This is a genomic window from Streptomyces sp. NPDC051133 (assembly GCF_040682635.1).
GTDB lineage: Bacteria > Actinomycetota > Actinomycetes > Streptomycetales > Streptomycetaceae > Streptomyces.
The window spans coordinates 90,850-147,251 of the sequence record NZ_JBFBBK010000001.1; the positions used below are offsets into that span (position 1 = coordinate 90,850).

A 56,402-nucleotide genomic window follows, 5' to 3' on the forward strand; every position below is an offset into this window, starting at 1 on the left:
GGGTGCGGGTGCCAGTCCCGGTGCGGGTGCCGGCGCCACGGCTGGTGCCGACGCCGTCCGGGGTGGCGTGTGGGAGGCGGGCCTCGGCGGTGGGCGGGCCGTCGCGTGGGATGAGGTGCGGGGTCCGGTGGGTGGGGGCGTGCGGGGCGGGGCACGGGACGATCGGCGGGGCGGGGAGGGCGTGCGGGCGGTGGCCTTCGGTGCGGGTGCCGGCGCCACGGCTGGTGCCGACGCCGTCCGGGGTGCGACCTGGGGCGGCGTGTGGGAGGCGGGCCTCGGCGGTGGGCGGGCCGTCGCGTGGGATGAGGTGCGGGGTCCGGTGGGCGGGGCTGTGCGGAAGGCGGGGTCCGGAGGTGCGCGGGATGAGGTGCGGGGTCTCCGGTGGGTGAGGGCGTGCCGGTGGCGGGGTCCGAGGGCGTCCGGGAACCGGCGGGCGACGCCGTGACGGCCGCCGTGAACGCCGTCGTGCCGTCCACGGCGGCCCCGCGGCGTGTCGACGTCCTCGTGGTCGGTGCCGGTCCCGCGGGACTCGCCGCGGCCGCACGGCTGGCCGCCGCCGGTGCCGGGCGGGTGGAGGTGCTGGAGCGGGAGCAACAGCCCGGGGGAGTTCCCCGGCACTGCGCGCACGGCGGCTTCGGCACCTGGACCCGCCCCCTGACCGGCCCCCGGTACGCGCGCCGGCTGACGGACGCCGCCGAGCGGGCCGGTGCCGTCCTGCGGACCGGAGTGTCGGTGCTGGACTGGGCACCCGCGGGGCCGGTCCTGCACACCACCGGTCCGCGCGGCCCGGAGACGGTCGAGGCACGGGCGGTGATCCTGGCCACAGGCGCCTGCGAGCGCCCCCGCGCGGCCCGGCTGGTGCCCGGCACCCGGCCCGCCGGCGTCTGGACCACCGGCGAAGTCCAGCGGGCCGTGCACCTGTTCGGGCAGCACATCGGCGTCCGCGCGGTCGTGGTGGGCGCCGAGGACGTGTCGTACGCGGCGGCCGACACCCTGCGCGCGGCCGGTGCCGAGGTCGTCGCCCTCGTCACGGAACACCCGCGCGCCCGGACGAGCCGGGCCCGTGCCCGCGCGGCCCTGCTGCGCCACGGCGTCCCGCTGCTGACCCGGACCACCGTCGCCGAACTCCTCGGCCACGGGCGCCTGTCCGGCGTCCGCGTCCGCCACCGTGACGGGCGTACCGCCGTACTGCCCTGCGACACCGTCGTGTTCACCGGCGACTTCGTCCCCGAGCATGAACTGGCCCGTCGCGGCGGCCTCGTTCTCGACCCCGGCACCCGCGGTCCCGCCGTCGACGGCGCCCTGCACACCTCGCGGCCCGGTGTCCTCGCCGCGGGCGACCTCCTGCACGCCGTGGAGCGTGCGGGCACGGCCGCGCACGAGGGCACGCTCGCGGCCGAGGCCGTCCTGGACTTCCTGGCCGGTGCCCCCTGGCCGGGCCCCGGCCTCCCGATCACCGTCGAGGCGCCGCTGTGCCGGATCACCCCGAACCGCCTCGTCCCGGCCACCCGGCCCGCCCGCTACGTGCTGCGGACCGCCGTCCCGCTGACCGGTCCGGTGCTCCAGGTCCGCCAGGACGGACGCCTGCTGCACCGTGAACGCCTCGGTCCCGGAACCGCCCGGCCGCACCGCCCCCTGACCCTCAGCGCCCGCTGGCACGACCTCGTCGACCCCGAGGGCGGTGCGGTACGGGTGGAGACCCGGCCGGGCGGACCCCCTGCCCGGGACGGCGAGCGCTGACCGCCCGCCGAAGCGTCTCGCGTTGACCGCCGGCCGAGGCGTCTCGCGTTGACCGCCGGCCGATGCGTCTCGCGTTGACCGCCCGCCGGGACGGCGAGCGCTGACCGCCGGCCGATGCGTCTCGCGCTGACCGCCCGCCGAGGCGTCTCGCGTTGACCGCCGGCCGAAGCGACTCGCGCTGCCCCCCGCCGAAGCGACTCGCGCGGACCGCCCGCCTCAGCGATGCCGGTGCGGCCCCGTTCCCGCCTCTACCGTGGCGCCGGGTCCGTGGCGAGGCGGGCGTGGAGGTGGCAGTCGCGGAACGCGTCCCGGCGGCCCGCCTCCCACATCGCGCCGCGCAGCGTCCCCTCGTAGCGGAAACCGCACCGCTCGGCGACCTTGCACGACGCCTCGTGGCCGACGGCGTGGTCGAGTTCGAGGCGGTGCAGGCGCAGGTCGGCGAAGACCCAGCGGGCGGTCAGGGCGAGGGCCCGGGTCGCGACGCCCTTGCCGCGTGCCTCGGGCAGTATCCAGTAGCCGACGCAGGCCGACCGCATGCCGCGGTCGATCCGGCTGACGCCGATGTGTCCCAGCGCCGTGCCGGTGTCCGCGTCCTCCACGCAGAACGCCACCCCGGTGCCGGCCTCGGCCCCCTCCGCCTTGTTCCGCAAGGTGGCGCGGGCGTCCGCGAGACCGGTGATGGGGCGCAGCGGGGTGTTCCAGCGCTGGAACTCCGGGTCGGAGCAGCCGCGGAGGAAGGTCTCGACATCGGTCTCGTCGGCGGCGTTCCACCGGCGCAGTCGCAGACCGCCGTCGCGTGCGGGTATGTCGGGAATCCGGGTGTCGGGCGTCATCCGGTCATTGAACAACACCTGGCTCACAGGTCGGTGAAGGAGCCGTGGCGTCCGGCGCCCGACGCGAAACGGGCCGCGCCCCGCGCGCTCTGCGCCAGCACGCCCATGCCGTGGCGGAGTTCGCCGCGCATCGCCGCCTCTTCCGCCAGCCCCTCCTGCTCCAGGACCGACGCCCGGTCGCTGCGCAGACAGTCCTGCGGGAAGCGGGCGATCTCCGCGGCGAGGGCCTCGGCCTCGGCGCGGGCGCGTCCGGGCGGCACCAGGCGGTTCACGAGCCCGATCTCGTAGGCCTCGCGGGCCGGCACCGGGCGGCCGGTCAGGATCATGTCCATCGCCCGGCCGGTGCCGATCAGCCGGGGCAGCCGTACCGTGCCGCCGTCGATCAGGGGGACACCCCAGCGGCGGCAGAACACCCCGAACACGGCGTCCTCCTCGGCGATCCGCAGATCGCACCAGAGGGCGAGTTCCAGGCCGCCCGCGACCGCGTGCCCGGCCACCGCCGCGATCACCGGCTTGGACAGGCGCATCCGGGTCGGGCCCATCGGGCCGTCGCCGTCCTCCGCGACGCGGTTGCCGCGCTCGGTGCCGATCGCCTTCAGATCGGCGCCCGCGCAGAACGTGCCGCCCTCACCCCACAGCACGGCCGCCCGGGCGTCGTCGTCCGCCTCGAACTCCCGGAAGGCGGAGGCCAGTTCGGCGGCCGTGGGGCCGTCCACGGCGTTGCGTGCCCCGGGACGGGACAGGACGACCGTGCTGACGTGTGCGTCGCGCTCCACGCGGACCGGCACTTCGGACCCCCCTTGCACTGCTGCGGCTCAAGAGGGCCACTCTGCCTCAGATGACCTTCAGCCGCACCAGCGCCCCCAGCGTCAGCGCCCCCGGCACCAGCGGCGCCCACACGGTGATGATCCGGTACGCCAGCACCACCGCCGTGGCCACCGCGGCCGGACCGCCCACCGCGACCAGCGCCACGATCAGCGCCGCCTCCACCGATCCCAGGCCGCCCGGCGTGGGCACCAGGGCCACCGCGGCCGTCGCCGCGAGATAGGCCAGTGCCATGTGCGCGGGCGGCACCGGCAGGCTCAGCGCCTGCCCGACCGCGGCCAGCCCCGCCGCCTGGAGCGCCGGGAAGGCCAGCGAGCCGCCCCACAGCGCCAGGGCGCGGGCCGGACGGGTGTGCACGGACCGCGCCTCGCCGAGGGCGTCCCGCGCGAACGCGCACACCCGGGCGCGCAGCCGTCGTACGAGCGCCAGCGCGGCCACCGCCACGGCCAGCAGGCCGGCGGCGCCCAGCAGCAGCGGGAGCGCCGCACCGGCCGGCAGCAGCGGCCCGAGCCGCAGCGCGTCGGGGAACGCGACCAGCAGGGCGGCCAGCAGCCCGAGCCGGCCCACGCACTCGGCCATCAGGTACAGGGCCAGCGCGGCCGAGGAACGGGCGAGCGGCACCCCGCACACGGTCATGAAGCGCAGGTTCACGGCGCTCGCGCCGAGCCCGGTCGGCAGCAGGTGGTTGGCCGCGGCCGCCGCGAACTGGGTGGCCAGCAGCCGCCCCTTCGGCAGCGGCTGCACCACCGCCCCCTGCCGGGTGAACGCGGCGGCCACCCAGGTCAGGCAGGTCGCGCCGGCCGCGGCGAGCAGCCAGGGCCAGGAGGCGGCGCGCAGCTGGCCGAAGCCCTCGGCCAGCACGGAACGGTGCCGGAGGGCGGCCACGGCGACGAGCAGGAGCGGGAGCAGGCACAGCACCTGCCGGACGGGGACGCGACGGGGGAGTCGTCCCCCGGGGAGCGGGGGAAGCGGGACGGCAGTCACATCCGCAGAGGTTCTCCGCGCCGCGTCAACGCCAGGTGGCAGCAGCGGGGACGGCGGCTTACAGGCTGGGGTCATCGGGGCCTTCGGGTCGGTGGACGCCGGTGCGGGTGAAAAGGCGCGGACCTTGACCTCAACGAAGCTTGAGGTTCTACGTTCTCTTCCATGAGCATGGAGACCACCGCATGGACGCAGCTGCACAGCGTGATGAACGCGCAGGCGGACCGCCGTCCCCTCGCCCGCGCCACGCTGCGCCGCATCGCCGCCTTCGCCCGCCCGCACCGCGCGGGCATCGTCCGGTTCGTGCTGCTCGGGGTGGTGACCGCCCTGCTCGCCGTCGCGACCCCCGTGCTCGCCGGCCGCGTCGTCGACGCGATCGTGGCGGGGCACGACTCCGGCCGGGTGGTACGGCTCTCGCTGCTCATCGCGCTCGTCGCGCTCGTGGAGGCGGGGCTCGGCATCCTCGGCCGGCGCCTGTCGGCGACGCTCGGGGAGGGACTCATCCTCGACCTCAGAACGGCTGTGTTCGATCATGTGCAGCGCATGCCCGTCGCGTTCTTCACACGGACTCGTACGGGAGCGCTGGTCAGCCGTCTCAACAACGACGTGATCGGCGCCCAGCGCGCGTTCGCCAACACCCTCTCCGGCGTGGTCAGCAACCTGGTCACGCTGCTGCTCACCCTCGCCGTGATGCTCACCCTGTCCTGGCAGATCACCCTGCTCGCGCTGGTGCTGCTGCCGGTGTTCGTCCTGCCCGCCCGCCGCATGGGCAGCCGGATGGCGCGGATGCAGCGGGAGGCGGCGGCGCTGAACGCGGCCATGGGCACCCGCATGACCGAGCGGTTCTCGGCCCCCGGCGCCACCCTGATCAAGCTGTTCGGCCGGCCGGAGGAGGAGTCGGCGGAGTTCGCGGCCCGCGCCGCCCGGGTCCGGGACATCGGGGTGCGCACGGCGACCGCCCAGTCGGTCTTCATCACCTCCCTCACCCTGGTCTCCGCCCTGGCCCTCGCGCTCGTCTACGGCCTCGGCGGCTGGTTCGCGCTGCGCGGCACCCTGCAGGCGGGCGCGATCGTCTCCCTCGCCCTGCTGCTGACCCGGCTGTACGCCCCGCTGACCGCGCTCGCCGGGGCCAGGGTCGAGGTGATGAGCGCCCTCGTCAGCTTCGAGCGGGTCTTCGAGGTGCTGGACCTGAAGCCGCTCATCGAGGAGAGGCCGGACGCCGTCGAGGTCCCCGAAGGCCCGGTCGCCGTCGAGTTCGACGACGTGCGCTTCTCCTACCCCGCCGCCGACCAGGTCTCCCTCGCCTCCCTGGAGGAGGTCGCCACGCTCGACACCCGCGGCGGCACCGAGGTCCTGCGCGGCATCTCCTTCCGCGCCGAACCCGGCCAGACCGTTGCCCTCGTCGGCTCCTCCGGCGCGGGGAAGTCCACGATCGCCCAGCTGCTGCCGCGCCTGTACGACGTCGACGCGGGCGCCGTCCGGATCGGCGGGGCCGACGTCCGTGACCTGACCGCCGCCTCCCTGCGCGCCACCCTCGGCATGGTCACCCAGGACGGCCACCTCTTCCACGACACCGTCCGCGCCAACCTGCTGCTGGCCCGCCCCGACGCGACGGACGAGGAGCTGTGGGACTCGCTGGAGCGCGCCCGTCTCGCGCCGGTCGTACGGTCGCTGCCCGACGGGCTGGACACGGTCGTCGGCGAGCGCGGCTACCGGCTCTCCGGCGGCGAGCGCCAGCGCATGACCATCGCCCGGCTGCTGCTGGCCCGCCAGCGCGTGGTCATCCTGGACGAGGCCACCGCCCACCTGGACAACACCTCCGAGGCGGCCGTCCAGGAGGCGCTCACCGAGGCCCTGGAGGGCCGCACGGCCGTGGTGATCGCCCACCGCCTGTCCACGGTCCGCGCCGCCGACCGGATCCTGGTCGTGGAGGCGGGCCGGATCGTGGAACACGGCACGCACGAGGAACTGCTGACGGCCGACGGCCGCTATGCCGAGCTGTACCGGACCCAGTTCGCGGAACGGGAGGCCGAGGGGGCGGACGTGGTGACGGCGGAGGTGCCGTCGGCCTGAGGGATCACCGCGTCCCGGCGGGGAGGTGCCCGGACACCTCGGCCGGTAGCGCCGGCCCGCGGCCCGAGTCGGTCACCTCCCGTCGACGGCGGGCGGGCGGGTGTCGTGCCGGGCCGGGTTCGTGGTGCGAGGTGCCGCAGGCCCGCCGGGGTCAGCGTGTCTTCTCCAGCGCGAGCAGGCGGTACAGCGGGTCCGGGCGTGGGCGGTCCTGGTCCGGCAGGGCCGCGAGGCGCGCGCGTACGTCCGCCGCTCGCGTCGGCCCCGCGTGCGTGCACCACGGGAGGCGGCCGGAGGCGGTGACCTCCCGTCGGCGGCGGGCGGGTGTCGTGCCGGGCCGGGTTCGTGGAGCGAGGTGCCGCAGGCCCGCCCGGGTCAGCGTGTCTTCTCCGGCGCGAGCAGGCGGTACAGCGGGTCCGGGCGTGGGTGGTCCTGGTCCGGCAGGGCCGCGAGGCGCGCGCATACGTCGGCCGCTCGCGTCGGCCCCGCGTGCGTGCACCACGGGAGGCGGCCGGAGGCGGTGACCTCCCGCCGGCGGCGTGGGCTGCGGCCCTGGCCGGCGCCGGGGAACACGGTCTCACCGGCGGGCCGCAGGCCCAGGCCCGCCGCTTCCTCCAGCACCCGGGCACGGCCGGCCGGGACCCGGGGCACCCGGGGCCGGTACCGCTCCCGCGCGGCGGCCGTGGCCCGGGCGACGTCGCTGTCCGGCACGAAGTACGCGTCGTCCTTGTCGACCGTGGTGACGAGCACCCCGCCGGGCCGCAGCACCCGGGCCGCCTCGGCCGGCACGGCGGCCGCCCCCGGCAGCAGATGGAGCAGCCAGACGAGCACCACCGCGTCCACGCTGCCCGTCGCCACCGGCAGCCGGGCCGCGTCACCGCGCACCACCCCGCCGGGCACGCGCCGGGCCGCGAGCCGCAGCATCCCCTCCGAAAGGTCCACGCCCGGCACGGTCCCGCCCCGCCCGCGCCGGCTTCCTGGTCACGATGCCGGTCCCGCAGGCGAGGTCCAGCACCGTACCGGCCCCCTGCGGCAGCAGCCGCCGGGCGGCGTCCGCAGCCGTCCGCGCCCGGGCTTCACCGCCCCGTGAGCTGTCGTACGCCCGGGCCTCCGCGTCGTAGTCGATCACCGCTCCAGCTTCGCCGAACGCACCCCGCGTGCGGGCCGAGTTGCTGTCACACCTCTTGACTCCACTGGTCCGGACCTTTAGCTTCACGCCTTAAACAAAGCCTGCGGACACCTCAACCCCCACATCCCGCAAGGGCGTTGGGCCGCACCCCCCACGCGAAAGGCCGCCCGCACATGGCCAGACCCCTCCCCGCCGCAGTCTCGCTCGCCGTCCTCGGACTGTCCGCCGGACTGCTCACCGCTTCCCCCGCCCAGGCCGCCACCGGCACCATCACCGGCCTGGCCGGCAAGTGCCTCGACGTCGCCGGCGCCAACTCCGCCGACGGCACCGCCGTCCAGCTCTACGACTGCAACGGCACGAACGCCCAGCAGTGGACCGTCGGCAGCGACGGCACGATCCGGGCCCTCGGCAAGTGCCTCGACGTGACCGGGAATTCCACCGCCGACGGGGCGAAGGCGCAGCTGTGGTCCTGTACCGGCGGCGCCAACCAGAAGTGGACCGTCACCGCCGCGCACGACATCGTCAACCCGCAGGCGGACAAGTGCCTGGACGTCACCGGCAACAATCCCGCCAACGGCACCCGGACCCAGATCTGGAGCTGCAGCGGCGGCGCCAACCAGAAGTGGAACGCGCCCGCGAGCGGCGGCGGCACCAACCCGTCCGCGCCGATGGCCGTCGCGCCGTACCTGTACAACGGCTGGGGCAGCCCGCCCAGCCCCGCCACCGTCACCCAGGCCACCGGCGTGAAGTGGTTCACCCTCGCCTTCGTGCTCAGCAACGGCTACTGCAACCCGCAGTGGGACGGCAGCCGCCCCCTGACCGGCGGCGTCGACCAGCAGACCGTCAACACCGTGCGGGCGGGCGGCGGTGACGTCATCCCGTCCTTCGGCGGCTACAGCGGCAACAAGCTGGAGAGTTCCTGCTCCAGCGCGGGCGAGCTGGCGGCGGCCTACCAGAAGGTCGTCGACGCCTACGGGCTCAAGGCGATCGACATCGACATCGAGGCCGACGCCTACAGCAACGGCACCGTGCAGCAGCGGACCGTGGACGCGCTGAAGACCGTGAAGGCGAACAACCCCGGCCTGAAGGTGTACATCACCCAGGGCACCGGGCAGTCAGGCCCCGACACCGGCCTGATCGACCGGGCCGCCTCCTCCGGGCTGACCGTCGACGCCTGGACCATCATGCCGTTCGACTTCGGCGGCGCCGGACAGAACATGGGCAACCTCACCACGCAGGCCGCCGAGGGCCTGAAGAACGCGCTGAAGAACGCCTACCACTACAGCGACGACCAGGCCTACCGGGACATGGGCATCTCGTCGATGAACGGCGTCACCGACAACAACGAGACCGTCACGGTGAACGACTTCCGGACCATCCTCGCCTACGCGCAGACGCACCACCTGGCCCGGCTCACCTTCTGGTCCGCCAACCGCGACCGGCCGTGCACCGGCGGCCCCGCCGACAGCTGCTCCGGAGTGGCCCAGTCCGACTGGGACTACACCCGTGTCTTCGCCGCGTACACCGGCTGACCCCCCACCAGGAGAACCCGTGATGTCCCTCTCCCGTCGCAGGCCGATGGTCCTCGGGGCGGTGGGCGCGGCGGTGGCCGCCCTGCTCACCGCCGCGCCGACGCCCCTGAGCACCGCCACACCCGCCCGCGCCGCCGCCGGGGCCGCCGCCCTGCCCACCGGCTTCGCCACCCTCGTCAACGCCGCGAGCGGCAAGTGCCTGGACGCCAAGGCCGCCGCCACCGCCAACGGCACCGTCGTGCAGCAGTACGCGTGCAACGGCACCACGGCCCAGCAGTGGAGCCTCACCGACACGGGCAACGGATACGTCCGCGTCGGCAACGCCCACGACACCGGCCAGGTCCTGGACGTCACCGACGTCTCAGCCGCCGACAACGCGCCCGTCCAGCTGTGGAGTTACGGCGGCGGCGCCAACCAGCAGTGGCAGGCCGTGGACGACGGCGGCGGCGCCTACCACTTCGTCGACAAGAACAGCGGCAAGTGCCTGGACGACCCCGGCGCCGCGACCGCCGACGGCGTGCGGTTCGTGCAGTACACCTGCAACGGCACCGCGGCCCAGCGCTTCCAGGTGGTCCCCGTGAACCAGCCGGGCGGCACCCCCGACCTCGGGGCCAACGTGGTCGTCTTCGACCCGTCGATGTCGTCCGCCACCATCCAGAGCAAGCTGGACGCCGTCTTCAAGCAGCAGGAGACCAACCAGTTCGGCTCCCAGCGCTACGCCGTCCTCTTCAAGCCCGGCGCCTACCGCGCGGACGTCAACGTCGGCTTCTACACCCAGGTCCTCGGCCTGGGCCTCACCCCGGACGCCGTCTCGATCAACGGCGCCGTGCACGCCGAGGCCGACTGGTTCCAGGGCAACGCCACCCAGAACTTCTGGCGCGGCGCGGAGAACCTCTCCGTCAACCCCACGAACGGCGGCGACCGCTGGGCCGTCTCCCAGGCCGCGCCGTACCGCCGGATGCATCTGCGCGGCAACCTCGCCCTGGACGACGGCGGCTGGTCCAGCGGCGGCTACCTGGCCGACAGCAAGATCGACGGACAGGTCGACTCCGGTACCCAGCAGCAGTGGCTCACCCGCAACTCCCAGCTGGGCGGCTGGAAGGGCGCCAACTGGAACATGGTCTTCGTCGGCAGCCAGGGCGTGCCCGCCACCGGTTTCCCCAACCCGCCGTACACCACCGTCGCGCAGAGCCCGGTCACCCGTGAGAAGCCGTTCCTGTACGTCGACGGAGCCGGCGCCTACCAGGTGTTCGTGCCCTCCGTGCGCACCGACTCCACGGCCACCAGCTGGGGCAGCGGCAGCCCGGCCGGCACCTCGCTGCCGCTGAGCCGGTTCTACGTCGTCAAGCCGGGCGCCACCGCCGCCCGGATCAACGCGGCCCTCGCCGCCGGGCAGAACCTGCTCGTCACCCCCGGCGTCTACCACCTCGACCAGACCCTGAAGGTCACCCGCCCCGACACGGTCGTCCTCGGCCTCGGCCTCGCCACCTTCGTCCCGGACGACGGCATCACCGCGATGAGCGTCGCCGACGTCGACGGCGTGAAGATCGCGGGCCTGCTCTTCGACGCCGGCACCACCAGCTCGAAGACCCTGCTCGAGGTCGGGCCGGCCGGCTCCACCGCCTCCCACGCGGCCGACCCGGCCTCCCTGCACGACGTCTACTTCCGCATCGGCGGCGCGGGCGTCGGCAAGGCGGCCACCAGCCTCGTCGTCAACAGCAGGAACGTCATCGGCGACCACATGTGGATCTGGCGCGCCGACCACGGCAGCGGCGTCGGCTGGACCAGCAACACCGCCGACACCGGACTCGTGGTCAACGGCGACGACGTCACGATGTACGGCCTGTTCGTCGAGCACTTCCAGAAGGACCAGGTGATCTGGAACGGCAACGGCGGCCGTACCTACTTCTTCCAGAACGAGATGCCGTACGACCCGCCGAACCAGGCCGCCTGGACGAACGGCTCCACCAAGGGCCACCCCGCCTACAAGGTCGCCGACTCGGTCACCGCCCACCAGGCGTACGGCCTCGGCAGCTACTGCTACTTCAACGTCGACCCGAGCGTCACCGCCGACCACGCCTTCGAGGCGCCGGACCACCCGAACGTCCGCTTCACCAGCATGGTGACCGTCTCCCTCGGCGGCACCGGCACGATCAGCCACGTCATCAACAGCACGGGCGGACCGTCCAACTCCGGTTCCAGCGTGGCGAATCTGGTCCGCTATCCGTGACCGGACGGGCGTGAGCGGGGCGGGAGAGGGAAACCGGGACCGGGTCGAGAACACGTGGAGACGACCCGATGCGCCAGGAGGCCCTCACCGTGCCGAACGTCCGGACAGCCAGTGCCGCCGCCGTCCTCGTACTCGCCGCCGGGCTGACCGGCTGCGGCGGCAAGGACGGCACCGAGGCGGGCGGGGACGCGCGGCACCGACCGGACGCGACCCCGCCCGTCCGCGCCGTCCAGGACGCCTACCGCAGGACGGTGGCCGCGGACAGCGCGAAGATGACCCTCACCAGCAGCGCCGACGCCGAAGGCCGGGCCGTCACCGCGCACGGCAGCGGCGTCGCCGACCTCAAGGACGGCGCCAGCCGGGTCACGCTGACCTCGCAGGGCAGCACCGTCGAGCAGCGCGTCCTGGACGGCGTGGTCTACCAGAGGCCCGCGGGCGGGCAGCGCGGTGCCGCCCCCGGCGGCAGGACCTGGATGAAGATCGACCTCGGGCGGCTCGCCGCGCAGGGCTCGGCGGGGCGGTCCGGGGTGAGCGACCCGGCCGAGCCCCTGCGCTACCTCAAGGGCGTCCGCGCCGAGGACGTCACCCGCGTCGGCCGGCAGACCGTGGACGCCACGCCCACCACCCACTACCGGGTGGCCCTGCCCGTCTCCGCGCTGTCCCACGGCGACTCCGCGCGGGAACAGCGGCTGCGCCGGCAGCTCGGGAAGTCCTCCCTCCCGGTCGACCTGTGGCTGGACGGGCAGGGCCGACTGCGGCAGGAGAGCGTCCGGCTCACCCTCCACCCGCTGAAGGGGAAGACGCCGGGCCAGGAGAACACCGCCGTCACGAGCACCACCGTGCTGCGCTTCTCCGACTACGGCACCGAGGCGAAGGTCACCGCCCCGCCCGCCAAGGACACCACGGACGTCACCGACAGGATGGCGAAGGCCGGCACGAACGACGGCTGAGACGTGTGAGGTGCCGCCGTCTGGACACCCGGACCGGACGGCACCAGGGCCCGTCCGAAAGGTCACCCTGCCATGACCAGCAAAAACGAGCTTCCCTCCGGCTCGGAGATCACCCTCCGGGTCAACGGCAAACCCCACACCCTGCACATCGACCACCGGCGCGTCCTGCTGGACCTGCTCCGGGAGGACCTCGGCCTCACCGGGTCCAAGAAGGGCTGCGACCACGGTCAGTGCGGCGCCTGCACCGTCCTGGTGGACGGGCGCCGCGTCAACGGCTGCCTGCTGCTCGCCGTCACCCTCGACGGCAGCGAGGTCACCACGGTCGAGGGCCTGGGCGGAGACGGCGAACAGCCGCACCCGCTGCAGCGGGCCTTCCTCGAACGGGACGCCTTCCAGTGCGGCTACTGCACCCCCGGGCAGATCTGCTCCGCCGTCGGCATGCTCGCCGAGGCCGCGGCCGGTCACCCCTCGCACGTCACCGACCCCGGGGCCCCCTCCGGCCGGCCCGTCGAGCTGGACGGGACCGAGATCCGGGAGCGCATGAGCGGCAACCTGTGCCGCTGCGGCGCCTATCCGCGCATCGTCGAGGCGGTGGAGGACGTGATCCGGTGAACGGCTTCGGATACCTCAGGCCCGGCAGCGTCCAGGAGGCCGTCGAGGCCTACGCGGCCCACCCCGGCGCCCGCTACCTGGCCGGCGGCACCAACCTCGTCGACCTGATGAAGCTCGGCGTGGAGCGCCCCGGCGTCCTCATCGACGTCGGCCGGCTGCCGCTGGACACCGTCGAGGAGCTGCCCGACGGCGGGCTGCGGGTCGGCGCCACCGTCCGCAACAGCGACCTCGCCGCCGACCCCCGGGTCCGCGACCGCTACCCGGTGCTGTCCCAGGCCCTCCTCGCGGGCGCCTCCGGCCAGCTGCGCAACGCGGCCACCACCGGCGGCAACCTGCTCCAGCGCACCCGCTGCCCCTACTTCCAGGACCTGGACAAACCCTGCAACAAACGGGAACCCGGCAGCGGCTGCGGCGCCCGGGACGGCGTCCACCGCGACCACGCCGTCCTCGGCCACTCCACGCGGTGCATCGCCACCAACCCGTCCGACATGGCCGTCGCCCTGGCCGCCCTGGACGCCCAGGTCGAGCTGTACGGCGACGCGGGCACCCGGACCGTCCCGGTGGCCGAATTCCACCGGCTGCCCGGCGACCACCCCGAGCGGGACACCGAGATCCGCCCCGGCGAACTGATCACCGGCGTGCTGCTCCCGGCCGCCACCGCCGGCGCCCCGTCCGCCTACCGCAAGGCACGGGACCGGGCGTCGTACGCCTTCGCCCTCGCCTCCGTGGCCGTCGTGCTGCGGGTCGGCGACGGCGTCGTCACGCAGGTCGGCCTGGCCTTCGGCGGCCTCGCCCACCGGCCGTGGAAGGCCCGGCACGCCGAACACGCGCTGCTGGGCGCCGCCGCCACGCCACCCGCCTTCGAAGGCGCCGTGGACCTGGAACTCGCCCACGCCGAGCCCCTGCGGGACAACGCCTTCAAGGTGCCCCTCGCCCACAACCTCGCCCTGGACGTCCTGAACCGTCTCGCCCCGGCCCCCGCAGTGGCCTGAGCCGCACAGGAGGACCCCATGACCGGCACCACCTCGGTCACCGCCCTGGGCGCGTCCGCCGAGCGCAGGGAGGGACGGCAGAAGGTCGCCGGCGCCGCCCGCTACGCCGGCGAGTACGCCCTGCCCGGCCGCGCCCACGCCTGGCCCGTCCCCGCCGCGGTCGCGCGCGGCCGGGTCACCGGCGTCGACACCTCCGCCGCGCTCGCCCTGCCCGGCGTCCTCGCCGTCCTCACGCCCGACGACGCGCCCCGGCTCGCCGAGCCCGAGGACGCCACCCTCGCCGTGCTGCAGGGCCCGGACGTGCCGCACCGGGGCTGGTGCGTCGCCCTGGTCGTCGCCGAGACCCTGGAGACCGCCCGCGCCGCCGCCCGCGCGGTCCGCGTCGGCTACGCCGTCCAGGAGCACGACGTCACCCTCACCCCCGGCCACCCGGACGGCTACGAGCCGGAGGAGGCCAACGCCGGATTCCCCGGCCGCGTCGAGCGGGGCGACCCGGAGGCCGCCTTCGCGTCCGCCGAGGTCCGCGTCGACGCCGAGTACCGGGTGCCGCCCCTGCACAACCACCCCATGGAGCCGCACACCAGCACCGCCCAGTGGGACGGCGACCGGCTCACCGTGTACACCTCCAGCCAGGGCGGCGGCACCGTCCGCTCCGTGCTCGCCCAGATGTTCGAGGTGCCCGAGGAGCGGGTCACCGTCGTCTCCGAGCACGTCGGCGGCGGCTTCGGCTGCAAGGGCACCCCGCGCGTCGACGTGGTCCTCGCCACCATGGCCGCCCGGCGCACCGGCCGGCCCGTCACCGTGGCCTACCCCCGCCGCTACCTGCCCACCACCGTCGGCCACCGCGCCCCCACCCTGCAGCGGCTGCGCCTCGGCGCGAGCGCGGACGGCCGGCTCACCGCCCTGCTGCACGAGGCGACCACCCACACCTCACGGGTGACCGAGTTCGTGGAACAGGCCGCGGTGCCCTCCCGGGTCATGTACCGGACCCCCGCCCTGCTCAGCACCCACCGGGTGGTCCCGCTGGACGTGCCGACGCCGTCCTGGATGCGGGCCCCCGGCGAGGCGCCCGGCATGTACGCCCTGGAATCGGCCATGGACGAACTCGCCGACGCCCTCGGCATCGACCCGGTCGAGCTGCGCGTGCGCAACGAGCCCGACCGCGACCCGGGCGACGGGCAGCCGTTCAGCAGCCGGCACCTCGTGGAGTGCCTGCGCGAGGGCGCCCGCCGCTTCGGCTGGTCCGGCCGCGACCCGCGCCCCGGCACCCGCCGCGAGGGCCCGTGGCTGCTCGGCACCGGCGTCGCCGCGGCCACCTACCCGGCCTCGGCCGTCCCGGCCACCGCGAGCGCCCACGCCCTGCCCGACGGCACCTTCGTCGCCCGGATCAACGCGACCGACATCGGCACCGGCGCCCGTACCGTCCTCGCCCAGATCGCCGCCGACGCCCTCGGCGCGCCCCTGGACCGGGTCCGCACCGAGATCGGGCACAGCGACCTGCCGTCCGCGTGGCTGGCCGGCGGCTCCACCGGCACCGCCTCCTGGGGCTGGGCCGTGCACGACGCGTGCGCCGAGCTCGCCTCCCGGCTCGCCGCGCACACCGGCCCGCTGCCCGCCGACGGGCTCACCGCCTTCGCCGACACCGCCGGCCGGGCCGACGCCGACAGCCCCTACGCCCGGCACGCCTTCGGCGCCCACTTCGCCGAGGTCGCCGTCGACACCGTCACCGGCGAGATCCGGGTCCGCCGGCTGCTCGGGATCTACGCCGCCGGACACATCCTCAACGCCCGTACCGCACGCTCCCAGTTCACCGGCGGCATGACCATGGGCCTGGGCATGGCCCTCACCGAGAACAGCACCATGGACCCGGCCTTCGGCGACTTCACCGAGGCCGACCTCGCCTCCTACCACGTGCCCGCGCACGCCGACGTCCCCGCGATCGAGGCCGACTGGATCGACGAGGACGACCCCCACCTCAACCCCATGGGCAGCAAGGGCATCGGCGAGATCGGCATCGTCGGCACCGCCGCCGCCCTCGGCAACGCCGTCCACCACGCCACCGGAATCCGTTTCCGCGAACTGCCCCTCACCCCCGACCGGATCCTCACCGGCCTGCTGTCCGGGGGGTGACGGTGACGGGACCGACCTGGGAGTACGACGGTTACCGTCCCGAGGAGGAACGTCTGCGCGAGTCCCTGTGCACCCTGGGCAACGGCTACTTCGCCACCCGGGGCGCCCTGCCCGAGTGCATCGCGGACGAGGTGCACTACCCGGGCACCTACGCCGCCGGCTGCTACAACCGGCTCACCTCCGAGGTCGCAGGGCGCCGCGTCGACAACGAGGACGTGGTCAACCTCCCCAACTGGCTGCCGCTGCGCTTCCGTCCGGCCGACGGCGACTGGCTCGGACCGGACACCACCCCCGTCACCGAACACCACCAGATGCTCCACCTCGGCCCCGGCCTGCTGGAGCGGCGCACCCGCTACGTCCTCGGCGACGGCGTCTCCCTGCTCGTCCGGCAACTGCGCCTCGTCCACCTCACCGACCGCCATGTCGCCGCCCTGCGCACGGAGTTCACCGCCGACGGCGACACCCTCGACCTGGACGTCGAGGCCGCGCTCGACGGCGGCGTCACCAACTCCGGGGTCGCCCGCTACCGGGACCTGGACGGCCGCCACCTCACCCAGATCCAGACCGGTACCGCGGGGCCCCGCACGGTGTGGCTGCACTGCCGTACCCGCACCTCCGACATCGGCTGCGCACTGGCCGCCCGGCTCACCGCCGACGCGGCCGTGACGCCGGCGAACGAACTCCAGCGCGCCGTCCAGCACCTCGGGCTGCACCTGCCGCCCGGCCGGACCGTCACCGTCGACAAGACCGTCGCCCTGCACACCTCCCACGACCCCGCCATCAGCGACCCGCTGCGCGCGGCCGTCGACCGCGCCGAGGCGGTGCCCGCCTTCGACGCGCTGCGCGAGGCCCACGCCACGGCGTGGGAGCAGCTGTGGCAGCGCACCGCGCTCGAGGTGCCCGGCGAGGCGGGCAGCATCCTGCGCCTGCACCTCTTCCACCTCCTGCAGACCCTCTCCCCGCACACCGCCGACCTCGACGTCGGCGTGCCCGCGCGCGGACTGCACGGCGAGGCCTACCGCGGGCACGTGTTCTGGGACGAACTGTTCGTCCTGCCCTACCTGAACCTGCACCTGCCCGAGGTCTCCCGGGCCCTGCTGCGCTACCGGCACCGCCGTCTGGACGCCGCCTGCCACGCGGCCCGCGACCTCGGCCGGCGCGGCGCCCTGTACCCGTGGCAGAGCGGCAGCGACGGCCGCGAGGAGACCCAGCAACTGCACCTCAACCCCCGCTCCGGCCGCTGGCTGCCGGACCACTCCCGGCTCCAGCACCACGTCGGCTCCGCGGTCGCCTACAACATCTGGCAGTACTGGGAGGCGACCGGCGACCTCGGCTTCCTGCACGGCGAGGGCGCCGAGATGCTGCTGCACATCGCCCGCTTCTGGGCGGACTCGGCGGGCTACGACGACCATCTCGGCCGGTACCGCATCCGGGGCGTCGTCGGCCCGGACGAGTACCACGACGCCTACCCCGGCGCCTCGCGGCCGGGCCTGGACGACAACGCGTACACCAACGTCACCGCCGCCTGGGTGCTCGCCCGCGCCCTGGAGCTGCTGCGGGCCGTGCCCGAGCCGCGCCGCCGCGAACTCACCGAGGGCGCCGGACTGGAGGAGGACGAGCCGGCCCGCTGGGAGGAGATCTCCCGCAGCCTGCACATCCCCTTCCACGACGGGGTGATCAGCCAGTTCGAGGGCTACGGCGACCTCACCGAACTGGACTGGGAGGGCTACCGCAAGCGGTACGACGACATCCGGCGCCTGGACCGGATCCTCGAAGCGGAGGGCGACACCGTCAACCGCTACAAGGCGTCCAAACAGGCCGACGTCCTGATGCTCGGCTACCTCTTCGCCCCACCCGAGCTGCGCTCCCTCTTCCACCGTCTGGGACACCACCTCGACGAGCGGACCTGGACGGCGACCGTCGACCACTACCTGCACCGCACCAGCCACGGCTCCACGCTCAGCGGCCTGGTCCACGGCTGGATCCTGGCCCGCGCCCGCCGCGCCGACGCCTGGGCCTTCGTCCAGGAGGCGCTGCGCGGCGACATCGCCGACCTGCAGGGCGGCACCACCGGCGAGGGCATCCACCTCGGCGCGATGGCCGGCACCCTCGACCTCGTCCAGCGCGGACTGACCGGCCTGGAGACCCGCGACGGCGCCCTGTGCCTGGACCCGGTCCCGCTGCCCGAACTTTCCTCCTACGGCTTCTCCCTGCGCTACCACGGTCACTGGGGCGTCCGGGTGCGGCTGCGCAGCGGCCTGCTGGAGATCGCCGTGCCGTCCTCCGGCCGCTCGCCCATCGACGTCCGCCTCCGGGACCGGGCGATACCGGTACGGCCGGGCGAGACGGCACGCCTGGTGCTGCCGGCGTGAGGACCGCTCACCCCGGCGGGAAGAACGGGGCCGAAGGGCCCCCGGCCGGGTCCGAGCGGCCCGTGGCGGCCCGCACCGGGTGTGCGCAGGCTGGCAGCAGGAAGCCGTGAAGGGAGCCGCTGCCATGACCTCCGCCACCACCCTGACCACAGCCCTGCCGGCCGAGCAGCGCGCATCCCTGATGCGTCTGGCCCGGGAGGTGTCCTTCGACGCCGGCATCCGCCTGTTCGAGGAGGGCCGGCGCGCCGACCGCTTCTGGATCGTGCGCACCGGCTCCGTCGCCCTCGACGTGCATGTGCCCGGCCGCCGCTCCGCCGTCGTCGAGACCCTCGGGTACGGCGAACTCGTCGGCTGGTCCTGGCACTTCCCGCCCCACGTCTGGCAGTTCGGCGCCGAGGCGACGAGCCCGGTGCGGGCCTGGGAGTTCGACGCGGACGCCGTACGCGCGCGGTGCGCGGAGGATCCCGAGTTCGGGCGGGCGATCGCGGCCTGGGTCGGGCGGGTGGTTGCCCACCGGCTGCACGCCTCCCGCATCCGGCTGCTCGACCTCTACGCCCCGTACGGCAGCGGCGGGCTGATGTGACCACCGGCCCGCCGTGAGGGACGTCGCCGCAGGGCGCGCGCCGCGCGAGGCGCGGACTGCTACTCGGCGGGCAGGGGGACGCGCCAGCGCAGCGTGGCGCCGCCGCCGGCGGAGCCGGCCACCGTCAGCCGCCCGCCGAGCCGCTCGGCCCGCTCGGCCAGATTGCGCAGCCCGCTGCGGCGGCCGCCGGGCGGGATGCCCACGCCGTCGTCCGAGACGGTCAGGCACACCTCGTGGCCGTCGGTCGTCAGGGCCACCTGGGCGCGGCCGGCGTGAGCGTGGCGGGCGACGTTGGTGAGGGCCTCGGAGAGGACGGCCACGACGTGGTCGGCGACGTCGGGCGGTACGTCGGTGTCGATCAGGCCCTCCATGCGCACGCTGGGCGCGAAGCCCAGCACGGGGGCGGCCTCGCCGGCCGTCCGCACGACCCGGGCCCGCAGCCCGCTGCCGGTGGCACCCGCCCGGGTCCGCAGCCCGAAGATCGTCGACCGGATGATCTTGATGGTCTCGTCGAGGTCGTCCACGGCCCGCATGACCCGCTCGGCCGCTTCGGGGTGCTCGATGAAGCGGCCCGCGCTCTGCAGGGTCATCCCGGTGGCGAACAGCCGCTGGATGGCCAGGTCGTGCAGGTCGCGGGCGATCCGGTCGCGGTCCTCCAGCAGCGCGATCTGCTGGGCGTCCTGCCGGCGCTCGGCCAGCTCCATCGCGATCGCGGCCTGGGCGGCGAAACTCTGGAGCATCTCGGTCTCCTTCTCCAGGAAGGCCGGCCGGCCGGCCTCGCGGGCCACCAGGACCACGCCTCGCACACCGCCCTCGCCGGTGCCGATGGGGACGGCCACGGCGGGGCCCAGCCCGCCGAAGCGCGGGGGCTCGGGCGAGACCCGCTCGTCGTGGCCGACGTCCTCGCTGGTGACCGGGGCCGCGGCGGAGAAGGCCAGGCCCATGAGGGTGTCGTGCATCGGCAGTACGAGTCCGCGGTGCGCCTGCGCCTGCGCTCCCACGGCGATCTCCACGGTGAGCGACCCCGGGTCCTCCATCGGCATCGCCACCGCCGCCAGCGCCGACCCCGTGATCTCGCGGGCCCGCTCGGCGATCAGGTCCAGGGCCTGCGCCCGGTCGCTGCCGGACATCAGCCGGTGGCCGATCTCCGCGTTCGCCAGCAGCCAGCGTTCCCGCAGCCGCGAGTCCTCGTACAGGCGGGCGTTGTCGATGGCGACGCCGGCCGCGACGGCCAGTGTCGACAGCACCGACTCGTCCTCCTCGTCGAACTCCAGGCCGCCGCGCTTCTCGGTCAGGTACAGGTTGCCGAAGACCTGGTCGCGGACCCGGATCGGGACGCCGAGGAAGCTGTTCATCGGCGGGTGCTTGTCCGGGAACCCGTACGACGCGGGGTGCTGGGAGATCTTGGACAGGCGCAGCGACTCGGGGTGCCGGATCAGCTCGCCGAGGATGCCGTGCCCCTCCGGGTACGCGCCGATCCGGGCGATCTGCTCCGCGCTCATGCCGACGGTGTGGAAGCCGGACAGGGTCCTGCCGTCGGGGCCGATGACACCGAGGGCGGCGTACTCGGCGTCCACGAGCACGGCGGCGGCCTCCACGATGGAGCGGAGTGCCTGTTCCAGGTCCAGCTCGCGGCCGACGGAGAGGACCGCCTCCAGCAGGCTGTGCACCCGGTCACGGGTGCCCCGGGCAGCGTCGATCCGTGCCTGCAGCTCCTCCAGCAGCTCGTCGAGCCTCAGCTGCGGCAGCCGTACCCGGGGATCCTCGGAGCCTGCCACCACGTGCCTCCCGGTCCCGACCGCGCACCGGCCCGGCGCCGGCGGGTCGACTCCACGCTATCGGTCCCGGGCCGGGGTCGGCGCGCCGCGGCCTGATGTCCGCCGAGGCCGCCACGGCGTGCGGGGCGGGACGTCCGGCCCGTGATCGGGACCGAACGGCACTACAGGCCCCGGGCCGCCCCGGCCGACAGTGGAACCAGGAGTGGCGCCGACCCCCTGCGACGCCGCTCCGCCCGTGGCGCGCCCCGTACGCGCCGGGCCCGCGCGGCACGTGAGAAGCGCGCGGCCCGTAAAGCGCGCAGCCCGTGAGAAGAGAGCCCGCACACCGCGGAGAAGCCGGCCATGACCCGTTCGCACCCCCCGTCGCACCGCTGCGTCGACCTCGGCCGGGCCGAGGCGATGCGGCTGCTGGGCAGTGTGTCGCTGGGCAGGATCGTCTTCACCCGGCAGGCGCTGCCCACCGTCCGTCCCGCCGGCCATGTGCTGGACGACGGCGACATCGTCATCCGCACCTACGAGGGTGCGGCGCCGGCCTCGCACCCGCTGCGCGACGAGGACACCGCCGTGGTGGCCGACGCGGTGGTGGCCTACGAGGCCGACGCCATCGACCCGGACACGCACCTCGGCTGGAGCGTGGTCGCCACGGGTTACGCCCACTTGATCACCGACCCCGGCGAACTCGCGCGCGTCGGGCGGATGCTGTACCCGTCGGCGGCGCGGCAGGGCATGGACCGGGCGGTCCGCATCCGCCCCGAGCTGATCACGGGCGTGCTGCTCACCGACACCGAGGCGACACCGGAGGGCCGGGACCGGCCGTGGACCGTACGCTCGGTCGAGCCCTGATCCGGCGCCTGGTCCGTCCCCCGATGGGTCCCCCGATCCGGCTTCGAACCATGCGGTCCGTCAGGCCGTGATCCTGCGGCCGGTGATGCTGCCGGGCTCGATCCGCACCCACAGGTCACGTGCGCCGCCCACCCAGGGCGTGCTGTGCGCCCGCTCGCTCAGACGGCTCTGTTCCCGCGGATCCGTGACCGCGTGGGCGGCACCGCGGACCAGCACGCTCCAGCCCCGGCTGAAGGCGTCGTCGATGCGGTCGACCTCGAAGGCGACCTGGCCGCCGGCCGCGAGCGACGGCGTGGCGTCCCGCGCGGTCCGGAACACGACCGCACCGTCCACGACGCTGTAGTTGACCGGCACGATCACCGGTCCGGTGGCCGTGGGGACCGCCAGCCGGCCCACCCCGTGCGTCCCGAGCAGGGCCTGGCACTCGCCGGGGCCCAGCTCGGTGATGCGGGGTTCGCGTACGGCGCGTCCGGGGCCGGGCGGCAGGTCGACGGCGCCGCCCGTCAGCTCCGTCACCGTGGTCTGCAGGACCTCGGCCAGCCGGCTCAGCACGCCGGTGCCGGGCGCGGCGCCCGGCTGCTCCTCCAGATACGCGAGGTAGCCGGCCGCCATGCCGGCCCGCGCGGCCGTCTGCTGCCGGGTCAGGCCGAGCCGGGCCCGGCGGGCGGCCAGGCGGCGGCCCAGGTCGCCCGAGGGCGCTTCCGTCGCCGTCCGTGCTCGCGCCCGTTCGGCCATGGCGTCACGCTCCTTCTCGATCGGACCTTCTCGGCCGGACCTTTCTCGGCCGGACCTTCTCGGTCAGGCCGCGGGAACGGCGATCTCCGCGTGCTGCTCCCCGCCGAGCACCACCTTCAGCGCGCCGGTGCCGGCGGCCCGCGAGAAGACGTCGTAGGCCTCCTCCATCTGCGCGAGCGGGAAGGCGTGGGTGAGCAGTTGCCCGGTCGGCAGCCGGCCGGCGGCGGCCATCCGCAGCAGCGTGGGCGTGGAGTAGGTGTCCACGAGCCCGGTCGTGATCGTCACGTTCCTGATCCACAGGTCTTCCAGGTGCAGCGTGGCGGGCCTGCCGTGCACGCCGACGTTGGCCACGTGCCCGCCGGGACGGACCATGCGGGTGCACAGCTCGAAGCTCTCCGGCAGGCCGACCGCCTCGACGACCACGTCCGCGCCGAGTCCGTCGGTCAGGTCGCCGACCAGCGCCTCGGGCCCCTCGCGCACGTCGGCCACCGCGTCGGCGCCGAGCCGCCGCGCCGCCTCCAGCCGGGCCGGGGCCAGGTCGACGGCGATGATCCGCTCCGGTGCGAACAGCCGGGCGGTGGCGATCGCCGCGAGCCCGATGGGCCCGGCGCCGACGACGGCGACGGTGTCCCCGGGCCGTACACGCCCGTTGAGGACGCCCACCTCGTAGGCGGTGGGGAAGATGTCCGCGAGCAGGACCGCGTCCTCACTGGGCAGGGCCGCGGGCAGCGGATGCACGGACAGGTCCGCGCAGGGCACGCGGACGTACTCGGCCTGTGTGCCGTCGATCAGATGCCCGAGGATCCAGCCGCCGCCGCCCCGGCACTGGCCGTAGCTGCGCTCCCGGCAGAACCGGCAGCGTCCGCAGGAGGTGATGCAGGACATCAGCACGCGGTCGCCCGGCCGGACGGACCGCACGTCGCCGCCGGCCTCGACGATCTCGCCGACCGCCTCGTGGCCGAGGACCGTGCCGGGCCGCACCTCGGGCACGTCGCCCTTGAGGATGTGCAGGTCGGTTCCGCAGATCGTGACCACGCCGACCTTGACGACCGCGTCGGTGGGGTCCTTGATGCCGGGGTCCGGGACGTCCTCCCAGGACGCCTGTCCGGGGCCGTGGAAGACGTAGCCTTTCATGGCGCTCCTCACCCTCGTCCGCCGCGATGGCACGGGGCCCGGCTCCGGGCCGTCCGCCCCGCACGTCCAGCTTCGGCAGGGGACCGTGGCCACCGCTTGGGCCGTCCGGCCCCGGCCGACCGGCCGAACGGTGTCGATCGGGCCCGGGCCGCGGCGCGGTGCGGCCGGCAGGCGTGGCCCCGCCCTGCCCCTGCCGGTCCCCGACAGGGGCCGACCGGCCCTTCCGGTACCCCGCGCACAGGGGTTCGCTGTTCCCATGCCCGAGAACGCCGGGCCCACCGCCCCCGGCGGGCCCACCGCCCCACCGAACCGCCCCGACGGCCCCACGGTCCTGCCGCTGCACGGACAGATCGACCTGCTGACCGCCCCGGCCCTGGCCGCACGGCTCGACGCCCTCACCGCGCACCCGAGCCCCGACCTGGTCCTGGACCTCAGGCCGACCGAGTTCATCGACTGCACGGGGCTGGGCGTCCTGTGCCGGGCCCGCAACCGGGTACTGGCCCGGCGGGGCCGGCTGCGGCTGGTCACCGACAGCACGGGCTTCCTGCGGATCCTGCGTGCGTCGGGCCTTTCGGGTGTCTTCGAGGTGCATTCACGGCTCCCCGATGCGCCGCCGGGCACGTCCGGCCCCTGACCGGACCGGCTCCATGAGCGCAGGGGAACGACGGCGGCCGCGGTTCCGGCGGCGGGGGAGCGACCTGGTCCGGGGCGAGGACCTCCTGGAAGCGTGGATCGTGCTGGCCGTCTGGATCGTCGTGGTGGTCGGCGGGGCCGTCGCCGGGCTGGTCACGGCCCACGCCGCGGCGGACGTCCTCGCCCGGCAGCGGGCCGGCCGGCACGCGGTCCGGGCGGTGCTCCTCACCGACGCACCGCGTGACGCCGTGTCGGCCGGGGCGTCGGACGGCCGGGTCCGGGCGGCGGTGCGCTGGACCGCGCCGGACGACACCGCGCGCACCGGGTGGACGCTGGTCCCCGGCGGTCTGACGGCCGGCACCCGGGTGACCGTCTGGCAGGACGGCCGTGGCCGCCTCGCGCCCGGCAGGCCGGCCGGCCGCACCGAGGGCACCGTCGAGGCCGTCTTCCTCGGCACCGCGGCCGCCCTCGCCGTCGCGGCCCCGGCCTGTGCGGCGGGGGCCCTGGCGCGGTCCGGCCTCCGGCGCCGGCGCCTGGCCGCCTGGGAGCGGGAGTGGGAGCGGGCGGAACCCCGGTGGAGCCACAGGGCGGGGTGAAGCCGCCGGGCTCGGGGAAGCCGCCGGGCGGTACTCGGGGAAGCCGCCGGGCGGTACGACAGGGATGCACGGGATGCACGGGGCCGGGCTGTCCGGGGCGCGCCGGTGATCACCGGGCCACCGGTGAGGCCGGTCACGGGGCCACCGGCGAGGCAGGGTTCACGCGGTCTCGGGGACGGCGGCCACCGGGCAGGCGGCGTGGTGCAGCACCCCGTGCGTGACGCGGCTCAGCTGGAGGCCCACGGTGCCGTGCCGGCGCCGGGTGCCGACGACGAGCAGTCCGGCGTCCCGGGAGGCGGCGAGCAGGACGTCGCGGGCGTGCCCCTCGACCGTGCGCCGGTGCACTTCCAGGCCCTCCGGCGCGTCCCGCAGCGCTTCCTCCACCCGCTCGGCCGCGTCCAGTTCCTCCAGGTGAGCGGGCCCGCCGACGAACAGGGGACGGGCGGTGACGGCGTGCCCCGGGCGCCGCCAGGCCCGTACCGCCTCCAGCGGCACGCCCCGCAGCACGGCCTCCTCGACCGCGAACCGTACGGCGGCCGAGCCCGCCGGCTTCTCGCGGACACCGAGGACGACGCGGCCCGCGGCCCCCGGGCGGACCCGGTTGTCGTGACTGCCGCGCACCACGATCACCGGGCAGTGGGCGTGCCCGGCGAGCGTCACGCCGACGGAGCCGAGGAGGGCCTCGGCCAGCCCGCTGCGGCCCCGGCAGCCCAGCACCACGGCGAGGGCCGTGTCGCTCTCGTGCACCAGCCCCTCCTCGGGCTCCGAGGGCAGCACGTCGGTGGTGACCCGCACGTCCGCGTGACGGCGCAGGGCGCGCTGTTCGGCGGTGCCGACGACGTCCCGGGCCATCACCTCCTCGACCGGCTTGTCGAGCTCCTGGGCGAGGAGGGCGCCTTCGTAGCGTTCCCACAGGGAGGCATGGACCAGGCGGAGCGGTGCCCCGCGCAGGGCGGCCTCGTCGGCCGCCCAGTCCACGGCGCGCAGGCTCGGCTCGGAGCCGTCGACGCCGACGACGATCGGCGGATCGCTCATGGTCATCACCCCGTGCCGGGATCGTCGACGCAGGCCCGGGCCGGCGGGCCGGGGCGCTCCTCGGTGAGCGGGGGCGGCCCGGACGCCGGGACGGCCCCTGCCTTCATCATGGCCGCGTCCTCCTGAGGTGTCATGGCGGGTCAGCCGTGCGCGACGACGGCGATGGGGGCGGTGACGTGGTGCAGCACGGCATGCGTGACATGCCCGATGTGGGCGCCGGCCAAGTGGCCGTGGAGGCACCGGCCGACGACCACCAGGGAGGCGTCCTGGGAGGCGGCCACCAGGACCACGGCGGCGCTGCCGTTCCGGCTCGCCTCGAGCACGTCCACGTCGGGGAACTTCCGCCGCCAGGGGCGCAGCGCCTCGGCGAGGCCGGCCGCCGCCCGGCGTTCGAGGGCCTCCCGCTCGTCGAGTCCGGCGGCCATCGCGTACGCGGACACCGGCGGCACGCTCCAGCCGTGCACGACCCGCAGGGCGGCGTGCCGGCGGGAGGCGGCGTCGAAGGCGAACTCCGGCAGCGTCTCGTCCGGCTCGTCGAGATCGAGGCCGAGGACGACGGGCCGGAAGGGGGCCGCGGCGGACGGCACGCCCGCCGGATCCGTCGCGTGCTCGCCGGCCGCCCGCTCCCACGCCCGGACCAGCACGACCGGATGCGTGGCGTGGGCGATGACCGACAGGCTGACCGAGCCGACCATGAACCCGCCGATGCCACCGAAGCCGCGTGAGCCCAGCACCAGCAGCTCGGCGTCGTCCGCCGCCGCGGCCAGGGCCTCGGCCGGGTTCCCGGTGACCTGATCGGCGATCACCTCGACCCCGGGATGGCGCAGCCGCAGCCCCTCCGCCGCCTCGTGGGGGATGCTCCCGAGCCATTGCCGCAGGGTCTGAGCGCCGAGCGGCGGAGCCTCGGCCGCGGGTGCGGGCACGGGCTCCCACACCTGGAGGAGCTTCAGCGGCAGGCCGCGCAGCCGGGCTTCGCGCGCCGCCCATTCGGCGGCCGCCCGGCTCTCGGGCGAGCCGTCGAGACCTACGGTGACGGTACGCGGCATGGTCTCCACCTCCCGGACCCGGGCTCGGTTCCAGCGTGCTGAGGCGGGCGGGCCCGGGGTCAGGGGCCGCAGGTCCCTGGGCGGGACCGACCGGCCCCCGTCCCTGGGACCGTGCCGCCGGTGCGGGACGGTCCCAGGGACGGGGCGGCGCACCGCCCGTGCGCGAGGGCGGGGGCGAGGGGGTGGGGATGGGGCGGGCGGACGTGCGGTTCGGCCGCGCGCCCGGCGACCATGGAGGCAGTGGGCCGGTCGGCCCTAGTGCGCACGGCACCGACCGGACATGATCGGCCTCACGGACGGCCCGCAGTCCGTCCCCGGGGAGGAAGAGGCCGGCATGCCCGAGACACGCACCTTCACGGAGCAGGACCCGATCCGCGTGTTCCTGCTGGACGACCACGAGGTCGTACGACGGGGCCTGGCCGACCTGCTGGACTCCGAACCGGACATCTCCGTGGTCGGTGACGCGGACACCGCGGAACACGCCCTCGCCCGCGGGCCCGCCCTGCGCCCGCACGTCGCCGTGCTCGACGTCCGCCTGCCCGACGGCGACGGCATCTCTGTCTGCCGGGAACTGCGCGACCGGATGCCGGAACTGGCGTGCCTGATGCTGACCTCCTTCGACGACGAGGACGCCCTGCTGGACGCGATCATGGCCGGGGCCTCCGGTTACGTCCTGAAGCAGATCAGGGGATCCGACCTGGTGTCGGCCGTGCGCACCGTCGCCTCCGGGCAGTCGATGCTGGACCCGGCGACCACGGCCCGCCTGATGCGCTCCCTGCGGACCGACCACGCGGAGCACCCCCCGCTGCCGCCGGAGCTGGCGAGCCTGTCGCCCCGCGAGCGGGACATCCTCGCGCTGATCGGCGACGGCCTCACCAACCGAGAGATCGGCAAGAGGCTGTACCTGTCGGAGAAGACGGTGAAGAACCACATCTCCCGCCTGCTGGCCAAGCTGGGCGTGCAGCGCCGCGTCCAGGCGGCGGTCCTCGCCTCCCACCTCGAACCGCAGGGCCCGGACGACCACCCGGCGCACTGAGCCGGCCGGCTCCGCGGGCGGCGATCTCGACGGCGGCGGCCCGGTGGACCACCATGACCGGGTGAGCGGTCCAGAGCGAATCCCGTTCCCGGCGGGCGGGGCGGGGCGAAAGGAGCTGCCGGACATGAGCGCGACCGACGCCCCGTTGCGGGTGCTGGCGGTGGACGACGAGGAACCCGCGCTCGCAGAGCTGCTGTACCTGCTGGGGAAGGACCCCCGGGTCGGCGGCGTCACCCCCGCGGCGACGGCCACCGGGGCGCTGCGCCGGCTCAGCCGGGCCATGGAGGAGGGCCCGGACGGCACGGAGGCCGTCGACGTCGTCTTCCTCGACATCGACATGCCCGGGCTGGGCGGCCTCGAACTCGCCCGGCTGCTCGGCGGGTTCGCCGCCCCTCCGCTGATCGTCTTCGTCACCGCCCACGAGGACTTCGCGGTCCGCGCCTTCGACCTGAAGGCCGTCGACTACCTGCTCAAGCCCCTGCGTGAGGAGCGCTTCGCCGAGGCCGTACGACGGGTCGCCGAACTGGTCCGGGCCGGCCAGGGGCCCCGGCCCGCCGCCCCCGCCACGCCGGCGCCCGCCGGTCCGGCCACCGCCCTCGCGGAGCACGTCCCCGTCGAACTCGGCGGCGTGACCCGCCTCGTGCCCATCGCCGAGATCGCCTACGTGGAGGCGCAGGGCGACTACGCGCGACTGCACACCCGGCACGGCAGCCACCTGGTGCGGATCCCGCTGTCCGCCCTGGAGGAACAGTGGCGCCCACGCGGTTTCGTGCGCATCCACCGCAGCCGGCTCGTCGCCCTCGGCCGCATCGACGAACTCCGCCTGGACGGCGGCAATCTGACGGTCCGTATCGGCGACCGCGTCCTCGCCGTGAGCCGGCGCAACGCCCGGGAACTGCGGGACCTGCTGGCCCGGCACGCGGCGGGCCGGTCCCGTCCGGGCGCCGGTACGGCCCGCAGGTGACGGACGTGTGCCGATTTACGTCCGTCGGCTGTCTCCCCGGCGGTCCGCTGCGTACACTCCCCGCACACAGGTGATCACCGCGGCGTCGGGGAGTGCGCATGGATGCGGAGTCCGTCCCTCGCAGAGAGGTGGTCACCGGACGCCCGCACACCCCGGGCGGCGACCGGCCCGCGCCCCGCCACGACCGGCCGACGGACGCCGAACTTCCCTTTCACATCGGCATGTTGATACGGCGTCAACTCCGCGCCGCCCTCACCGCGACCGCCCTGCTCGCCGCCCTGCTCGGCCTGCTCCCCGTACTCCTGCGGATCCTGCCGCTCGCCGACGGCGCCCCCCGCGTCCCCCTCGCCGTCTGGCTCCTGCTGGGCGTGGCGCCGTACCCGGCCCTGCTCGCCATCGGCGCCTGGTACGTCCGCCGCGCCGAGCGCAACGAGACCGACCCCCTCGCCCCCACCCCCGCAGAGCGCCCCTGACCATGCGCCGATCACCCGCCGGGGCCATCCGGTGAACCGGACGTACGGCATCGCGGGGGTGACGGCGGTCGTCCTCGCCACGGTCCTCGTCGGCGCGCTGGGCCTGCGCATCTCCCGCACCACCTCCGACTTCTACGTCGCCTCGCGCACCGTCGCGCCGCGGCTCAACGCCTTCGCGGTCAGCGGCGAGTACCTGTCCGCGGCCTCCTTCCTCGGCGTCGCCGGACTCGTCCTCGCCCAGGGCGTCGACATGCTGTGGTTCCCGATCGGCTACACCGCCGGGTTCCTGGTGTTGCTCGCCTTCGTCGCCGCCCCGCTGCGCCGCTCCGGCGCCTACACCCTGCCCGACTTCGCCGAGGCCCGGCTCCGCTCCCGGGCGGTCCGCCGGGTCGCCGGCGTCCTCGTCGTCGGCATCGGCTGGCTGTATCTGCTGCCCCAGCTGCGCGGCGCGGGACTCACCCTGCGCCTGCTGACCGGTGTGCCCGGCTGGCTCGGCGGTCTGGTCGTCGCGGCCGTGGTGACCGTGGCCGTGGCCGCCGGCGGGATGCGCAGCATCACCTTCGTCCAGGCGTTCCAGTACTGGCTGAAACTCACCGCGCTGCTGGTGCCGGTGGCGTTCCTGCTGTTCGCCTGGCGCGCCGACGGCCTGCCGTCGCCCGCCTGGGACGAACGGCCCGTCTTCCACCGCGACACCGAGGTGCGCGCGGACCGGCCGCTCACCCTCACCGTGCACGAACCGGTCCGCGTCACCGCGTCCGGAACCGTCGACGGCCGTCCGCTGCACGGCGATCCGCTGCGGCTGGGCGAGGGCCGCCACCGGATCGGCGCCGGCACCACCCTGCGCTTCCCGTCCGGCGCGCGCGTCCCCCTGACGGACCGGCCGCCGCACCGCACCGCCCCCTCCAGCTGGGGCCGGCCGCTGTCGTCCGACCGCGAACAGCACAGCCTGTACGCCACCTACGGGCTGATCCTCGCCACCTTCCTCGGCACGATGGGCCTGCCGCACGTCGTCGTCCGCTTCTACACCAACCCCGACGGCCGCGCCGCCCGCCGCACCACCGTCATCGTGCTCCGACTGCTCGGCGCGTTCTACCTGCTGATGCCCCTGTACGGCATGCTGGGCCGGCTGTACGCGCCCGATCTGCTCCTCACCGGCGACACCGACGCGGCGGTCCTCGTCCTGCCCCAGCGGCTGGTGGGCGGGGTCGTCGGCGACCTGCTCGGCGCCCTCGTCGCCGGCGGCGCCTGCGCGGCGTTCCTCTCCACGGCCTGCGGACTCACCCTGTCCGTGGCGGGAGTTCTCGCCCAGGACGTGCTGCCCAGACTCGGCGTCCGCCACTTCCGGCTCGCCACCCTGACCGCGATCGCGGTGCCGACCGCCGCGGCCGCCGTGGTCAGCGATCTTCCGGTGGCCGACGCGGTCGGCCTGGCCTTCGCCGTCTCGGCCTCCTCCTTCTGCCCGCTGCTCGTCCTCGGCATCTGGTGGCGCGGCCTGACCCCGCCGGGCGCGATCGCCGGACTCCTCCTCGGGGGCGGCTCGGCGCTCACCGCGGTGACGGTGACCATCGCCGGCGGCGCCCGCACGGGCTGGCTGCACACCCTGCTGGCCTGGCCCGCGGTGTGGTCCGTACCCGTCGGCTTCGCGGCCATGGTCCTGACCTCCCTGGCCACCCACGACCGCGTCCCCGCGGGCACGGCGGCCACGATGGCCCGCCTGCACCTGCCCGAGCCGACCCCCTCGACCCCGACCCCCTGACCGCCCCCACCGAGGAGCAGCCCCGTGCAAGCCCGTCACCCGAACGAGCCGCCCCCGCTTCCCGGCGACGTGCCGCGTCCGCTTCACGGCGACGTGCCGCGCCCGCTTCCCGGCGACGTGTCGCGCCCGCTCCCCGGCGACGTGTCGCGCCCGCTCCCCGGCGACGAGCCCCGCCCGCTCCCCGTCGACGTGTCGCGTCCGCTTCCCGGCGACGTGCCGCGTCCGCATCACGGCGACGAGCCCTGCCCGCATCGCCGATGACCGTTCTCGTCACCGCGGCCCTCGGCCTGGCCGGGCTCGCCCTCTTCGCCCTCGGTGCCGCCCTGGGACACGGCGCGGCCCGCCGGCAGCGGGAGCACGCGGCCCCCGCCGACCGGGCACGCGCCGCCTCCCACATCCTGCACACCGCGGCGCTCGCCGCGGCGCCCCTGCGCGCCGGACTGACCCCCGACACGGCCCGCAGAACGGCCCGCCGGCTGCGCCCCCTGCTCGGCACCCCCGCCGTCGCCCTCACCGACGGCGGCTCCGTCCTCGCCTGGGACGGCCCCGCCGACCACCACGCCGACCACCTCACGGCACGGCTCCCGGCCGCCCCGCGCACCCGCACCCTCCCGCTGCCGTCCTGTGCGGACCCCCGCTGCCCGGTCCGCTGGGCGGTCCAGGCGCCTCTCACCACGGGCGGCGACACCACCGGCTCCCTCGTGGTGCTCGCCGCCGAGGAATCCACCGCCGTCGTCCGGGCGGCCGAGGAAGCGGCCCGCCGTCTCTCCCTGGAACTCGACCTCGCCGGTCTGGACCGGGCCCGCTCCAGCGCCCACGAGGCCGAGGTCCGGGCCCTGCGCGCCCAGATCTCCCCGCACTTCATCTACAACTCGCTGGCGAGCATCGCCTCCTTCGTCCGCACCGATCCCGAACGCGCCCGGGAACTCCTGCTGGAGTTCGCCGACTTCACCCGCTACTCGTTCCGCCGCGACGGTGACTTCACGACCCTCGCCGAGGAGTTGCGCTCCATCGAGCAGTACCTGGAACTCGCCCGCGCCCGCTTCGGCCGGCGCCTCCGGGTCACCCTGCGCATCGCCCCCGAGGTGCTGCCCGTGACGCTGCCGTTCCTCTGTCTGCAGCCCCTGGTCGAGAACGCCCTCAAACACGGCCTGGAGGAGTCCGTGGAGCGCAGCAGCGTCACCATCATCGCCGAGGACGAGGGCACCGAGGCCCGGGTCGTCGTCGAGGACAACGGCATCGGCATGGAACCGGACCGCCTGCGCGCCATCCTGCGCGGCACGGCCGGCCCGTCCACCGGCATCGGCCTGCGCAACGTGGACCGCCGGCTCCGCCAGGTCTACGGCGACGACCACGGCCTCGTCATCGAGACGGGCGTCGGAGCGGGCACGAAGATCACGGTCCGCGTCCCGAAGTTCCGGCCGGGTGTCCAGGCCCGACTCCCCTGACCGCCACCACCGGCGCCACACGCGCTCCCGGGCCGCTCCCGCCGGCCACCTCGCCCCCTCCGACGCGGGGCTCGCCGTCGGAAATCGCGGAGACTTCCTCCGAGCGCGTCGCCTACCCTGGCGGCATGGCCCACGCGAAGACCTCCTACGTCTGCCTGCCCTGCCGGGCCTCCTACAAGCAGCCCTACGACAGGGACAGGCAGCGGGTCTGCCCCCGCTGCGCGCAGCCGCTGATCCACGTGGGTTCCGCGTTCGCCCCGCCCCGCCGCCGGGACACCGCGGCCTGGCGGACGCTGTCCGTCCTGCTGCACGCGGGCGTCCGTTTCCACAAGAGCTGCTGCGGCGGCCCCGGGTACCGCCCCCGCACCCTGAGTGAGGTCCGCGAGCGGATGACGTACGCCCGGCGCAGCGGCGAGCCCTTCGCGAAGGCGCTCGTACGGTGCGAGGTGCCCTGACGCCGACGCCGGGCTGAGACGGGCCGCCCGGGACGACGGCCGACCGGGCCCGCGCGGAGGCTAGGGGGCTTCGTTTGGATCAGCCCGGGTCCGCGACGCCCGGCACGGCACCTCGCCGCGTTGTCGGACCACCCGGGTACGCCCAGTACGCGGGTGATCCTCCGCCTTGCGATGCACCGCACCGGACGCCGCGGCCTGATCCGACCTGATCCAAACGAAACCCCCTAGTTCTCCAGGCGGACCGGCATCAGGATCGAGAAGGCGCCCTCGTCGTCGGGCCGGCGGATCGCGAGCGGTGCCGTGGGAGCGCCCAGTTCCAGGACCAGTTCGTCCCGGGCTCCGGCCGCGAGCGCCTCCAGCAGGAACGCGCGGTTGACGCCGACGTCGTCCGGGTCGTCGTCACCGTCCTCGCGGACGGTCACCGTGCCGCCGTCCTCGATCCGCACCACGCTGACGTCGTAGAACTCCCCCTCCTGCTCGCGCACCTCGCTCGCGCGGACCGGGCCGGCCTGCAGCGCCTCCCGGAGGGCCGCCGCGGCGACGAGGACACGGCGGCCCTCCGGCAGCCGGACCAGGCGGCGGTAGTCGGGGAAGTCGTGGTCGAGGCACTGGCCGGCCGCCTGACGGTCGCCGGACTCCAGACGGACGCGGTCACCCTCCACGGTGAGCCGCACCGGTTCCTCCCCCTGCAGCAGCGCCCGCATCGCGTCGGCGAGGGGCAGCGGCACGACGGCCTGCACACGGGACCCGTCCTGCCCGGTGGCGGCGGCCCGTGCGACGGCCATCCGGTACCGGTCGGTGGCCACCACGGTCAGGTCCTCGCCCTCGATGTCGAACAGGATCCCGCCGAGCATCGGCAGTTCCGGGTTCGTGCCGGCCGCGAAACGTACCGCGTCCAACGCGGCGGCCAACTCCGGTGCGGACAGGGAAATCCGGGCGGTGGTGGTGCGCGGCGATGTCATCGGGTTCTCCCGGTGGTCGAGTAGGGCTCGGAGCGTGGAGAACTCGCCGCGGGCATCGGACAGGCCCCGTTCGAGACGGCGCAGGTGCGCCTGGAGGAGCCCCCGGACCAGGTCCGTGTCCGCACCGGCCCATCCGGCCAGTACCAGCCGGATGTCCGCCAGGGGCATGCCGGCCCGGCGCAGTCGCGCCAGCAGCCGGGCCTCCTCCAACTGCCCCGGCCCGTACCAGCGGTAGCCGCTGACCGGGTCCACCCAGGCGGGAACCAGCACACCGGCTCGGTCGTAGAACCGGAGCGCGCTCACGCTCAGTCCGCTGTCCCGGGCCATCTCCCCGATGCTCCGCATCTCGCTCTCCACACCCGGAACCCTGTGCCCTCGACAAGGTCGAGGGTCAACCCCCGTGCGCCGGCCGGCACTCGGGCGGGGCGGTCCGAAGACGATCCGCTCGCGCACCGGGCCCGGCAGGTGCCGGGCGCCCCGCCCACAGCGCCGCACGTTACACGCCGGCGTGGAACGCGCCCGGCCGCGCACCTCGACGCGCCCGAGGTGGGCTCGTCCCGCGGGACAGGGCCGGCTCGCCGCGGCCCGGCCGGCACAGGCGGGGGTGCCGGCGGCGGGGCCGGCTCAGCCGCCCGACACCTCCGGGTTGGCGCAGTGCGCCAGTGGCTCGCCGCGCAGGAAGCGGCCCGCCTCGGCCGCGACGATCCGGGCCGCCTTGTGGGCGACCTCGCGGCTCGCGCCGGCGATGTGCGGGGTGAGGACGACGCCCGGGGTGCGCAGCAGGCGCGAGCCGGCCGGTACCGGCTCGACGGGGAACACGTCGAAGCCCGCGGCCGCGAGCCGGCCCGAGTCCAGCGCGTCGCACACCGCCTCGTAGTCGGCCAGGGCGCCGCGCGCGCAGTTGACGAGGACGGAGCCGCGCGGCATGGCCTCGATCTGCGCCCGCCCGATCATCCCCCGGGTCTCGTCCGTCACACGGGCGTGCAGCGACACGATCCGGGAGCGGCCGAGCAGTTCCTCCAGGGACACGAGCCGCGCGACGCCCCGCACCGCCTCGGGGCGCACGTACGGGTCGTGGACGAGGACCGTGGCCCCCATGGCGTCCAGGACGCGGGCGACGCGCGAGCCGATGGCGCCGAAGCCGACCAGGCCCACGACCGAGCCGTCGATCTCGACGCCGCAGCGCGTGTAGTCGTACGTGTCACCGCGCCAGGTGCCCGCTCTGAGGTCGGTGTGGACGTCACCGATCCCGCGGGCGGCGGCGAGGATCAGGGCGAGGGTGTGCTCGGCGGTGGCGACGGCGTTGCGGCCCGGGGCGTAGCAGACGGCGACGCCGTGCCGGGTCGCGGCCTCCAGGTCGGCGTTGACGGGGCCGCCCCGGCTGACGCAGAACAGCTCCAGATCGGGGCAGGCGGCCAGCACCCGTTCGGTGAGCGGGGCCATCTGCGTGACGCAGATCCGCACGCCGCGCAGCGCCTCGATCATCTCCTCCTCGGTCCCCGAGGCCTCGTCGACCTCGGCGACCTTGCCGAACGGGGTGTGCGGCCAGGGCAGTCGGAGCTGCCGGACGTCCAGGTCGAGGCCGGCGGGCGTCGCGGCGCGCAGCTCCTCCGCGAGCAGCGCGGGCAGGACGAAGTGGTCGCCGGCGGCGAGGGCGGTGGTGGGCACGGTGGCTCTCCCGGTGAGCGGTGGATCAGCGAACGGGTGCGTTGAGGCGGAGCAGGGACGCCCGGCCGTCCCGCAGCCGCAGTTCGGTCAGGGCGCCGTTGTGCAGGGCGGGGAAGACCTGCCGGTAGCGTGCGAGGGGAATGCCGAGCAGTTCGCACAGCACCAGGCGCAGCAGGGTGGAGTGGGCCACGACGAGCACGCGCCCGTCGGGGAGTCCCCGCGCGGTCTCCCGCAGGCAGTCGACCGCGCGGCCGGCCGCCGCCGCGGGATGCTCTCCGCCCGGCAGGTGGTGGGCGACCGGGTCGGCGAGGAAGGCGGCGAGCGCCTCGGGGAAGGCCTCGGCCATCTCGGCGCGGGTGAGACCGTCGCCGCGGCCGAAGTCCACCTCGTACAGGCGCTCGTCGACCCGGGGTGTGAGGCCGAGCGCGACCGCCGCGGGCCCGGCGGTGCGCCGGGCCCGGGACAGCGGTGAGCAGAGCACGGCGTCCAGCCGCTGCCCGGCGGCCCACCCGCCCAGCTCGGCGGCCTGTCGGAGGCCGAGCTCGGTCAGCGGCACGTCGGTGCGGCCCGCGTAGCGGTTCTCCGCGTGCCAGACGGTCTCCCCGTGGCGTACGAGCACGAAGTCGGTCACGGGACGGCCCTTCCGCGCGCGTGGCCGGCCACGGCCGGCGTCAGCAGCCCGCGGCGCACCAGCGCGTCGACGAAGTCGAGGTAGACGGGGAGCAGACGGGCGGTACGGGCGGGGTCGGGACGGAGTTCCTCCCGTACCCGCACCATGGCGCCGGCTGCCTCCGCCAGCGTGGCACCCGAGGCGGTGGCGGCGAGCACCGCCATGCCGAGGGCGCTCTCGGCCTGCTCCGGCAGCCGGGCGGCGCGGCCGAGCACGTCGGCGCGCAGCTGCGACCAGTAGCGGTTGCGGGAGCCGCCGCCGGTGAACGTGAGCGGGCCGTCGACGGGGGCGCCGAGGTGGTCGAGGTAGTCGAGGCAGAGCCGTTCGACCAGCGCCACGCCGAGCAGGCAGGCATGGAACTCCTCGGCCCTGCCCGCGGGTTCGCCGAGGACGAAGGGTCCGGCGTCGGGGGCCCGGAACGGGAAGCGCTCGCCGCCCGAGCCGGCCAGCGGATAGACGACGGCGGTGGAGCCGGTCGCGGCGGCCCGCGCGGTCAGCGCGTCGAGGGCGGCGGGGCTCGCGCCGGGGAAGCGGCGGGCGAGGACACCGGCGCCGCTGCTGGAGGCGCCCCCGGGCAGCCAGGTACGGTCGGGACCGCGGTGGCAGTAGACCACGCCGCCGGGATCGCGGACGAGGTGCGGGCTCGCCCCCTTGAGCACCAGGGTGGTGCCCAGTACCGAGTTCCAGGAGCCGGGTGTGAGCGCCCCGGCGCCGATCTGCGCCGCGCAGCCGTCGGTCATGCCCGCCGTGACCGGCGTGCCGGCGGGGACGCCGGTCGCCGCGGCGGCCCCCGCGCACACCGTGCCGAGGACGGTTCCGGGCGGGACGACGTCGGGCAGCAGCGGCCCCGGCACGCCGAGCGCGTCGAGTTCGGCCTCGGGCCACCGCTCGGCGATCAGGTCGTAGCCCGTCTTCAGGGCGTGACTGGCGTCGCTCGCGACCTGGCGCCCGGTCAGCCGCCAGGTGACCAGGTCGGCCTGGTGCAGCAGACGGGCGCCCGCGGGCAGGCCCCGGCGGCCCGGCCCGGTCGGGTCGTCCAGCAGCCACAGCAGTTTGGGCAGCGCCCAGGACGGCTGCATGGCGCGATAGCCGAGCTTCTCCCACACGCCCGCGCCGCACGTGTTGACGCGGGCGGTGTACGCGTCGGCCCGCCGGTCGTCGTACATCAGCCCCGGGGTGAGGGGGGCGCCCGCCGCGTCGGCCAGGAGCACGGTCCCGGAGGTGGCGTCCACGGCCAGGCCCCGCACCCGGCGCGGGTCGATCCCGGTCAGCGCCTCGCGGCAGGCGGCGGCGAGCGCCGGCCACCACTGCCCGGGGTCCTGCTCGTGGCGGACTCCGTCGCGCGTGCCGGTGAGCGGACGGGAGGCGGCGCCCAGCAGCCGGCCGGTGCCGTCGACCGCGACCGCGCGGGCGCTCTGGGTGCCGAGATCGAGTCCGAGGTGGACGGCGTCGGGTGACAGCGCGTCAGACATGCTAGGCCTGCGGGGCAGGGGCGTCGGCGGCGGCCGGTACGGCGGCGGGGGCGGCGGGCGGCGCCGCGGACGCGGACCCGGGGTCGGGAACGGGGGCGGAAGCGGGTGCGGGGGACCAGCCCAGGGAGCGGGCGGTGTCGCGCCAGGTGAGGTACGTGTCGTAGAGGCCGTCGTAGAACGCGGCCCGTTCGGCGTCCGGCTCCCAGCCGGAGCGCATCCGGACGTACCGTTCGGCGGCGCCGCGCATACCGCTCTCCGCGCCGGTGAGGACGAGACCGGTGAGGAACGCGCCCTTGGCGCCCAGCTCGGTGTCGGCGCTGCGGGCCGTCGGCACACCGGTGACGTCGGCGATCAGCCGGCACCAGGCGTCGCTGGCGGAGCCGCCCCCGCACAGGCGCAGTTCGTGCACGTCGGTCCGGGACGCCGCCAGACAGTCGCGGACGACCAGGGACAGCCCCTCGAAGACGGCGCGGGCGACATGGGCGGGGGTGTGGTCGAGGGACAGGCCCCAGAAGACACCCCGGGCGTGCGGGTCGAGGAACGGGGCGCGCTCCCCGGCGGGCGAGAGGTACGGCAGGAACGCCACTCCCCCCGCGCCCGGTTCGGTGCCGAAGGCGAGCCTGCCGAGGGCGGCGGGGTCCTCGACGGACAGGGTGCGGCAGGCCCAGTCGAGGACCTCGGTGCCGGAGAGGGTGGGGAAGGCGCGCAGGACGCGATCGCGGCCGCGGTAGGCGATGTTGATGCCGCACGGCTCGCCGCCGGTGTCCGGTTCCCGGGTGACGATCTCGGTGCACAGGGTGGTGCCGAGGATGGCGCACGCCTGCCCGGGAGCGACGGCCCCGGCGCCGCGGGCGGTGGCGGCGATGTCGTAGGGGGCCATGACGACGGGCAGCCCGGCGGGCAGGCCGAGTTCGGCGGCGGCGTGCCGGGTGATGTCGGCGATGCGCTCGTGTTCGCCGAGGATGCGCGGCAGCAGCGGCTCGGCCCACCTCATCGCGAAGAGGTCGAGGATCTCCGGGTCGTAGGCGCCGGTGGCGTGGTCGAGGAAGGGCGCCGAGGCGTCGGACTCGTCGACGGCGGTGACCCCGGTGAGCTTCAGGAACAGCCAGCCGGCCGCCGTCAGCGCGGTACGGGAGCGCCGCAGCCGCTCCGGGTCGTGCCCGGCGAGCCAGCTGAGCACCGCGTTGGGCATGCCGCTGCAGGTGAGCGAGCCGTTGCGGCGGAACGCCCGCTCCAGGACGCCGTCGGCCTCCCAGCGGGTGAGCAGGTCGCCGGCCCGCCCGTCGGACCACAGGACCGCCGGGCCGGTGGGACGGCCGTCACCGTCCACGAGCCAGCAGCCGTCGCCCTGGGCCGTGAAGCTCATCAGCCACACGGGGTCGTGGGCACCGAGCCGGTCCAGGACGCCGCGCACGGTGCGGACGACCCCGTTCCACACCGCGTCCATGTCCTGCTCCGCCCATCCGGGACGGGGGCGCAGCACCTCGGTGCCGACGCGGGAGACCGCCAACTCCTTGCCCCGGTCGTCGAACACCACGGATTTGATGACCGAGGTTCCGACGTCGATGGTGAGAACCGACATGACTGCACCACCTGCCCTTCACCAAGGCCCGCGCCCGGCCCGGACCTTTTCGTCCGACCGGACCGGCCACGTGCGGCTCGCAGAAATCAGGGAATCGCGCACCGCGGGCGACGTCAATCGCCCCCGGGACTCGTCCCACGGCCGGCCCCGCACCGCCGACCAGCAGCCAATCGGCCACACTTGGCGCCGGCCTCGTCGCGCACCCGCGCACCGTCACGGCACCCGGCCCCGCCCCCGGCGAGGCGACCGCCGAACTCCGCCACGGCGACGCCTCCCTCCTCCGGCCGATCCGGGCCCACCCCGCCGGATGAGATGATGACCGGCGACATCAGGCGACGGCGGTCCGAGGAAGCCGGTGAGAATCCGGCGCGGTCCCGCCACTGTGACCGGTGAGCGCGTTCAGCAGGCCACCGCCCGGCACCGGGTGGGGGAGGGCGGGGCGAGAGCGGACCCGGGAGCCAGGAGACTCACGCGGTCGCCTCCTCGCGCGACACCGGGGCGGATCTCCCCGGAAAGAGGGGAGCGGCGCCGTGCCCGAGAGGCCCACGGAGCAGACATCGGGCATGCCCGCGAAGGACGCCGGACCGGCGCCGAGCCGGGTCGTCGTGTGCCGGGACTGCTGCTGCGGAAGTCCCAAGCTGCCCGGCGTCGACCACGCGGCGCAGACCGCGCGGCTGCGGGCGGAGGTGCCGGTGCGCATCTCGGAGTGCCTCGACGTGTGCGACCAGGCCAACGTCATCGTCGTCCAGCCGTCCGCCGCCGGCCGGGCCGCCGGTGCGCGGCCGGTCTGGCTCGGACTCGTCAACGATCCGGACGCGACCGAGGACATCGTCACCTGGGTGCGTGCCGGCGGCCCGGGCGTGGCTCCCCGGCCCGACATCCTCGACCTGTACGCCTTCACCCCGCCGCGGCGCACGGCGCGTTCCTGAGGCGGCCCGGCCGGAGACGAAGATCACGGCAGGCGGAGGCGGCCTTGGCCGCGCCCGCCTGCCGCGGTACGGTCTGTCCGATATCGACGACGGCGAGACGGAAGCCGGTGGGAATCCGGCACGGTCGCGCCACTGTGTGCAAGCCCCCTCGGGCGGCTTGTGAGTCAGACCCGTGGCCGTCGTCCTGTGCACCACCGAGTTGGGACGCGAACTCCCAGAGGAGGTTCTGCCATGGCGCAGACCGTCGCTCAGCCGACACCCACCACTCCCGCCATCCCCGCCAAGCTGCCGCTGAAGGCGATTGCTCCCTGGGCGGTCTTCTTCGGCGTCCTGATGCTCGTCCTGCTCTACTTCGTCGGCGCCGAGCAGGGCGCCACCTCCGTGTTCAACGGCACGGACGTCCACGAATGGGTGCACGACGCCCGCCACCTGCTCGGCTTCCCCTGCCACTGACGCGAGGGACGCCGCGCGCCCATGAACTCCGCAACGGTAAGAAACCTCCTCGTGCGGGGCATGCTCGCCGGCCTTGCCGCCGGCGTGCTCGCCCTCGTCGTCGCCTATCTCCTCGGTGAGCCGAGCGTCGACAAGGCGATCGCCTTCGAGGACGCCCACTCCCACGAGCACGAGATGGAGGTCGTCTCCCGCTCCCTGCAGTCCACGGCGGGCCTCGCCACCGGCGTCCTCGTGTACGGGGTCGCCTTCGGCGGCATCGCCGCGCTCGCGTACTGCTTCGCGCTCGGCAGGGTCGGCCGGTTCGGCCCGCGGGCGACCGCGCTGCTGCTGTCCGGCTGCGCGCTGCTCGCCGTGTACGTCGTGCCGTTCCTGAAGTACCCGGCCAATCCGCCGTCGGTCGGCGAACCCGACACCATCGGCGAACGGACCACCCTGTACTTCCTGATGATGCTGCTCAGCGTCCTCCTCGCGGTCGCAGCGACCATCCTGGGCAAGCGCCTGGCGCCCGGCCTGGGCAACTGGTGGGCGACGGTCGTCGCGGTGGCCGCCTTCGCCGTCGTCATCGGCCTGGCCTACGAGTTCCTGCCCGTCATCAACGAGGTGCCCAAGGACTTCCCGGCCGCCCTGCTGTGGCGGTTCCGGCTGTCCGCACTGGCCATCCAGTCCGCCCTGTGGGGCGGATTCGGCCTGCTCTTCGGTGAGTTGGCGGAGCGGAAGCTCAACCCCAAGCCGGCGACGGCCCCGTCCGGCCGGACGGTTCCCGCCTCGAACTGACGGTTTCGGGACACCCGAGGGCCCTTCGGAACCATCCGGGGGCCCTCCGGCATTCTCCCGGCGAGCCGAGGAGCCGAGGAGCCGAGGAGCGGAGGACCGAGTGGCCAGACATCTCCAGCCCCGCCGCATCACCCTCGCGGGCCGTGAGGCGCTCGCCCTGACCGCCGAGGAGTACGAGCAGCTGATCGCCGACCGCCGGCAGATCGGCGGCCAGAGCGCCCGGGTGCGGGTGCTCGCCCAGCAGGCCAAGCGGACCGAACGGCTCCTCCAGGAGCTGGAGACGCTCGTCCACGACGCGGCGGACTGCCACGGGCCGGACGGCGAGGGCGGCAGGTGTCCGCGCTGCGCGCCGGCCGCGCTGCTGCGCCGGCACCGGGACGCGGCCTCTTGAACCGCCCCCGCCCCGCTCTCAGTCCGCCGAGGCGGTGTCCGACCGCGGCAGGGGCCGCCCCAGCCGCAGATTCCACCGGCCGGCCCGGCCGCTGAGTTCCGTGGCCGTCAACGGCGCCACGTCGAGCCGCCAGAAGGAGGCCGGGGGCAGACCCAGGACATGCACGACCGCGGCCCGTACGACCTCCGGCTCGACCACGGCGACCGTACGCCCGTCCGTGTCCTGCACGGTGGCGAGCCAGCGCCCGACCCGCTCGCACACGTCCCGCACCGACTCGCCGCCGTGTGCCGCCCAGCCGGGGTCGGCGAGCCAGCGGCCCACCGCCTCCGGCTCCGCCGCCCCCACCTCCTCCAGCGTGCGGCCCCGCCAGCGGCCCACGTCCAGGCCCGCCAGATCCGGCGCCGGCACGCCGTCGAGGCCGAGCGCGGCCGCCGTCTCCCGGCAGCGCACACCGGGGGACACGACCGCGCGCGCCGGTGCGCTCAGCGGCCCGGCGGCCGCGCGGGCGCGCGCCGCGCCGATCTCGTCGATCGAGTCGCCGTCGTAGAAGCGGGCCTGCCGCAGCGACGGGCTCGTCGCGGGCGAGACGAAGGTGACGCGACTGGTCACGTGACTGCTCCTTGCACCAGGGGTTCCGGCCGTGCCCGACCTCACTCCATCCTCTCCGCGAGCAGCCCGTCGCGGACACGCGGACAGCGGTGCCGACGAAGAAGGCCACCGCGATGGACAGGCCGGTGAGGGTGAGGTTGTAGAAGACCTTGCGGACCGGGTTGGAGAACGCCCACTGGTAGGCGAAGTTCATGAAGGTGCCGTCGAGGGTGTCGAACAGGCTCATGCCGGCGGCGAAGAGGAGGGGCAGGCACAGGATCGCGTACCAGGGCAGTCCGGCGTGCCCTCGGCGGCGGCGGACCGGCGGACCGGCGGACCGGCCGGTACTCGCCTCGTACGGCCACGGGATCCCGTGCGGAAATACTGGTCCAACCAGTTGACCAGTCGGCCCGGCGCGCCCACTCTGTTCGCCATGAACCAGCGACTCATCCGGCGCGAGGCGGTCTCCGACCAGCTCTTCGCCCTGCTGCGCGACAGGATCCTCGGCGGTGAACTGCCGCCCGGTGCCGCGCTGACGGCCGAACGGGACCTGGCGGCCGAGTTCGGGGTGAACCGGCATGCCGTCCGTGAGGCCGTCAAGCGGCTCCAGCAGGCGCGGCTGGTCGAGGTCAGCCACGGCGGCCGCACGCTCGTCCTGGACTGGCGGCACACCGCCGGCCTCGACCTCGCCATGGGCATCGCGGCGGCCGACGCCGGGCCCTCGGTGGCGGACCTCGCCCGCGACGCCCTGGAGATGCGGGCGTGCATCGGCGCCGACGCGGCCCGGCTGTGCGCGCTCCGCTGCTCCGGGGCCGCTGCCGGGGAGATCGTCGAGGCCGCGGGCCGGTACGCGCGCAGCGGGCCCGACCTGACCGAGCTGGCCGACGCGGACGTAGCCTGGTGGCGGCTGATCGTGCGGGGCTCCGGGAACGTCGCCTATCTGCTGGCCTTCAACAGCCTGGTGGGCGGCACGGTTCCGGTCGCCGACGTGCCGGGCGACCTGCGGACCGCGGAACTCCTCGACGTCGAGGCACATCAGCGGCTGGCGGCCCACATCGCGGCACGCGAGTCCGAGGCGGCCGAACGGCTGGCGCGCGAGCTGCTCTCCCGCAGCGTGCCCGCGACGCCGCGGAAGGCGGTGCGCTGACATGATCCCCGCCGTGGTCTACGCGATACCGGCGTTCGTGCTGCTGGTCGTCGTCGAGGCACTGTCCTACCGCTTCCTCCCGGACGACGACGAGCGCGGCTACGAGCTGCGGGACACCGTCACCAGCATGTCCATGGGGGCCGGCAGCCAGGTCGTCGCGGTGCCGTGGAAGGCGGCGACGATCGTGGTGTACGCGGCCCTCTTCGCCGTCGCCCCCTGGCACCTGTCGCCCTCCTCCGCGTGGACGTGGGTGCTGCTGTTCTTCGGCGACGACCTGGCGTACTACGCCTTCCACCGCGCCCACCACCGGGTACGGGTGCTGTGGGCGAGCCACGTGGTCCACCACTCCAGCCTCCGCTTCAACCTCTCGACCGCCCTGCGCCAGAGCTGGACACCGATGACGGGCCTGCCCTTCTGGCTCCCGCTGGCCCTGCTCGGCGTCCCGCCGTGGATGATCCTGCTCCAGCAGGCCTTCAGCCTCGTCTACCAGTTCTTCCTGCACACCGAGCGGGTGGACAGGCTGTGGCGGCCCGTGGAGTGGTTCTTCAACACGCCGTCCCACCACCGCGTCCACCACGGCTCGAACAACGTCTACCTGGACCGCAACTACGGCGGCATCCTCATCGTCTGGGACCGGATCTTCGGCACCTTCGAACCGGAGGGCGTGCGCGTGGTGTACGGCCTGACGAAGAACATCGGCACCCACAACCCGGTGCGGGTGGCCTTCCACGAGTTCGCGGCCGCCTGGCGCGACGTCCGCGCGGCGCGGCGCTGGCGCGACCGTGCCGGGTACCTGTTCGGGCCGCCCGGCTGGACACCCGGGGCGGACGCGTGACATGCCCCCGTTGATCGTCGTCTTCGCCGCGCTGGCCGCTCTCGACATCGCCGGGGTCGCGGCGGGCCCGCCCCCGCTGGAGTGGGTCGCCAAGCCCCTGCTGGCGCCCGTGCTCGCCGTACACCTGTGGCGCCGGACCGGTACACGGCACGGTCCCGTCCTCGCCGGCCTCGGTCTCGCCGCCGCCGGGGACGTGGCGCTGATGCTGCCCGGGCCGGGGGCCTTCGCCGCCGGGATCGCGTTCTTCCTGGGCGCCCAACTGTGCTGGACGGCCGCGTTCCTGCGCGCGGGTGCCCTGCGGTACCTGCGTTCGCGCCGGATGCTGTGCGCCGTCCACCTCGCCGTGTGGGCCGTCGCGGTCGCCACCCTCGCTCCCGCGCTCGGACCATTCCTGGGCACCGCGGTGGCCGTCTACGCGTCGGCCCTGGTCACCATGGCACTGACCGCGCGCGTGCTGGGGCGCCGGGCGGCCTGGGGCGGGCTGGTGTTCCTCGGCTCGGACCTGCTCGTCGGGCTGGGAGCCGCGGGGGCCGACTTCCCGGGGCGCGCCGCGCTCGTCATGGTGACGTACACGCTCGCCCTGGGCCTGATCACCACCGCCTTCACCACTGCCTCCAGCACTGCCCCCGCCGCCGCGGAAGCACGGCGGGCGGACCCGGTGCCGTCCGCCGAGGGGCGGGTGCACCGGGCGGGCGTCGGGGACCCGCCGGCCTGACAGGGACGGATGGTCCCGCGGGAGGGGTACCCGGGAGCCTGCGGACGACCGTCGCCCGGTGAGAAGGGGCTCCTCCCATGGCCCAGCACGTGCGGGACATCATGACCGGCTCTCTTGTGACCGTCGAGCCGCGGGCCTCCGCGGCCGCCGCGGCCCGGCCGGTGCGCGACGGGGGCGCCGACGCCGTCCCGGTGAGCCGGGCCGATGCGCGAGCACGCGGTCCGGCGCCTCCCGGTCGCGCGGCCGTGACCGCTCCGCGCGCCGCCCGAGACACAGGAGGAGGAGTTCTCGATGCCCTCGCACCAGCGGCCCGCCCCCGCGCACCCTTCGGCACCGGACACCATGTCCGAAGCCGCCTTCCGTGACCTGTTCCGCCGGCTGCGGGACGAGGACCCGGACGGTGGCCACCGGCGGCGTGGCGCCCTGGACCGGCTCACGCCGGAGCGCGTGGTGGCCGCCGCCGCCGAGGTCCGGTGCGGGCGCACCGTGTCGCTCGCCGCGCCCGTCGAGACCCGGCCCGCTCCGGACGGCCCGGAGCCCGCGTCCCACCGGATGACGGCACCGACGCACCCGGAGACCGCCACGCACGGTCTGGACTTCGCGCGTGACCGGTTCGCCATGCAGGTGCACGGCGACGTCGACAGCCACCTCGACGCGCTCTGCCACGTGATCTTCGACGGGAAGCTGTACGGCGGCGTCCCGGCGAGCACCGTGACCCGGGACGGCGCCGAGGCGCTCAACCTCGACCTGGTGCGCGACGGCATCGTCGGCCGTGGAGTCCTCCTGGACGTCCCGCGCCTGCGCGGGGTGCCGTGGCTGGACCCCGGCGACCAGGTGAGCGCCGAGGACCTCCGCGCGGCCGAGACCGCCCAGGAGACCACGGTCGGACCGGGCGACCTGCTGTTCGTGCGCGTGGGACACCGTCTGCGCAGGCGGACCCTCGGGCCCTGGGACGTGGCGAACGCCCGAGCCGGGCTGCATCCGACGGCCATGCGCTTCCCGGCCGAGCGGCAGGTGTCCGTCCTGGGCTCGGACGGCAACAGCGACGCCGCCCCGAGCGCGGTCGCCGAGGTCGCGTTCCCCGTGCACGTGCTGGCGGTCAACGCCATGGGGCTGCACCTGCTGGACTACCTGGACCTGGAGGGGCTGGCGGACGCGTGCGAACAGCAGGGACGCTGGCGGTTCCTGTGCGTGGTCGCCCCCCTGCGGCTGCCGGCGGCGACCGGCTCCCCGGTGAACCCGATCGCCGTTCTGTGACGGCGGTGGGCGTGCGCGGCCCGTTGCGGGTGCCGCTCCGCCGCGGGGCGCGTACGTTCGAAGAGGCACGACCCGCAACGGCCGCAGACCACGAGAGCGAGGACGGTGGTTGCCGTGGACGCCCTGCCCGCGTACGACGTCATCGTGATCGGGACCGGCGCCGGCGGCGGCACGCTGGCCCACCGCCTCGCCCCGTCCGGCAAACGGGTGCTCATCCTCGAACGCGGCGACTATCTGCCGCGCGAACGCGACAACTGGGACTCCACGGCCGTGTTCGTGAAGGCCAAGTACCGGGCTCCCGAGTTCTGGCTGGACAGGGACGGCAACGAATTCCCGCCCGAGGTGAACTACTACGTCGGCGGGAACACCAAGTTCTACGGCGCGGCCCTGTTCCGGCTGCGCCCCGAGGACTTCGGCGAACTCCGCCACCACGACGGCATCTCGCCCGCCTGGCCCCTCGGCTATGACGACCTGGAGCCCTACTACACCCAGGCGGAGCACCTCTACCTGGTCCACGGCCGGCACGGTGAGGACCCCTGGGAGGGGCCCTGCAGTGCTCAGTACGCCTATCCGCCGGTCGAACACGAGCCGCGCATCGCGCAGTTGAGCCAGGACCTGGAGAAGCAGGGGCTGCACCCCTTCCACCTGCCGATCGGCGTCGACCTCACGCAGGACGAGAACGGCCGGGCCACCCATGCGAGCGTCTGCATCCGCTGCGACCGGGTGGACGGCTTCCCGTGCCTGGTCCGAGCCAAGTCCGACGCGCAGGTGATCTGCGTGGAGCCGGCACTGCGGCACCCGAACGTGGAGATGATCACCAACGCCCATGTGACGCGGCTGGAGACCGACCCCACCGGCCGGAGCGTCACCACCGTCGTCGCCCGGCTCCCGGACGAGCAGGAGTCCCGGTTCTCCGCCGACATCGTCGTCGTGGCCTGCGGGGCCGTCAACTCCGCCGCCCTGCTGCTCGCTTCGGCCGGCGACCGGCACCCGCGCGGGCTGGCGAACAGCTCCGACGTCGTCGGCCGCCACTACATGCGCCACAACAACCTCGCGCTGATGGCCGTTTCGGAGGAGCCCAACGACACGCGGTTCCAGAAGACCCTCGCCCTGCACGACTGGTACCTGGGCGCGGACGACTGGGACTATCCCCTCGGCGGGATCCAGATGCTCGGCAAGTCGGACGCCGAGCAGATCCACGGAGAGGCGCCGCGCTGGGCCGGAGCGGTGACACCGGACATCCCGTTCGAGGTCCTCGCCCATCACGCCGTCGACTTCTGGCTGTGCGGAGAGGACCTGCCGCAGCCGGACAACCGGGTGACCCTGGAGGACGACGGCCGGATCCGGCTCACCCTCGACGAGGGCAACAACATCGCCGGTCTCAAGCGCCTGCGGCACAAACTGCAGCACATGCTCGGCCACCTGGGCATGCACGAGCACCGTCTGCTGTCCCACAGCATCTACCTGCACAAGGGGATGCCGATCGGCGCCACGGCACACCAGGCCGGCACGGTGCGCTTCGGCACCGACCCGGCGTCCTCCGCCCTGGACGTCAACTGCAAGGCGCACGACCTGGACAACCTCTACGTCGTGGACACGAGCTTCTTCCCGAGCATCGGCGCGGTCAATCCGTCCCTGACGGCCATCGCGAACGCCCTCCGCATCGGTGACCACCTGCTGGAGCGGCTGGGCTGACCCACCCGGACTCCGACCGGGCGAAGATCCTCCGCCGGGCGGCTCAACGCGGGCAGCCCCGGTGTGCCGCCGCCTCTCACCGGTGTTTGTCTGATGCCCGGTTCTCCGGGCGACGGGCCCGGCGGAGGCGGCCGGGCAGTGGAGGAGCAGGACATCGTGAGTTCCACCGAGAGCGCACCCCAACGCGTGGTCCCCGCCCACCTGCTGAAGGGGCAGAAGGCGCTGGTGACCGGCGCGAACTCCGGAATCGGCAGGGCCACGGCCGTCGCCCTGGGCCGGGCGGGGGCCGATGTCGTGGTGAACTACGTGGCCGGCCGTGAGGATGCCGAGCAGGTGGTCGAGGAGATCACCGGCTCGGGGGTGCAGGCCGCCGCCTACGAGGCGGACGTGTCCGACGAGGACCAGGTCGTCGCCATGATGGACCGGATGGTCAAGGAGTTCGGCACCATCGACATCCTGGTGGCCAACGCGGGACTGCAGCGGGACGCCCCGTTCACCGAGATGACCCTCGCCCAGTGGCAGAAGGTACTCGACGTCAACCTCACCGGGCAGTTCCTCTGCGCCCGCGAGGCGACCAAGGAGTTCCTGCGCCGCGGAGTGGTCCCGGAGGTGTCGCGCGCGGCCGGGAAGATCATCTGCATGAGCTCGGTCCACCAGATCATCCCCTGGGCCGGCCACGTCAACTACGCCTCCTCCAAGGGCGGCATCCAGATGATGATGGAGACCCTCGCCCAGGAACTCGCCCCCAAGAAGATCCGGGTCAACGCGGTCGCACCCGGAGCCATCAAGACCCCCATCAACCGCAGCGCGTGGGACACCGCCCAGGCGGAGCGGGATCTCCTGAAGCTGATCCCCTACGACCGCGTCGGCGAGCCCGAGGACATCGCCCACGCCGTCGTCGCCCTCGCCTCCGACCTCATGGACTACGTCGTGGGCGCCACCCTGTACGTCGACGGCGGGATGACGCTCTTCCCGGGTTTCGCCACCGGCGGCTGACCCGCCCCCGCCCGCGTCGGCCCCCGGAGACATCGCATGCACATGGTCCTGCACCTGGCAGACGTGCCGCCGCAAACCCTGCCGGCCCGGTCGATGATGGCCTTCACCCTGGCCACGCACATCATCCTGGTGCCCATGGGCGTGGCGCTGCCGCTGATCACGCTCATCATGCACGGCTACGGACTGCGCCGCGGCGATGCGACCGCCCTGCTGCTGGCCCGCCGGTGGTCGGCCGTGATGGCGGTCCAGTTCGCGATCGGCGTCGTCACCGGCACGGTGCTCTCCTTCGAGTTCGGTCTGCTGTGGCCGGGCATGATGGGGCGGTGGGGCGACGTCTTCGGCATCGGCTTCGGTGTCGAGGCGTGGGCGTTCTTCCTGGAGGCCGTCCTCATCGCCATCTACCTCTACGGCTGGCGGCGGCTCCCTTCCCGGGCCCACTTCCTGCTCGGACTGCCCCTGCCCCTCACGGCCCTGCTCGGCGCCTTCGGCATCCTGGCCGCCAACTCGTGGATGAACACCCCCCGGGGCTTTATCCTCGACTCCGCGGGCAACCCCGTCGACGTGAACATCTGGAAGGCGATCTTCACGCCGATGTTCGGCCCGGAGTACTGGCACTTCGTCTTCGCGATGTTCGTGACGGCGGGCTACGTCGTGGCCGGTGTCTACGCCGTCGGATGGCTGCGCGGCCGCCGTGACCGCTACCACCGGCTCGGCTTCACGGTCCCCTTCACGCTCGCCGCCGTGTGCACGCCCGTGCAGTTCGTGCTCGGCGACTCCATCGCCCGGCAGGTCTTCCACAAGCAGCCGGTGAAGTTCGCCGCCATGGAGATCGTCTGGAAGACCGACACGCACCAGCCGGAGTACCTCTTCGGCCGGCTGCACCCGAACGGCACCATCTCCGGCGGCATCCGCATCCCGCAGCTCGACTCCATCCTCGCCGGATTCCACGCGTACACCAAGGTGGACGGGCTGACCTCGGTCCCCGCGAACGACCGGCCGACGGCCACTCAGGCCACCATCGCCCACTGGGCCTTCGACACCATGGTCGGGATCGGCTCGCTGCTGGTGCTGCTCGCGCTCTGGTACGCGGCGATGTGGCTGCTGCGCCGCCGGCTGCCCGGGACGCCCTGGTTCTTCCGGTGCGCGGCCGTGGCAGGCCTCGCGTCCGTCGTCGCCGTCGAGTGCGGCTGGATCGCCACCGAAGTGGGCCGCCAGCCGTGGATCGTGTACCAGAACATGCGGGTCGCGCAGGCGGTGACGGCCACGCGTTCCACCAGTCTGTGGATCACGTTCGGCGTGGTCGTCGTCGTGTACGTCTTCGTCTTCGGGTCGTTCCTCGCGGTGCTGCTGAAGATGCGCTCCCGCTGGCGGCTCGCCGACCGGGCGGGCGGGCCGCTGCCACCGAAGGAGACACCCGAGACGGACACACCGGAGACGGACACACCGTATGGGCCGCGCTCCTCCCGGAGCCGGCTGTGATCGCCGGGGTCATCGCCGCCGTCCTGCTGCTCGCGATCGCCGCCTACGCCTGTGGCGGCGGCACCGACTACGGGGCCGGCTTCTGGGACCTGACCGCGGGCTCGGCGGAGCGGGGCGAGCGTCCGCGCCGCCTGATCGACCACGCGATGGAGCCCGTCTGGGAGGTGAACAACGTCTGGCTGATCTTCGTGATGGTCATCATGTGGACGGGATTCCCCGTCCTCTTCCAGCGGGTGTTCACCACCATGTGGCTGCCGCTGACGCTGGCCGCCGTGGGCATCGTGCTGCGCGGCGCCGGCTTCGCCCTGCGCAAGCCGGCCCGGCGCCTGGCCGGCCGGCGCCTGTACGGAGCGGTCTTCGCCGTGGCCTCGCTGCTGACGCCGTTCTTCTTCGGCGCCGCGATCGGGGGAGTGGCCTCGGGCCGCGTGAGCGCCACCACGACGGCTTCCACGGACGCCTGGGCCAACCCCACGTCCCTGCTGTTCGGCCTGCTCGCCATCGCGGCGACGGCGATGCTCGGCGCCGTGTTCCTCGCCGCGGACGCCCGGCGTTTCGCCGCGCCGGACCTCGACGGCTACTTCCGGCGGCGTGCCTGGGCCGCCCTGGCGGCCGTCGCCGTTCTCGCCGTGATCACGCTGATCGTCACGCACGGCGACGCACCGCACGTGTGGCAGGGACTCACGCACGGGGTGGGCCTGTTCTTCGTCGTCGTGGCCGTGCTGGCCACGCTCGCCACCGCGTGGCTGCTGACGCGTCCCTCCGGCGCCTGGTCCCGGGTCTCGGCGGTCGGTGTGGTCGCTTCGGCGATCATCGCCTGGGGCATGGCGCAGCGCCCCTACCTCATCCCGACCTCGCTGACCGTCGCCGAGGGCGCGGGCGCCCACACCGCACTGCGCTGGCTGGCGTTCGTCACCCTCGTCGCCGTCGTCCTCGTCGTCCCCGCGGTCGCCCTGCTGTACTGGCTGGACACCCATGGCGAACTGGAGGCCCTCACCGACGCCGATCTGCGGCGCGGCGGCGCCGGTGACCAGGGCTGACCCGGGGGCGGCCCGGGCCGGCTACCTCCGGTCGAGAGCGGCGTTCAGGGTGAGCGCCGAGTCGATGAGAGCGAGATGGGTGAACGCCTGCGGGAAGTTGCCCAGTTGGCGGCCTGTCGGGTCGATCTCCTCCGAGTACAGGCCGAGATGGTTGGCGTACCCCATCATCTTCTCGAACACCAGCCTCGCCCGGTTGGTCCGTCCCGCGCGTGCCAGGGCGTCGACGTACATGAACGTGCACAGCGAGAACGTGCCCTCCGAGCCGCGCAGGCCGTCGGGGGAGGCCTCGGGGTTGTAGCGGTAGACCAGGCTGTCGCTGACCAGTTCCTGCTCCATCGCGTCCAGCGTCGACGCCCACATCGGATCGTGGGGGGTGAGGAAGCCGACCGTGGCCATGCGCAGCAGCGAGGAGTCCAGGACGTCACTGCCGTAGTGCTGCACGAAGGCCTGGCGTTGCTCGCTCCATCCCTTGGCCATGACCTGCTCGTAGGCGGCGTCCCGCTCGCGGTGCCACCGTGCGGCCGAGGACGGCCATCCGTTGGACTCGGCGAGGCGCAGGGCGCGGTCGAAGGCCACCCACGACATCACCCGGCCGTACGTGAAGTCCTGGCGGCCGCCGCGGGTCTCCCACAGCCCCTCCTCCGCCTGGTCCCAGTGGTCGGCCAGCCAGTCCAGGTCCGTCAGCAGCGAGGTCCAGCCCCGGTGTCCGACCTGGAAGCCGTGCTGGTGCGCGAAGTAGATGCTGTCCAGCGCCTCGCCGTAGATGTCCAGCTGGAGCTGGGTGGCGGCCCCGTTGCCGATCCGCACCGGTGCCGAGCGCGCGTAGCCCTCCCAGTCGTCGATGATCTGCTCCTCCAGGTCGGAGGAGCCGTCGACCTTGTACATGATGTTGAGCGGGCCGGAGTCGCCGTCGCGGCCGGCGTGCTCCTTGACCCGGTCGGCGAGCCAGAGGATGAACGCCCGGGCCTCCTCGGTGAAGCCCAGCCCCAGCAGCGCGTACACGGAGAACGAGGCGTCACGGATCCAGGTGAAGCGGTAGTCCCAGTTGCGCTCGCCGCCCAGTTGCTCGGGGAGAGCCGCCGTCGGGGCGGCCACCAGGGCGCCGCTGGGAGCGAAGGTCATGAGTTTGAGCGTGATCGCGGACCGCTCCACCATCTCCCGCCAGCGTCCGGTGTAGCGCGACTGGCCCAGCCAGGAGCGCCAGAACGCCACGGTCTCGTCGAAGAGCCGCTGGTGCTCGTCGAGGCGGACCTCCGCGGGTGCCCCCTCACCGCCCATCTCCAGGACCAGGCCGCGCACTTGACCGGCCTCCAGGGGCATCGTGACGTGCAGGTCGGCGTCCCGGCCCGTGAAGACGTCCGCCAGTTGCTCGTCCTCGGGTTCGCGGATCGGGTGCACGGTCAGCTCGGTGCCGTCCTCCGCGGCGAAGACGGCTCCGTGCGGGGTGATGCGCAGCCGGTGGGGCGTGCGCCCGTAGTCGAATCGAGGGGCGATCTCCACCTGGAACGTCATGCGGCCCCGCACACAGCGGACCAGGCGCACCAGCCGGTGGCGCGAGGTGACCGTCGTGCCGGTGACGGGCATGAAGTCGAGCACCTCACCGGCGCCCGCCTCGGTCATGAACCGGGTCACCAGGATCGCCGTGTCGGGAAGGTACAGCTGCTTGGTCGCATGGGTGGTGTGCGCGGGCCGCACCGTGCAGTGGCCGCCCTTCTCCTTGTCCAGCAGTGCTCCGAACACACTGGGCGAGTCGAACCGCGGGGAGCAGAACCAGTCGATCACCCCGTCGGTGGTCACCAGCGCGGCGGTCTGCAGATCCCCCAGCAGACCGTGGTTCTCGATCAGCGGGTAGTCGTCCATCGGGGCGCCCCTTCCGGTGTGCGATTCACCCGAACGCCACTCCCTTCGATCAGCCTAAGCCGTGGGCCCGGCTCGGGCCCGTCGGCCCCGGCCACGCGCTGAGCGCAGGTCAGGAGCCCCGCCGTTCCTTCGTCACCGCCGCGGCCCTGCAGCGGCGCGGCGAGCCGCACGACGCCACAGGCGCCGCTGCAGACGCGGGGTGAGGACCCCCACGATCACGAGCACGACCACGTTGAGCAGGAGTTGCACTGCGGAGCCCCGGATGAAGACGCCCAGCAGAGCGCTGCCGCGTGCCTCGGTGAGCGAGACGATGCCGACGACGCCGGCGAGTACGGCGACGGTGACCGAGAAGAAGTCCGGCGTGTCGATCAGATGGGACACCGGCCGCAGGGCCGGCCCGAAGGCCGTGGGCTGCAGGCCCGCGAGCCGCACCAGCGCGGAGAAGAGGAGGATGACCACGACGGCCGGTGAGAATCCGGCCGTCGGCGCCCGCGCCCCCTCCCGGACCCTGCGGCGGCTGCGACGGTCGAGACCGAGCGCGATGCTGGTGATCGCGTTGTACTCGGGACCGACCACCATGGCCGCCACGATGAGGATCTGCGAGTTCGTCATGATGCAGTCCCGGCGGCATGAAGTGGCCCTTCCGGCGTGCCAGGCGTCGCTCGGCCACCTCGTGGTCGACGGCCAGATACCCGAACCGCACCGGCACTCCGGTACGCCGGAACTGGTCGCGGTAGGCGCGTCTGAGCGCGGAACAGGCGGCGACCCCGCCCTGTCCGCTCGGCGCCGTGCCGCGGATCCCTTCGGTGAGCGCTGCCGGCCGGGGCCGTCGGCCGGCGTCGTCGAGCGGATGCCCGGACGCCATCTTGGCGCGGTTCGCAGCGGGGTGGAGGTCGTCCCCCTCCGGGAACGGCACGCCGAGGCGGTCCGCGAGCCGGACACCCACCGTGGATGTGCCGGACCCGGACACATCCATCACGACCACCACGCGCGCACCGCCGACGCCTTCGGTCAACGGGCCTCCCTGGAGCCGGTGCTGGACGACGTCACCCGTCCACCATGGCCGCCTTTCCCGGCGCCGGCATGTGCGGGGCCGCTCGCTCGCGCTGCGGTCGCTTCCTCACTGTGCGGGTCCGCCGGATCTGGCGGATAGTGAAGGAAGGAGGCGTCCCCGGCAGCTCCCCGCACTCCAGGAGGCCCGATGTCTTCCTCACGGACGATGGCCGCGCTCATCGGCATCGCGTCGTTCGCCCTCACGCTCACCGCCTGCGAGGACCAGGCGTCCGGTCAGATCGTGGCGCGCAGCGGTGTCAGGGTCGTGCAGACCCTCTCCAACCCGCCGACCCACGGATGCCACCGTTTCCCCGAGGGCATCACCCACATCGACAACCAGACGCAGAGCAGCCTGCTCCTGTACACGACACCGGACTGCAGCGTGCCGCCGGGTGGGCAGAGCAGCTTCCTGGACATCGGGGCGTCGGACCAGGCCGTCATGACCACCGGGCCGTGGCACAGCTTCTCCTTCGCCCCCGGATGAGCCGCCGGGCCTCATCGGTCGAGGGGCTTACGCGCCCCACAGCGTGACGTACACCGGGGGCCTGAACCGGGAGGGCGGGACGCCCGCGCCGGGCGCCCGCATGACGCGGGTCGCCGCGGGAGTGTGCAGGAAGTGCAGGAACGCGTCGGTGGCCGGGGCACGGTGTTCGGGCCGCAGGACGGTGGCGTGCCACGTGGCGTCCCACGGCGTCGCCGTGGTCTCCAGGATGCGCAGCTCCTCACGCCGGATGCGGGGCGACACCAGATGCGCGGGCGCCGGTGCCACCCCCGCGCCCTCGGCCGCCGCCGCCCAGGTCGCGGCCTGGTTGGGAAACACCCACACATGTCCTTCGGCCACGCCGAGCCGGCGCAGCAGGCGTCCGGAGTCGGCGTCCGGATCGGTTCCGGAGGAGTCGACCAGCCACGACCACCGCGACGGCGGACCCGGCGGCCGCGGAGACCGCGCGCCGGTCACCACGACCAGCTCGGCGCGGAACAGCGGTTCGCTGACCAGTTCGTCCCGGCCGGCGCCCCCGGGACACGGCCCGAGCGCGACGTCCGCGAGACGGTTCTCCACCAGCACACGGATCGCGCCGCCACAGGCCACCTCGAACGAGGTCTCGGTCCTGCGCCCCGAACGGCAGGCGAAGGCCTCCACGAGGGAGGGGAGCACGAACTCGGCCAGCGTGCTCGTGGCGACGACCCGCAGCTCGTCGGGCGCGCCGCGTGCCGCCCGCACCGCGGCCTCGGCGTCCGCGTTCAGCGCGACCATCCGCGAGGCGACCGGCAGCAGCCGTGCCCCGGCGGGCGTCAGGCGCATCGCCCCGCCGCCGGTGCGCCGGATGAGCGGATCACCGAAGTGGGTGCGCAGCGCGGCGAGCGCCTGCGACACCGCGGGCTCGCTCACGTCCAGCGTCCGCGCCGCGGCGCCCACCGAACCGAGCCGGGCGACCAGCACGAAGGTGCTGAGCTGCGTGACGGTCACAGCCTGATTTTCCAGCAAAAGGCGCGATAAGTGAATGCTTATCCACCCATTGCACGGCCGGTGCTCGCGGGCGCACCATCCCTGCAGCAACGGGCACGACGAGTACGGGAGGGCCCGATGCAGGTACCGGCCGCATTCCAGTACGAGAGGGCCACCAGCCTCGAGCAGGCCATCGAACTGCTCACCCGGTACGGCCCCGAGGCCCGGGTGGTGGCGGGCGGACACAGCCTGCTGCCGATGATGAAGCTGCGGCTGGCCCAGCCGGAAGCCCTGATCGACATCAACGGCCTCGACGATCTGGCGTCGATCCGGGTGGACGGGCACGACCTCGCCGTCGGAGCGATGGTCCGGCACGCGCAGCTGCTCGCCTCGCCCGTCGTCGGCGAGCACTTCCCCATCCTGCGGGACGCGGAACGGGTCATCGCCGATCCGCTCGTGCGCAACCGCGGCACCGTGGGCG

49 protein-coding genes, 4 pseudogenes and 2 riboswitches (1 of these 55 running past the window's edge) are annotated in these 56,402 nt (G+C 74.4%); of the genes and pseudogenes, 33 read left to right on the forward strand and 20 right to left on the reverse strand.

Features of this window, described 5'->3' with window-relative positions:
* Positions 1-465: 465 nt before the first annotated feature.
* On the forward strand, positions 466-1,740 hold the full coding sequence (locus tag AB0N17_RS00470; RefSeq protein ID WP_366009139.1) for an FAD-dependent oxidoreductase: 1,275 nt from the start codon (positions 466-468) through the stop codon (positions 1,738-1,740).
* 248 nt (positions 1,741-1,988) lie between these two features.
* Here AB0N17_RS00470 and AB0N17_RS00475 read toward each other — a convergent pair whose 3' ends face one another.
* Genes AB0N17_RS00475 through AB0N17_RS00485 form a run of 3 tightly spaced genes read right to left on the reverse strand, consistent with a single transcriptional unit; the run spans position 1,989 to position 4,316 of the window.
* Positions 1,989-2,573, reverse strand: coding sequence for a GNAT family N-acetyltransferase (locus tag AB0N17_RS00475; RefSeq protein ID WP_366008820.1), 585 nt, complete (start codon positions 2,571-2,573; stop codon positions 1,989-1,991).
* Between the two features lie 23 nt (positions 2,574-2,596).
* Complete coding sequence (locus AB0N17_RS00480) at positions 2,597-3,361, reverse strand: crotonase/enoyl-CoA hydratase family protein (RefSeq protein WP_366008821.1); 765 nt, start codon at positions 3,359-3,361, stop codon at positions 2,597-2,599.
* 46 nt (positions 3,362-3,407) lie between these two features.
* A complete protein-coding gene (locus AB0N17_RS00485; RefSeq protein WP_366008822.1) occupies positions 3,408-4,316 on the reverse strand; it encodes a lysylphosphatidylglycerol synthase domain-containing protein in 909 nt (302 codons plus the stop codon).
* Positions 4,317-4,550: 234 nt separating this feature from the next.
* Between AB0N17_RS00485 and AB0N17_RS00490 the strand changes: the two genes are divergently transcribed.
* Entirely contained in the window at positions 4,551-6,452 is a 1,902-nt protein-coding gene (locus tag AB0N17_RS00490; RefSeq protein WP_366009140.1) for an ABC transporter ATP-binding protein, read from the forward strand.
* Between the two features lie 372 nt (positions 6,453-6,824).
* On the opposite strand, the pseudogene AB0N17_RS00495 reads toward AB0N17_RS00490, so the two are convergent.
* Positions 6,825-7,578, reverse strand: a pseudogene (locus tag AB0N17_RS00495) (methyltransferase domain-containing protein).
* A gap of 173 nt (positions 7,579-7,751) precedes the next feature.
* On the opposite strand from AB0N17_RS00495, the gene AB0N17_RS00500 reads away from it, so the two are divergent.
* From AB0N17_RS00500 to AB0N17_RS00535, 8 genes are all read left to right on the forward strand, one after another.
* On the forward strand, positions 7,752-9,110 hold the full coding sequence (locus AB0N17_RS00500) for a lectin (RefSeq protein WP_366008823.1): 1,359 nt from the start codon (positions 7,752-7,754) through the stop codon (positions 9,108-9,110).
* A gap of 22 nt (positions 9,111-9,132) precedes the next feature.
* Positions 9,133-11,340, forward strand: coding sequence for an RICIN domain-containing protein (locus tag AB0N17_RS00505; RefSeq protein WP_366008824.1), 2,208 nt, complete (start codon positions 9,133-9,135; stop codon positions 11,338-11,340).
* Between the two features lie 68 nt (positions 11,341-11,408).
* Positions 11,409-12,290: a hypothetical protein gene (locus AB0N17_RS00510; RefSeq protein ID WP_366008825.1), complete on the forward strand. Its 882-nt coding sequence runs from the start codon at positions 11,409-11,411 to the stop codon at positions 12,288-12,290.
* 72 nt (positions 12,291-12,362) lie between these two features.
* On the forward strand, positions 12,363-12,902 hold the full coding sequence (locus AB0N17_RS00515; RefSeq protein ID WP_366008826.1) for a 2Fe-2S iron-sulfur cluster-binding protein: 540 nt from the start codon (positions 12,363-12,365) through the stop codon (positions 12,900-12,902).
* Positions 12,899-13,894: a xanthine dehydrogenase family protein subunit M gene (locus tag AB0N17_RS00520; RefSeq protein ID WP_366008827.1), complete on the forward strand. Its 996-nt coding sequence runs from the start codon at positions 12,899-12,901 to the stop codon at positions 13,892-13,894. The genes AB0N17_RS00515 and AB0N17_RS00520 overlap by 4 nt, the downstream gene beginning before the upstream one ends.
* A gap of 18 nt (positions 13,895-13,912) precedes the next feature.
* Entirely contained in the window at positions 13,913-16,024 is a 2,112-nt protein-coding gene (locus AB0N17_RS00525; protein WP_366008828.1) for a xanthine dehydrogenase family protein molybdopterin-binding subunit, read from the forward strand.
* 2 nt (positions 16,025-16,026) lie between these two features.
* The gene (locus AB0N17_RS00530; protein WP_366008829.1) at positions 16,027-18,396 is read left to right on the forward strand and encodes a glycosyl hydrolase family 65 protein; all 2,370 of its coding nucleotides are present in this window, start codon (positions 16,027-16,029) and stop codon (positions 18,394-18,396) included.
* 124 nt (positions 18,397-18,520) lie between these two features.
* Complete coding sequence (locus AB0N17_RS00535; protein ID WP_366008830.1) at positions 18,521-18,979, forward strand: cyclic nucleotide-binding domain-containing protein; 459 nt, start codon at positions 18,521-18,523, stop codon at positions 18,977-18,979.
* Between the two features lie 59 nt (positions 18,980-19,038).
* On the opposite strand, the gene AB0N17_RS00540 is transcribed toward AB0N17_RS00535, so the two are convergent.
* Complete coding sequence (locus tag AB0N17_RS00540; RefSeq protein WP_366008831.1) at positions 19,039-20,757, reverse strand: GAF domain-containing sensor histidine kinase; 1,719 nt, start codon at positions 20,755-20,757, stop codon at positions 19,039-19,041.
* A 342-nt stretch (positions 20,758-21,099) separates the two neighbouring features.
* Here AB0N17_RS00540 and AB0N17_RS00545 point away from each other — a divergent pair, with 342 nt between their 5' ends.
* Positions 21,100-21,600, forward strand: coding sequence for a pyridoxamine 5'-phosphate oxidase family protein (locus AB0N17_RS00545; RefSeq protein ID WP_366008832.1), 501 nt, complete (start codon positions 21,100-21,102; stop codon positions 21,598-21,600).
* A gap of 60 nt (positions 21,601-21,660) precedes the next feature.
* Here AB0N17_RS00545 and AB0N17_RS00550 read toward each other — a convergent pair whose 3' ends face one another.
* Positions 21,661-22,335 (reverse strand): pyridoxamine 5'-phosphate oxidase family protein, encoded by a 675-nt coding sequence (locus AB0N17_RS00550; protein ID WP_366008833.1) that lies wholly within the window; start codon positions 22,333-22,335, stop codon positions 21,661-21,663.
* A 63-nt stretch (positions 22,336-22,398) separates the two neighbouring features.
* A complete protein-coding gene (locus AB0N17_RS00555) occupies positions 22,399-23,469 on the reverse strand; it encodes a zinc-dependent alcohol dehydrogenase family protein (RefSeq protein ID WP_366008834.1) in 1,071 nt (356 codons plus the stop codon).
* 256 nt (positions 23,470-23,725) lie between these two features.
* Between AB0N17_RS00555 and AB0N17_RS00560 the strand changes: the two genes are divergently transcribed.
* Positions 23,726-24,103: an STAS domain-containing protein gene (locus AB0N17_RS00560; RefSeq protein ID WP_366008835.1), complete on the forward strand. Its 378-nt coding sequence runs from the start codon at positions 23,726-23,728 to the stop codon at positions 24,101-24,103.
* Positions 24,104-24,116: 13 nt separating this feature from the next.
* On the forward strand, positions 24,117-24,698 hold the full coding sequence (locus tag AB0N17_RS00565; protein WP_366008836.1) for a hypothetical protein: 582 nt from the start codon (positions 24,117-24,119) through the stop codon (positions 24,696-24,698).
* A gap of 159 nt (positions 24,699-24,857) precedes the next feature.
* Here AB0N17_RS00565 and AB0N17_RS00570 read toward each other — a convergent pair whose 3' ends face one another.
* Both AB0N17_RS00570 and AB0N17_RS00575 read right to left on the reverse strand, forming a co-directional pair.
* Complete coding sequence (locus tag AB0N17_RS00570; RefSeq protein ID WP_366008837.1) at positions 24,858-25,733, reverse strand: universal stress protein; 876 nt, start codon at positions 25,731-25,733, stop codon at positions 24,858-24,860.
* 140 nt (positions 25,734-25,873) lie between these two features.
* A complete protein-coding gene (locus tag AB0N17_RS00575; RefSeq protein WP_366008838.1) occupies positions 25,874-26,779 on the reverse strand; it encodes a universal stress protein in 906 nt (301 codons plus the stop codon).
* 334 nt (positions 26,780-27,113) lie between these two features.
* On the opposite strand from AB0N17_RS00575, the gene AB0N17_RS00580 reads away from it, so the two are divergent.
* The 6 genes from AB0N17_RS00580 (at position 27,114) to AB0N17_RS00605 (ending at position 32,911) form a co-directional block, all read left to right on the forward strand.
* A complete protein-coding gene (locus AB0N17_RS00580; RefSeq protein WP_366009141.1) occupies positions 27,114-27,815 on the forward strand; it encodes a response regulator transcription factor in 702 nt (233 codons plus the stop codon).
* A 124-nt stretch (positions 27,816-27,939) separates the two neighbouring features.
* Positions 27,940-28,779, forward strand: coding sequence for a LytTR family DNA-binding domain-containing protein (locus tag AB0N17_RS00585; RefSeq protein ID WP_366008839.1), 840 nt, complete (start codon positions 27,940-27,942; stop codon positions 28,777-28,779).
* A gap of 98 nt (positions 28,780-28,877) precedes the next feature.
* Entirely contained in the window at positions 28,878-29,252 is a 375-nt protein-coding gene (locus AB0N17_RS00590; RefSeq protein ID WP_366008840.1) for a hypothetical protein, read from the forward strand.
* A 31-nt stretch (positions 29,253-29,283) separates the two neighbouring features.
* The gene (locus tag AB0N17_RS00595; protein ID WP_366008841.1) at positions 29,284-31,008 is read left to right on the forward strand and encodes a cation acetate symporter; all 1,725 of its coding nucleotides are present in this window, start codon (positions 29,284-29,286) and stop codon (positions 31,006-31,008) included.
* A 257-nt stretch (positions 31,009-31,265) separates the two neighbouring features.
* Positions 31,266-32,456, forward strand: coding sequence for a histidine kinase (locus tag AB0N17_RS00600; RefSeq protein ID WP_366008842.1), 1,191 nt, complete (start codon positions 31,266-31,268; stop codon positions 32,454-32,456).
* Positions 32,457-32,581: 125 nt separating this feature from the next.
* Complete coding sequence (locus tag AB0N17_RS00605; protein ID WP_366008844.1) at positions 32,582-32,911, forward strand: deoxyxylulose-5-phosphate synthase; 330 nt, start codon at positions 32,582-32,584, stop codon at positions 32,909-32,911.
* A gap of 224 nt (positions 32,912-33,135) precedes the next feature.
* Here AB0N17_RS00605 and AB0N17_RS00610 read toward each other — a convergent pair whose 3' ends face one another.
* The 5 genes from AB0N17_RS00610 to AB0N17_RS00630 all read right to left on the reverse strand — a co-directional run bounded on the left by AB0N17_RS00610 (position 33,136) and on the right by AB0N17_RS00630 (position 39,265).
* On the reverse strand, positions 33,136-34,218 hold the full coding sequence (locus AB0N17_RS00610) for a MerR family transcriptional regulator (RefSeq protein ID WP_366008845.1): 1,083 nt from the start codon (positions 34,216-34,218) through the stop codon (positions 33,136-33,138).
* A 279-nt stretch (positions 34,219-34,497) separates the two neighbouring features.
* Positions 34,498-35,541 carry a 2-hydroxyacid dehydrogenase gene (locus AB0N17_RS00615; protein ID WP_366008847.1) on the reverse strand — a complete coding sequence of 348 codons (1,044 nt, stop codon included), beginning with the start codon at positions 35,539-35,541 and terminating at the stop codon, positions 34,498-34,500.
* 25 nt (positions 35,542-35,566) lie between these two features.
* On the reverse strand, positions 35,567-36,172 hold the full coding sequence (locus AB0N17_RS00620; RefSeq protein WP_366008848.1) for a histidine phosphatase family protein: 606 nt from the start codon (positions 36,170-36,172) through the stop codon (positions 35,567-35,569).
* On the reverse strand, positions 36,169-37,683 hold the full coding sequence (locus tag AB0N17_RS00625) for an FGGY family carbohydrate kinase (RefSeq protein ID WP_366008849.1): 1,515 nt from the start codon (positions 37,681-37,683) through the stop codon (positions 36,169-36,171). Before AB0N17_RS00625 ends, AB0N17_RS00620 begins: the two co-directional genes overlap by 4 nt.
* A gap of 1 nt (position 37,684) precedes the next feature.
* Positions 37,685-39,265 (reverse strand): FGGY-family carbohydrate kinase, encoded by a 1,581-nt coding sequence (locus tag AB0N17_RS00630; RefSeq protein ID WP_366008850.1) that lies wholly within the window; start codon positions 39,263-39,265, stop codon positions 37,685-37,687.
* 345 nt (positions 39,266-39,610) lie between these two features.
* Positions 39,611-39,734, forward strand: a riboswitch (cobalamin riboswitch).
* 94 nt (positions 39,735-39,828) lie between these two features.
* Here AB0N17_RS00630 and AB0N17_RS00635 point away from each other — a divergent pair.
* The 4 genes from AB0N17_RS00635 to AB0N17_RS00650 all read left to right on the forward strand — a co-directional run bounded on the left by AB0N17_RS00635 (position 39,829) and on the right by AB0N17_RS00650 (position 41,812).
* Entirely contained in the window at positions 39,829-40,194 is a 366-nt protein-coding gene (locus AB0N17_RS00635; protein ID WP_366008851.1) for a (2Fe-2S) ferredoxin domain-containing protein, read from the forward strand.
* Positions 40,195-40,247: 53 nt separating this feature from the next.
* Positions 40,248-40,389, forward strand: a riboswitch (cobalamin riboswitch).
* Between the two features lie 36 nt (positions 40,390-40,425).
* On the forward strand, positions 40,426-40,647 hold the full coding sequence (locus AB0N17_RS00640) for a CbtB-domain containing protein (RefSeq protein ID WP_366008852.1): 222 nt from the start codon (positions 40,426-40,428) through the stop codon (positions 40,645-40,647).
* A gap of 21 nt (positions 40,648-40,668) precedes the next feature.
* Entirely contained in the window at positions 40,669-41,421 is a 753-nt protein-coding gene (locus AB0N17_RS00645) for a CbtA family protein (protein ID WP_366008853.1), read from the forward strand.
* A 100-nt stretch (positions 41,422-41,521) separates the two neighbouring features.
* Complete coding sequence (locus tag AB0N17_RS00650) at positions 41,522-41,812, forward strand: hypothetical protein (RefSeq protein ID WP_366008854.1); 291 nt, start codon at positions 41,522-41,524, stop codon at positions 41,810-41,812.
* 18 nt (positions 41,813-41,830) lie between these two features.
* On the opposite strand, the gene AB0N17_RS00655 is transcribed toward AB0N17_RS00650, so the two are convergent.
* Positions 41,831-42,421 carry a histidine phosphatase family protein gene (locus tag AB0N17_RS00655; RefSeq protein WP_366008855.1) on the reverse strand — a complete coding sequence of 197 codons (591 nt, stop codon included), beginning with the start codon at positions 42,419-42,421 and terminating at the stop codon, positions 41,831-41,833.
* Between the two features lie 79 nt (positions 42,422-42,500).
* A pseudogene (locus tag AB0N17_RS00660) lies at positions 42,501-42,701 on the reverse strand (HoxN/HupN/NixA family nickel/cobalt transporter); the annotation flags it as partial.
* 132 nt (positions 42,702-42,833) lie between these two features.
* On the opposite strand from AB0N17_RS00660, the gene AB0N17_RS00665 reads away from it, so the two are divergent.
* The 8 genes from AB0N17_RS00665 to AB0N17_RS00700 all read left to right on the forward strand — a co-directional run bounded on the left by AB0N17_RS00665 (position 42,834) and on the right by AB0N17_RS00700 (position 51,561).
* The gene (locus tag AB0N17_RS00665; RefSeq protein WP_366008856.1) at positions 42,834-43,547 is read left to right on the forward strand and encodes a GntR family transcriptional regulator; all 714 of its coding nucleotides are present in this window, start codon (positions 42,834-42,836) and stop codon (positions 43,545-43,547) included.
* A gap of 1 nt (position 43,548) precedes the next feature.
* A complete protein-coding gene (locus AB0N17_RS00670; protein ID WP_366008857.1) occupies positions 43,549-44,382 on the forward strand; it encodes a sterol desaturase family protein in 834 nt (277 codons plus the stop codon).
* A gap of 1 nt (position 44,383) precedes the next feature.
* On the forward strand, positions 44,384-45,097 hold the full coding sequence (locus tag AB0N17_RS00675; RefSeq protein WP_366008858.1) for a lysoplasmalogenase family protein: 714 nt from the start codon (positions 44,384-44,386) through the stop codon (positions 45,095-45,097).
* A 291-nt stretch (positions 45,098-45,388) separates the two neighbouring features.
* Complete coding sequence (locus tag AB0N17_RS00680) at positions 45,389-46,354, forward strand: cyclase family protein (protein ID WP_366008859.1); 966 nt, start codon at positions 45,389-45,391, stop codon at positions 46,352-46,354.
* Positions 46,355-46,459: 105 nt separating this feature from the next.
* Entirely contained in the window at positions 46,460-48,049 is a 1,590-nt protein-coding gene (locus tag AB0N17_RS00685; protein ID WP_366008860.1) for a GMC family oxidoreductase, read from the forward strand.
* Between the two features lie 156 nt (positions 48,050-48,205).
* The gene (locus AB0N17_RS00690; protein WP_366008861.1) at positions 48,206-49,045 is read left to right on the forward strand and encodes an SDR family oxidoreductase; all 840 of its coding nucleotides are present in this window, start codon (positions 48,206-48,208) and stop codon (positions 49,043-49,045) included.
* Between the two features lie 36 nt (positions 49,046-49,081).
* Entirely contained in the window at positions 49,082-50,524 is a 1,443-nt protein-coding gene (locus tag AB0N17_RS00695; RefSeq protein ID WP_366008862.1) for a cytochrome ubiquinol oxidase subunit I, read from the forward strand.
* Positions 50,521-51,561, forward strand: coding sequence for a cytochrome d ubiquinol oxidase subunit II (locus tag AB0N17_RS00700; RefSeq protein WP_366008863.1), 1,041 nt, complete (start codon positions 50,521-50,523; stop codon positions 51,559-51,561). Before AB0N17_RS00695 ends, AB0N17_RS00700 begins: the two co-directional genes overlap by 4 nt.
* Before the next feature lie 21 nt (positions 51,562-51,582).
* Here the strand turns inward: AB0N17_RS00700 and AB0N17_RS00705 are convergent, their stop codons facing one another.
* The 3 genes and pseudogenes from AB0N17_RS00705 to AB0N17_RS00715 all read right to left on the reverse strand — a co-directional run.
* Positions 51,583-53,421 (reverse strand): glycoside hydrolase family 15 protein, encoded by a 1,839-nt coding sequence (locus tag AB0N17_RS00705; protein ID WP_366008864.1) that lies wholly within the window; start codon positions 53,419-53,421, stop codon positions 51,583-51,585.
* 132 nt (positions 53,422-53,553) lie between these two features.
* Positions 53,554-54,036, reverse strand: a pseudogene (locus AB0N17_RS00710) (DUF389 domain-containing protein); the annotation flags it as partial.
* 43 nt (positions 54,037-54,079) lie between these two features.
* Positions 54,080-54,397 (reverse strand): annotated as a pseudogene (locus AB0N17_RS00715) (gluconokinase); the annotation flags it as partial.
* 225 nt (positions 54,398-54,622) lie between these two features.
* On the opposite strand from AB0N17_RS00715, the gene AB0N17_RS00720 reads away from it, so the two are divergent.
* Positions 54,623-54,958 carry a hypothetical protein gene (locus tag AB0N17_RS00720; protein ID WP_366008865.1) on the forward strand — a complete coding sequence of 112 codons (336 nt, stop codon included), beginning with the start codon at positions 54,623-54,625 and terminating at the stop codon, positions 54,956-54,958.
* A 27-nt stretch (positions 54,959-54,985) separates the two neighbouring features.
* Here AB0N17_RS00720 and AB0N17_RS00725 read toward each other — a convergent pair whose 3' ends face one another.
* Positions 54,986-55,942, reverse strand: a complete 957-nt coding sequence (locus AB0N17_RS00725; RefSeq protein WP_366008866.1) for a LysR family transcriptional regulator — start codon at positions 55,940-55,942, stop codon at positions 54,986-54,988.
* A 117-nt stretch (positions 55,943-56,059) separates the two neighbouring features.
* Here AB0N17_RS00725 and AB0N17_RS00730 point away from each other — a divergent pair, with 117 nt between their 5' ends.
* Positions 56,060-56,402, forward strand: partial view of a xanthine dehydrogenase family protein subunit M gene (locus tag AB0N17_RS00730; protein ID WP_366008867.1) — the 5' portion only. It continues 530 nt past the right edge of the window; 343 of the gene's 873 nt are visible here — the first part of the coding sequence; its start codon is at positions 56,060-56,062; the stop codon falls past the right edge of the window.

Excerpts from the sequence above, each read along its gene's own strand:
- AB0N17_RS00475 (WP_366008820.1), bottom strand. The coding sequence starts at position 2,573 with ATGACGCCCGACACCCGGATTCCCGACATACCCGCACGCGACGGCGGT.
- AB0N17_RS00490 (WP_366009140.1), top strand. The coding sequence starts at position 4,551 with ATGGAGACCACCGCATGGACGCAGCTGCACAGCGTGATGAACGCGCAG.
- AB0N17_RS00500 (WP_366008823.1), top strand. The coding sequence starts at position 7,752 with ATGGCCAGACCCCTCCCCGCCGCAGTCTCGCTCGCCGTCCTCGGACTG.
- AB0N17_RS00505 (WP_366008824.1), top strand. The coding sequence starts at position 9,133 with ATGTCCCTCTCCCGTCGCAGGCCGATGGTCCTCGGGGCGGTGGGCGCG.
- AB0N17_RS00510 (WP_366008825.1), top strand. The coding sequence starts at position 11,409 with ATGCGCCAGGAGGCCCTCACCGTGCCGAACGTCCGGACAGCCAGTGCC.
- AB0N17_RS00515 (WP_366008826.1), top strand. The coding sequence starts at position 12,363 with ATGACCAGCAAAAACGAGCTTCCCTCCGGCTCGGAGATCACCCTCCGG.
- AB0N17_RS00525 (WP_366008828.1), top strand. The coding sequence starts at position 13,913 with ATGACCGGCACCACCTCGGTCACCGCCCTGGGCGCGTCCGCCGAGCGC.
- AB0N17_RS00535 (WP_366008830.1), top strand. The coding sequence starts at position 18,521 with ATGACCTCCGCCACCACCCTGACCACAGCCCTGCCGGCCGAGCAGCGC.
- AB0N17_RS00545 (WP_366008832.1), top strand. The coding sequence starts at position 21,100 with ATGACCCGTTCGCACCCCCCGTCGCACCGCTGCGTCGACCTCGGCCGG.
- AB0N17_RS00550 (WP_366008833.1), bottom strand. The coding sequence starts at position 22,335 with ATGGCCGAACGGGCGCGAGCACGGACGGCGACGGAAGCGCCCTCGGGC.
- AB0N17_RS00555 (WP_366008834.1), bottom strand. The coding sequence starts at position 23,469 with ATGAAAGGCTACGTCTTCCACGGCCCCGGACAGGCGTCCTGGGAGGAC.
- AB0N17_RS00560 (WP_366008835.1), top strand. The coding sequence starts at position 23,726 with ATGCCCGAGAACGCCGGGCCCACCGCCCCCGGCGGGCCCACCGCCCCA.
- AB0N17_RS00565 (WP_366008836.1), top strand. The coding sequence starts at position 24,117 with ATGAGCGCAGGGGAACGACGGCGGCCGCGGTTCCGGCGGCGGGGGAGC.
- AB0N17_RS00570 (WP_366008837.1), bottom strand. The coding sequence starts at position 25,733 with ATGAGCGATCCGCCGATCGTCGTCGGCGTCGACGGCTCCGAGCCGAGC.
- AB0N17_RS00575 (WP_366008838.1), bottom strand. The coding sequence starts at position 26,779 with ATGCCGCGTACCGTCACCGTAGGTCTCGACGGCTCGCCCGAGAGCCGG.
- AB0N17_RS00580 (WP_366009141.1), top strand. The coding sequence starts at position 27,114 with ATGCCCGAGACACGCACCTTCACGGAGCAGGACCCGATCCGCGTGTTC.
- AB0N17_RS00585 (WP_366008839.1), top strand. The coding sequence starts at position 27,940 with ATGAGCGCGACCGACGCCCCGTTGCGGGTGCTGGCGGTGGACGACGAG.
- AB0N17_RS00590 (WP_366008840.1), top strand. The coding sequence starts at position 28,878 with ATGGATGCGGAGTCCGTCCCTCGCAGAGAGGTGGTCACCGGACGCCCG.
- AB0N17_RS00600 (WP_366008842.1), top strand. The coding sequence starts at position 31,266 with ATGACCGTTCTCGTCACCGCGGCCCTCGGCCTGGCCGGGCTCGCCCTC.
- AB0N17_RS00605 (WP_366008844.1), top strand. The coding sequence starts at position 32,582 with ATGGCCCACGCGAAGACCTCCTACGTCTGCCTGCCCTGCCGGGCCTCC.
- AB0N17_RS00610 (WP_366008845.1), bottom strand. The coding sequence starts at position 34,218 with ATGCGGAGCATCGGGGAGATGGCCCGGGACAGCGGACTGAGCGTGAGC.
- AB0N17_RS00625 (WP_366008849.1), bottom strand. The coding sequence starts at position 37,683 with ATGTCTGACGCGCTGTCACCCGACGCCGTCCACCTCGGACTCGATCTC.
- AB0N17_RS00630 (WP_366008850.1), bottom strand. The coding sequence starts at position 39,265 with ATGTCGGTTCTCACCATCGACGTCGGAACCTCGGTCATCAAATCCGTG.
- AB0N17_RS00635 (WP_366008851.1), top strand. The coding sequence starts at position 39,829 with ATGCCCGCGAAGGACGCCGGACCGGCGCCGAGCCGGGTCGTCGTGTGC.
- AB0N17_RS00640 (WP_366008852.1), top strand. The coding sequence starts at position 40,426 with ATGGCGCAGACCGTCGCTCAGCCGACACCCACCACTCCCGCCATCCCC.
- AB0N17_RS00645 (WP_366008853.1), top strand. The coding sequence starts at position 40,669 with ATGAACTCCGCAACGGTAAGAAACCTCCTCGTGCGGGGCATGCTCGCC.
- AB0N17_RS00665 (WP_366008856.1), top strand. The coding sequence starts at position 42,834 with ATGAACCAGCGACTCATCCGGCGCGAGGCGGTCTCCGACCAGCTCTTC.
- AB0N17_RS00670 (WP_366008857.1), top strand. The coding sequence starts at position 43,549 with ATGATCCCCGCCGTGGTCTACGCGATACCGGCGTTCGTGCTGCTGGTC.
- AB0N17_RS00675 (WP_366008858.1), top strand. The coding sequence starts at position 44,384 with ATGCCCCCGTTGATCGTCGTCTTCGCCGCGCTGGCCGCTCTCGACATC.
- AB0N17_RS00680 (WP_366008859.1), top strand. The coding sequence starts at position 45,389 with ATGCCCTCGCACCAGCGGCCCGCCCCCGCGCACCCTTCGGCACCGGAC.
- AB0N17_RS00695 (WP_366008862.1), top strand. The coding sequence starts at position 49,082 with ATGCACATGGTCCTGCACCTGGCAGACGTGCCGCCGCAAACCCTGCCG.
- AB0N17_RS00705 (WP_366008864.1), bottom strand. The coding sequence starts at position 53,421 with ATGGACGACTACCCGCTGATCGAGAACCACGGTCTGCTGGGGGATCTG.
- AB0N17_RS00720 (WP_366008865.1), top strand. The coding sequence starts at position 54,623 with ATGTCTTCCTCACGGACGATGGCCGCGCTCATCGGCATCGCGTCGTTC.